This window comes from Streptomyces sp. NPDC090032 (assembly GCF_044748025.1).
Lineage (GTDB): Bacteria > Actinomycetota > Actinomycetes > Streptomycetales > Streptomycetaceae > Streptomyces.
This window is the reverse complement of record NZ_JBIVFF010000010.1, coordinates 203274-260262: the sequence shown is the minus strand read 5'-3', so window position 1 is coordinate 260262 and position 56989 is coordinate 203274. Positions and strand designations below refer to the sequence as shown.

Here is a 56989-nt window from a genome sequence, read left to right as displayed (position 1 = left end):
TACATGCGCCGGCAGGGCAAGGGCTCCATCATCAACACCGCCTCGTTCGTGGCGCGCATGGGTGCGGCGACCTCCCAGATCTCGTACACGGCCTCCAAGGGCGGCGTCCTCGCCATGTCGCGCGAGCTGGGCGTGCAGTTCGCCCGCGAGGGGATCAGGGTCAACGCCCTGTGCCCGGGCCCGGTCAACACCCCGCTCCTCCAGGAGCTGTTCGCCAAGGACCCGGAGCGCGCCGCGCGCCGCCTGGTGCACATCCCGGTCGGCCGTTTCGCGGACGCCGACGAGATCGCCGCCGCCGTGGCCTTCCTCGCGAGCGACGACTCCTCGTTCGTGAACGCCACCGACTTCCTCGTCGACGGCGGCATCTCGGGGGCCTACGTCACGCCTCTGTAGAGGGCACGTCATGTAGGTGTACGGTCCCCAGGCATGCGTAACAGAGATGTTGCCGCGTGGACTTCAGCCGTGGTCGCCGCCCTGGTGGCCACGGCTCTCGTCTCTCCTGCGGCCGCCGCCACGTCCGCTCCCACCACCGACCGGGCCTGCCCGCAGCTCTCCGAGAAACTGCCGTGGTACGGGCAGAACCGGGCCAGGCTCCAGCGCGTGATCGACGAGCGCGGGACCTGCGAAGGCCACCACGGGCCCCGCCCCGTCGCCGCGTTCGACTGGGACAACACCGTCTCCAAGAACGACGTCACCGACGCGACGATCGCCTGGTCGCTCAAGCACGACAAGATCCTGCGGCCCGCGAGCTGGCAGAAGACCAGCAAGTGGCTGACCGACGACGCCGACAAGGCCCTCACCGCCGCCTGCGGCAGCGCCGTCCCCGTCGGCGCGCCCCTGCCGACCTCCACCGACACCGACTGCACCGACGAGATCTTCAACATCCGCGAATCCGGCAGGACGATGAGCGGCGCCGCCGCCTTCGTCGGCGAGTGGAACCACCGCCGCACCGTGCCCCAATACGCCTGGGTGCCGCAGCTCTTCGCCGGACACACCGTCCCCGAACTGGAGTCGTACGCCGCCCAGGCCCGCCGCGAGGCCCTCGCCGCGCCCGTCGGTTCGACCCAGACCCTCGGCACGCACACCATCCCCGGCTACGTCCGCTACTACGAGCAGCAGCGCGACCTCATCCGCACGCTCAAGAAGGCCGGATTCGACGTCTACATCGTGTCGGCGGGGTCCGAGCCCGTGACCGAGGTGTGGTCGGGCGGCCGGGACGGCGTCGGCATCGACCGCGCCCACACCATCGCCATCCGCTCCGTCCTCGACAGCAGGGGCCGCATCACCACGTACAACGAAGGCTGCGGCGGCGTCGGACGCACCCAGGGCGAAGCCATCCCGTACATCGACGGCAAGCGCTGCTGGATCAACCAGGACATCTTCCACCTCAAGGGCAAGTCCGCCTGGGAGAAGCAGCGTTGGGACAGACGCATCGCCCTCGGCGGCGGTGACGCCGACACCGACGTCACCTTCGTCGGCGACGCCACCGGCGCGCACCTCGTGCTCAACCGCAACAAGAACGAGGTGATGTGCCGCGCCTACGACAACGCCGACGGACGCTGGGTCGCGAACCCCATGTTCATCGAACCGCTCCCGCGCAAGTCCGGCAGCTACCCCTGCTCCACGGCCGCGTACAACGAGCCCGAAGGCGGCTTCGGCCCCCTGCTGCGCCCGGACGGCTCCGTCGTCCCCGACCGGACGGACTCGGTGTACTGACCGTCGCCGCACAATTTAGAGTGCCGGGATGAGCATGACGCCTCCGCCCGGCTGGTACCCGGACCCCACGGCCCCGCCCACCGAGCGCTGGTGGGACGGGGCCGCGTGGACCGAGCACCGACGGCAGCCGCAGAACACCCCGGCCGCGCCACAGGCGTTCGGGCCGCCCGTCGAACCCCCGCTCCCGGCCGCGGGCCCGCAGCTCCCGCCCGCGGCACCGGGCCGCCGCGCCAAGGCCATAGCCCTGGCCGCCGCCGGGATCGTGCTCGTCGCTGCCATCGCCACCGGCGCCGTCCTGCTCGGCCGTGGCGACGACGACCCCCGCACCCGCACAGCACCCACCACGAGCACCCCGACGCCCACGGACCCGACCGCCACCGCGAGCAGCGCCGAGCCCACCCCCACCGAGGACGCGTCCACCGCCGCCGACCTGCTCAACGGCATCACGCTCCCCGTCCTCGACGGCTGGCAGAAGGCCGAGAACGTCGTCGACGACGACATGCTGATCACGACCCCGGGCACCTACGACTGCCCCGGCGACTCGGGCCTGTGCCGGCACGGCACCATCGTCTCCCGCACCGTCACCGGCACCGACGAGACCTCACCCGAAGCCATCGCCGAACAGGACATCAAGGACGCCGCGAACGCCTCGTACGACAAGAACGGCGTCGACCGGCAGCCCTTCGGGGGTATCGAGTCGCACCAGCAGATCGCCGCCCGCCAGACTGCCGTCGCCGGACGCGCCGGCTACCTCGTCCGCTGGAAGGTGAAGACCGCCAAGGGGCCCGGCGGTTACGTCCAGTCCGTCGTCTTCCCCTCCAGCGCCGGCTCCGAGTCGCTGGTGACCGTCCGCATCACCGTCGACGCCGGCGAGGACGCGCCGCCGCTCACCGACATGGACCGCATCGTCAAGGGCATCAGGGCGGCGGGCGACAGCGGGGCCGACGGCGGGGTGGGCAGCAGCATCGGCCCCACCGTCACGCCGTAACCGTCCCGGAAACCTCAGAGGAACGTGTAGCCCTCGCCGCGGTACGTCGGAACGGTCGCCGTCACCGTGTCGCCCTCCACCAGGCGCAGCACGTCGAACCGCTCGCACAGCTCGCCGGCCTTCGCGTGCCGGAACCACACCTTGTCGCCGATCAGGAGATCGTCGGCGGGCGCCCCGAGCAGCGGCGTCTGCACCTCGCCCGGACCCTCCTGGGGGTCGTAGCGCAGGCCCTCCGGGAGATACGGCACCGGCAGCCGGTCGGCTCCCGCGGCGCCCGACGCCGGGTAGCCGCCGCCGAGCACGGTCACGACCCCGACGCCCGGCCTGCGCACCACGGGCTGTGCGAACAGGGCGGCGGGCCGGCCCGTGAACGACGTGTAGTTGTCGAACAGGCGCGGAACGTAGAGCCCCGAACCCGCCGCGATCTCGGTCACCGCGCGCTCGGCCGCGGTGTGCTGCACGCTGCCCGTGCCACCGCCGTTCACGAACTCCAGATCCGGCGCCACCGTCCGCACAGCGCGCACCACCTCGGCCCGCCTGACCGCCAGCTCCTTACGGGCCGCCGCCTGCATCAGCCGGATCGCCCGCGACCGCACCGCACGCCCCGCGACCGCGTCCCCGACGCCCGCGATGTGACCCTCGTACGCCATCACACCCACCAGCCGGAACCCGGGCCGGCGGGCCACGGAGCGCGCCATGTCGGCGACTTGGGCGGGGGAGCGGAGCGGGGAGCGGCGGGCGCCGACCCGCACGCGCCCGCCGAGCACCTGCCACGAGGTGTCGAGTTCCAGACAGACCCTGACCTCCTCGCGCCCGCCGTCCCGCGCGTCGTCGATCAGCCGCAGCTGCGCCGGGTCGTCGACCATGACCGTGACCGCCGCCGCCAGCTTCGGATCGTGCGCGAGCTCCGCGAAACCGGCCCGGTCCGCGGACGGATAGGCGAGCAGGACGTCCTCGAAACCGGACCGGGCCAGCCACAGGGACTCCGCGAGGGTGAACGACATGATCCCGGCGAAACCGTCCCTGGCCAGCACCCGTTCGAGCAGCGCGCGGCAGCGCACGGACTTGCTGGCGACCCGGATCGGCTTCCCGCCCGCGCGCCGCACAAGGTCGTCCGCGTTGGCGTCGAACGCGTCCAGATCGACGATCGCGACCGGGGCGTCGAGATGAGCGGTGGCCCGGTCGTAGCGGGCCCTGTCGGCTGCGCGCGGTGTCATGACCGAAGCCTGCCAGACACGATTACCGCGGGGTAGGGGGAGGATCCGGGCAGATCGTCCTGACCTGCGATACGGGTTCCCTGCGAAGCCGCGTCAGCCCGTAGAGTGACGCGCACGCAAGGACGAGCACGGGACCGAAACGGGGAGGCATGAACACGCACGCGCGCCGCGCGCCGATCCCGCCGCGCCCCTCCCAGCCGCCCACGCAGCGCGACGAGTTGGCCGCGGACCCCGCCGGCCCGGACGCGCCGATACCCCCGCGCCCCGCGCACACCCCGGCGCCGGACCACACGCCTCCGCCGCCCCCGGCCTCGGCCCGCTTCCCGGACACCCCGCCCGTGCCGGGCGCCCCCGCGGCCCCCGTTTCCGGCCGGCCCGCGCACCCCGGCCCCCTGCCGCCCGAGCGCCCGACGGAGACCACGACCCGGCTGCGCCCGATCAGGGACACCGCCGCGCGGAACGCCGACGGCACGCCTGAACCCCGTCCCGCCGCGTCCCCCGGAGCTGCGGTCCCGCGCCGCCCTTCGACGCCACCGCCCGCCCCCGGCGAACAGCCCACCACCGTCCCCCGGCCCGCCGCGCCCCCGCGCATTCCGGGCGAGCCCCCCGCCGGAACCCGGCGCTCCGTCGGGGCCGTCGACCTCACCCCGGGACCCGGCGCCGGGCGCCCCTTCATGTTCTCCAACCGCCCCGCCTCCTACGACGACAGCACCACCCGCCTGCACCCCGTCGGCTCCGGAATGCGGCCCCGCGTCGTGGCCGCCGCGGCGTGCGCCGTGCTCGGGCTCGGCCTCATCGGCGGTGCGGCGACCGGGAGTTGGCTGACCGGGGACAGCGGCAGCAGCATCGGTTCGCCCAGCTCGTACGCCGCCGCGGGCACCCTGTGGCACAGCATCCCCGTCGACCGGCTCTTCCCGCCCGTCGTCAAGGGCGACGGAGCGGGACCCGGCGGCGCCGACCGGACCTGGACACGCATCGCCGTCGCCCCGGACAGCACCTGCGAGAACGCCTTCGACCCGCTGCTGCAGAGGGCTCTCAGGCCCGCCGGCTGTCTGCGCCTGCTGCGCGCCACCTACACCGACGCCACCCGCAGCCATGTCACCACCGTCGGCCTGCTGTTCACCAAGGCGGACACCGAGGCCATGAAGGCGCTGCGCACCCGCTTCACCGAGGACGGCCTCGACCGCAGGACCGACCTCATGCCCCGCCCGTACGCGGCCGAGGGCACCCTCGCCGCCGGCTTCGGCGACGCCCAGCGCGCCTCCTGGACCATCTCCGTCCTCACCGACGCCCCCGTCGTCGCCTACGCCGTCTCCGGCTTCGCCGACGCCCGTACCGTCACCGACCCGCAGCCCGCCGCCGAGGCCATGAAGTCCGGCAGCGTCACGACCCCCGCGCAGGCCGGCCTCGGCTTCGAGGCACAGGGCATCGCCGACCGCGTCGAACGAAGCCTGCGTGCCGCCGTCGCCAAGGCCACCGAGGAGCCGTCATGACCCGCACGGCCGCCGCCTGGCGGAACGCCGCCACCGCGCTCACCGCCGCCGCGGCCCTCGCGCTGCTCCCGTCGGCCACCGCCCACGCCGACTCCATCCGCGCCCAGCAATGGGGCCTGGACGCCATGCACACCGAAGAGGCCTGGCGCACGACCAAGGGCAAGGGCATCACGGTCGCCGTCCTCGACACCGGCGTGGACGACACCCACCCCGACCTCAAGGGCAACGTCCTGCCCACCAAGGACTTCGTCGGCTTCGGCGCCAAGAGGGGCGACCGCTCCTGGGCCCGGCACGGCACCGCCATGGCCGGCATCATCGCCGGTCACGGCCACGGCCCCGGCGGCGACGACGGCGTACTCGGCATCGCCCCCGAGGCGAAGATCCAGCCCGTCCGCGTGATCCTCGAGGACGGCGACCCGGCCCGCAAGGAAGCCCGCTCCTCGCGGGGCAACGCACTCGCCGACGGCATCCGCTGGGCCGCCGACCACGGCGCCGACGTCATCAACCTCTCCCTCGGCGACGACTCCGCCACCGCCCACCCCGAGGCCACCGAGGACGCCGCCGTCCAGTACGCCCTGAAGAAGGGCTCCGTCGTCGTCGCCTCGGCGGGCAACGGCGGCAAAAAAGGCGACCACATCTCCTACCCGGCCGCGTACCCCGGAGTGATCACGGCCACCGCCGTCGACCGCTACCTCCACCGCGCCCCCTTCTCCACGCGCCGCTGGTACGCCACGGTCAGCGCCCCCGGCAACGCCATCGCGATCGCCGACCCCGACCGCACGTACTACTCGGGCTGGGGCACCAGCGCCGCCTCCGCCTTCGTCTCCGGCGCCGTCGCCCTGATCCGCGCCGCCCACCCGGGGCTCGCGCCCGCGCAGATCAAGCAGCTCCTGGAGGACACCGCCCGCGACGCCCCCTCCGGCGGCCGCGACGACTCCCTCGGCTTCGGCTTCATCGACCCGGCCGCCGCGATCCGCAAGGGCGACTCCCTCAAGCCCAAGGGCGTGCGCCCCGCCACCTACTCGGAGAAGTTCTTCGGCAAGGGCCCCGACAGCCCCGACGGCGACGGCTCCACCGGCTGGGTGGGCCCCGTCGCCGGCGGTCTCGGCGTCGTACTCCTCGCGGCCGCCGTCTACCTGTGGCGCGGCCGCCGCACCGCCCACTGACCTGCCGGCCCGCCGAGCCTCAGCCGGTGAGCACGGCGACGGCGGCCTTCGCGACGCCCTCGACCAGCGCCACCCCCGCCTCCTTGGCCGCATTGCCGTCGGAGAGCACCGACACCAGATACGGCTTCCCGCCGACGGTCACCCGCCCCACGCTGTTGATGTCCCACAGTCCGGTCGTGCTGCGCGGCAGCCACCCGTTCTTCAGCGCGCATACGGACGCGGAGTCCGCCGCCGCCGACACCCCCCACCGCTGGTCCGCCGCCGTCCGCTCCATCAGACCGGCGACGTACGCACGCGACGCCCCGCTCAGCCCCGAGTCCGCGTCATCCGGGCCGAACACGGCCCGCAGCAGCGTCAGTTGATCCGCAGCTGTCGTCTGCGTGAGCCCCCACTCGCCGCCCGCGCCCGCCCTCGTCCCGGTCAGCCCCAACGTCAGGTTCGCCGCGTCGAGCCCCTCCGCGCCGCCGATCGCCTCCCACAGGGCCGTCGCGGACGCGTTGTCACTGTTCTCGATCATCGCCGTCGCGTTCGCCCGCTCCTGGGAGGTCAGCACCCGCCCCGCGTCCTGCGCCCGCAGCAGCAGCGCCGCGAGGATGTCGACCTTGACGATGCTCGCGGTGTCGAACGCGGACCCGCCGTCGTACGCGGCGCCGTCCACGGATCCGTCGAGCGCCGCCACGGCCACGGAGACCCGCGCGTCACCGTCGTCGTCGAGCAGGGGCTTCAGTGCCTTCGCGAGGGCGTCGTCACGGTCCACCAGGGCCTCCTTGCCGGCTGCGGATGCGGACGCCTCCCTCGAAGGGGACGCCGACGCCGTCGCGGCGACCGGAACCGGCTGCCCCGGCTCGCCCGGCGAGCAGCCTATGAGGGTCGCCACGAGTGTTCCCGTGAGAAGGGCGGCGCACGCCGCGAGTCCGTTCCGGTCCATGCCCGGATGCTCGGCGCCGGCCCTGTGCGCACCGTATGACCAGGCTCAGGGTCCGCTGAGAACCTCGCGTCGCCCGGTCGGTAGGGTCGTGAACGTGGCGAACAAGAACATTCCCGACCCCGGCTTCTCCGACGACGACGGCTCCGCGGACCCGCGCCTGAGCGCGGCCCTGGCCGCATGGGCCGAGGACCGCACGGCGCACGACCCGGTCCTCGCGGCACTCAAGGAAGCCCGGCTCCTCGTCCCCATCGTCGCCGTCCTCGGCGAAGTCGAGGAGGACGAGAACGGGCTGCGCCGCGAGAAGACCAGCGACATGGCCGTGCCCACCCTCAAGGCCGGCGACCGCAAGGCCCTGCCCGCGTTCACCTCCACCGCGGCCCTCGCCCTGTGGGACCCCGAGGCCCGACCCGTCGCCGTACCCCTGCACCAGGCGCTCCAGGCCGCCGCGCACGAGCAGGCCGACACCGTCGTCATCGACCTCGCGGGCCCGGTCGCCTACGAGCTCAGTGGCGCCGCCCTGCGCGCCGCGAACGAGGGCCGCACCAGTGCCGACCCCCTCGCCGACCCGGCCGTCACGGAGGCGATCCGCGCCGCCGTCGCCGCCGAGCCCGGAGTGCTCCGCGCCCACCTGGGCCCCGGCAGCGCCGACGGAATCCTCGCGCTCGTGATCGACCCGTCGGCCACCCCCGCGGAGACCGCCCGCGCCGTCGCCGGGCGCATCGCCGCCGACGAAACACTGAGGGCCCGCCTGGTGCGGGGCCTCGACCTGGCACTTCTGCCGGCCGAGACCACGCCACCCGGCGAGCCCCTGTACGTCCGCGCGTGACGTGCGGGAACGGTCAGCCGTAGACCGGACCCGTGTACTTCTCGCCCGGGCCCTGGCCCGGCTCGTCCGGCACGAAGGACGCCTCGCGGAACGCCAGCTGCAGCGACTTCAGACCGTCGCGCAGCGGCGCCGCGTGGAACGAGCTGATCTCCGTCGTGCTCGCGTCGAGCAGACCGGCGAGGGCGTGCACGAGCTTGCGGGCCTCGTCGAGGTCCTTGTGGGCGTCGCCCTCCTCGGTGAGGCCGAGCTTCACCGCGGCGGCGCTCATCAGGTTGACCGCGACCGTCACGATCACCTCGACGGCGGGGACCTCGGCGATGTCCCGGGTCAGGGCGTCGTAGTCGGTGTTTTCGGCAGCGGGGGTGGCGTCATTCATGTGCCCCACGATATGCCGCCCGCGCACCCGGTTGGGCCCACCCCCCGGGAGCTGCTAACCTTGTGTAACGACCGGCCGGACACGAATGCCACTGGCTTGAGTGACCGGCCCACAAGTGGAGGCTCCGATCTCCCACCTGGCCGCTCCTGAGGGGCGGCGGGTCACCGGTCAGACGGTCCCCATCGTTCCGTACGGACGATGGAGCCGTCCGATGTGCGCCCCGCGGTGATACGCGACGGTGCTCCGGTAGTCCTTGGAGCCCCGCCTGTGTACCGTCCCGGGGCATTTTTTGTGTTTCGGCGCGGTTGGTACTACGAAAACAGACGTTACGCGGCGGTCCGCCAGACCGTCGTGTGGTGCTACCGAGGAGGATCCATCAGCGCCGAGCCCCGCATCAACGACCGGATTCGCGTTCCCGAAGTGCGACTTGTCGGTCCCAGCGGCGAGCAGGTCGGGATTGTTCCGCTTGCCAAGGCCCTTGAGCTTGCTCAGGAGTACGACCTCGACCTGGTCGAGGTGGCGGCGACAGCCCGTCCGCCTGTCTGCAAGCTCATGGACTACGGCAAGTTCAAGTACGAGTCGGCCATGAAGGCCCGTGAAGCGCGCAAGAACCAGGCGCACACGGTCATCAAGGAGATGAAGCTCCGGCCGAAGATCGACCCGCACGACTATGACACCAAGAAGGGTCACGTCGTCCGGTTCCTCAAGCAGGGCGACAAGGTCAAGATCACGATCATGTTCCGTGGTCGCGAGCAGTCCAGGCCGGAACTCGGCTACCGACTGCTGCAGCGTCTCGCTTCGGACGTCGAGGACCTCGGGTTCATCGAGTCGAACCCGAAGCAGGACGGCCGGAACATGATCATGGTTCTGGGTCCGCACAAGAAGAAGACCGAGGCCATGGCCGAGGCTCGCGAGGCCCAGGAGGCCCGCAAGGCCGAGCAGAAGGCGCAGCCGACGCACGGTCGCACGCAGCGGGCCAGCGACGATGCCGCCGAGGCTTCCGAGGAGGTCTCCGCGGAGACCGCCGCCGAGGCCCCTGCCGAGGAAGCTCCGGCCGAGGCTTCCGCCGAGGCCTGATCCGGCCCGTACAGCCCGTACGGATCCGGATGCCAACCGATACATCTGGACGTTCCGTATGCCGGTCCGCGCCCCGGACCGGCAGGGAACGCCACTGACGAGGAGAGAACGGCGCTATGCCGAAGAACAAGACGCACAGCGGTGCCAGCAAGCGCTTCAAGATCACCGGCTCCGGCAAGGTGCTCCGTGAGCGCGCCGGCAAGCGCCACCTGCTCGAGCACAAGTCGTCCCGCGTGACGCGCCGCCTCACCGGCACGGTCGAGCTGGCCCCGGGCGACGCCAAGAAGATCAAGAAGCTTCTCGGCAAGTGAGTCCCGGCGCGCAGCAGCGCGCCGGAGCTTTGACCGGGACCCAATCGAATTCGGGCCGTGTGAGTCCAACCACGGCCCCGCTACAAGGAGTTAACAAGTGGCACGCGTCAAGCGGGCAGTAAACGCCCACAAGAAGCGTCGGGCGATCCTCGAGGCGGCCAGCGGTTACCGCGGCCAGCGGTCGCGCCTGTACCGCAAGGCCAAGGAGCAGGTCACCCACTCCCTGGTCTACAACTACAACGACCGCAAGAAGCGCAAGGGCGACTTCCGTCAGCTGTGGATCCAGCGCATCAACGCCGCTGCCCGCCAGAACGGCATGACGTACAACCGCCTCATCCAGGGTCTGAAGGCCGCCAACATCGAGGTGGACCGCAAGATCCTCGCCGAGCTGGCCGTCAACGACTCGAACGCGTTCGCCGCGCTCGTCGAGGTCGCGCAGAAGGCCCTGCCGGCCGACGTGAACGCGCCCAAGGCTGCGTGACGCTCCGCTTTCAGCCGGATGCTTTTCGGACCCGCAAGCCCACTGGGTTTGCGGGTCCGAGTGCGTCCGTTGTCATCTGCGGGCGGTGGGGGCTTGTCGCGCAGTTCCCCGCGCCCCTGACGGGGCGCTGTATCCCGCCCCCTTTCAATCCCCGCCCCCCGAAGGTGAGTTCATGACCGCCCCCGAGTTGATCTCCCCTAAGTCGTCCCGCGTGAGTGCCGCGCGGCGGCTTGCCAAGCGGAACTTCCGGGGCAAGGAGCGGCTGTTCCTGGCCGAGGGGCCGCAGGCCGTGCGGGAGGCCGCCGGGCACGCGGACACCCTCGTCGAGCTGTTCGCCACCCCCGACGCCGCCGAGCGCTACGCCGACATCGTCGCCCTGGCGCGCGACGCCGGCGCCCGGGTGCACCTCGCCGACGAGGACGTCATCGCCGACATCTCGACGACCGTCACCCCGCAGGGCCTCGTCGGGGTCTGCCGCTTCCTGGACACCCCCTTCGAGGACGTCCTCGCCGCCCGCCCCAAGCTCGTCGCGGTCCTCGCCAACGTCCGCGACCCCGGCAACGCCGGCACCGTCCTGCGCTGCGCCGACGCCGCGGGCGCCGACGCCGTCGTCCTGACCGACGCGTCCGTCGACCTCTACAACCCCAAGTCCGTGCGGGCGTCCGTCGGTTCGCTGTTCCACCTGCCGGTCGCCGTCGGCGTACCCGTGGAGCGGGCCGTACAGGGGCTCAAGGACGCGGGCGTACGCATCCTCGCCGCCGACGGCGCGGGCGAGCACGACCTCGACACCGAGCTCGACCGCGGCACCATGGGCACCCCCACCGCCTGGATCTTCGGCAACGAGGCCTGGGGGCTCCCGGAGGAGACCCGCGAGCTCGCCGACGCCGTCGTACGGGTCCCCATCCACGGCAAGGCCGAGAGCCTGAACCTCGCCACGGCGGCCGCCGTCTGCCTGTACGCCTCCGCGCGTGCACAGCGAGCCCCGGGAGGGTGCCGCTCCGTCACCCCCAGCTAGTAGTGTGGCGAGCTCGGAAGCCACAGCGCCCTTCCGAGAGGCGGGATACGGGGATATGAGCGTCGGCACGAGCAGAGCACCGGGGGCACAGGACACCCTGCGCCGGCCCGCGCCCCGACGCGGCCCCGACGACCTCACCACCCTCGCCGACAGCGGCCTTCACCCGGACGACCTGCCCGACGGACTCGTCGTCGCCGACGAGACCGGGCACGTCATCTGTTTCAACGCGGCGGCCGTCCGCATCACCGCGGTCCCCGCCGCCGACGCCCTCGGCCACCCCCTGGAGCGCGCGCTCCCCTTAGAGGACCTCGAAGGGCGCCGCTGGTGGCAGCTGACCGACCCGTACGGCGGCCTCGCCACCCGCGTCGGACAGCCCGAGCGCAATCTGCTGTTGCCCGGCGGGCGAGAGGTCCTCGTCTCCGCGCGCTATGTCCGCACCGCGCCCACCGGGCCCGTCCGCCGCGTCGTCGTCTCCCTGCGCGACACCGAGGCCCGCCGCCGCACCGAGCGCAGCCACGCCGAGCTGATCGCGACCGTCGCCCACGAGCTGCGCTCGCCCCTCACCTCGGTGAAGGGCTTCACCGCGACCTTGCTGGCGAAGTGGGAGCGGTTCACCGACGACCAGAAGAAGCTGATGCTGGAGACCGTCGACGCCGACGCGAACCGCGTCACGCGGCTCATCGCCGAACTCCTCGACATCTCGCGCATCGACTCCGGCCGCCTCGAAGTGCGACGCCAGCCCGTCGACATCGGCGCCGCCGTGGGCCGCCACGTCCAGGCCCACGTCGCCTCAGGACAGCCGGCCGACCGCTTCCTCGTACGGGTGGAGCAGCCGCTGCCCGATCTCTGGGCCGACCCGGACAAGATCGACCAGGTGCTCAGCAACCTCCTGGAAAATGCCGTGCGCCACGGCGAGGGAACCGTCACCATCGAGGTCATGCCCTCGGCATCACCCCGCGAGCGGGAGTGCGCCGGCACGTCGGTCACCGTGAGCGACGAGGGCCCCGGCATCCCGGAGGAGTCCATGAAGCGCGTCTTCACCCGCTTCTGGCGGGGCAGCAAGCGCGGCGGCACCGGACTCGGCCTGTACATCGTCAAGGGCATCGTCGAGGCCCACGGCGGGACCATCACGGTCGGCCGCGCGTCCCGCGGCGGCGCCCAGTTCCGATTTACGTTGCCCGTGGGGGCCCCGGCGTATCTGAACGCCTGAGCGGGCACCCACGGGCGCATCGGCACACCCCACCCCCGTTAGACTCGGTCTTTGGCACTTTGCGTCCCAATCCTGAGACGAATCGTCTCCGAGTCGTGGACGGGGACCATCCGCCAAACCAACCGGAAGCACGGGAAGAGATGTCGGCACCGAATAAGTCGTACGACCCTGTTGAGGTCGAGGCCTTGAAACCGGAAGAGATCGAGCGCATGCGGGACGAGGCGCTCGCCGCCTTCGCGGCCGCGGACTCCCTCGACGCGCTCCAGGAGGCCAAGGTCGCCCACACCGGCGGCACCTCGCCCCTGTCGCTCGCCAACCGCGAGATCGGGGCCCTGCCCCCGCACGCCAAGGCCGAGGCAGGCAAGCGTGTCGGCATGGCCCGCGGTGCCGTCAGCAAGGCGCTCGCCGCCCGCCAGACGGAGCTCGAGGCCGAGCGCGACGCGCGCGTCCTGGTCGAGGAGGCCGTGGACGTCACACTGCCCTACGACCGGGTCCCGGCCGGCGCCCGCCACCCCCTGACCACGCTCTCGGAGCGTATCGAGGACGTCTTCGTGGCCATGGGCTACGAGGTCGCCGAGGGCCCCGAGGTCGAGGCGGAGTGGTTCAACTTCGACGCCCTGAACATCGGCCCCGACCACCCGGCGCGGGGTATGCAGGACACGTTCTTCATCGAGGGGCCCAAGGGCCGCGAGATGGAGTCGAACGTCGTCCTGCGCACCCACACGTCCCCCGTGCAGGTCCGGTCGATGCTCGACCGTGAGCCGCCGGTCTACGTGATCTGCCCGGGCCGCGTCTACCGCTCCGACGAGCTGGACGCCACGCACACCCCGGTGTTCATGCAGGTCGAGCTGCTGGCCATCGACGAGGGCCTGACGATGTCGGACCTCAAGGGCACCCTCGACCACATGGTCCAGGCGCTCTTCGGCGCGGGCATGAAGACCCGCCTGCGCCCGAACTTCTTCCCGTTCACCGAGCCGTCCGCCGAGATGGACATGGTCTGCTACGTGTGCCGCGGCGAGTCCGTCGGCAACCCGGACCGGCCGTGCCGCACCTGCTCCTCCGAGGGCTGGATCGAGCTCGGCGGCTGCGGCATGGTCAACCCCAAGGTGCTGACCGCCGCGGGCATCGACCCCGAGAAGTACAGCGGATTCGCCTTCGGGTTCGGCATCGAGCGGATGCTGATGTTCCGCCACAACGTCGAAGACATGCGAGACATGGTCGAGGGTGACATCCGGTTCACCCGGCCGTTCGGGATGGAGATCTGATGCGTATCCCGCTTTCCTGGCTGCGGGAGTACGTCGATCTCCCCGCCACCGAGACCGGCCGTGACCTGCAGGAGAAGCTCGTCGCCACCGGCCTTGAGGTCGAGACCGTCGAGCAGCTCGGCGCCGGCCTCAAGGGCCCCCTCGTCGTCGGTCAGGTGCTGACCATCGAGGAGCTGGAGGGCTTCAAGAAGCCCATCCGCTTCTGCACCGTCGACGTCGGTCAGGCCAACGGCACCGGCGAGCCGCAGGAGATCGTCTGCGGCGCCCGTAACTTCGCCGTCGGCGACAAGGTCGTCGTGGTCCTGCCGGGCGCCGTGCTGCCCGGTGACTTCGCGATCGCCGCGCGCAAGACGTACGGCAGGACGTCGCACGGCATGATCTGCTCCGGCGACGAGCTGGGCATGGGCGACGACGGCTCCGGCGGCATCATCGTGCTGCCGCCCGAGCACGAGGTCGGCACCGACGCGATCGAGCTCCTCCAGCTCGTCGACGAGGTCCTCGACATCGCCGTCACCGCGAACCGCGGCGACTGCCTGTCCCTGCGCGGCGTCGCCCGCGAGGCCGCCATCGCGTACGGCCTCCCGCTGCGCGACCCGGCGCTCCTCGACGTGCCCGCGCCGAACAGCAAGGGCTACCCGGTCCAGATCTCCGATCCGGCCGGCTGTGACCGCTTCACCGCGCGCACCGTCACCGGTCTCGACCCCGAGGCCCGCTCCCCGATCTGGCTCCAGCGCCGGCTGCAGAAGGCGGGCATGCGCCCGATCTCGCTCGCCGTCGACATCACCAACTACGTGATGCTGGAGCTCGGCCAGCCGCTGCACGCCTACGACCGCTCCCTCGTCCAGGGCACGATCGGCGTGCGCCGGGCCGAGCAGGGCGAGAAGTTCACCACCCTCGACGGCGCCAAGCGCGTGCTCGACGCCGAAGACCTGGTGATCACCGACGACCGTGGCCCCATCGGCCTCGCGGGCGTCATGGGCGGCGCCAACACGGAGATCGCCGACCACGGCGCCGACGCCGGGACCACCGACGTCGTCATCGAGGCCGCGCACTTCGACCCCGTCCCGATCGCCCGCACCGCGCGCCGCCACAAGCTGTCCTCCGAGGCGTCCAAGCGCTTCGAGCGGGGCGTCGACCCGGAAGCCGCGTCCGCCGCGGCCCAGCGCACCGTCGACCTCCTCGTGCTCCTCGCGGGCGGCACCGCGGACCCCGGCGTCACCGAGGTCATCGCGCCCTCCGCGCCGCACACGATCACGCTCCCGGCGAACCACCCCGACAAGGTCGCGGGCGTCACGTACGGCCGCGAGACCGTGGTGCGCCGCCTCCAGGAGGTCGGCTGTGACGTCTACGGCCAGGACAAGCTGACGGTCACCGTGCCGTCCTGGCGTCCCGACCTGACCGAGGCGAACGACCTGGCCGAAGAGGTCATCCGGCTCGAGGGCTACGAGAACCTGCCCTCGACGCTGCCGAGGCCCCCGGCGGGCCGCGGCCTGACCGAGCGCCAGCGCCTGCACCGCCGCGTGGGCCGCGCGCTGGCCGGTGCCGGTTACGTCGAGGCGCTGAACTACCCGTTCATCAGCGACGAGACGCTCGGCAAGCTCGGCATCGAGGAGGGCGACCCGCGCCGCACCACGGTCAAGCTGGTCAACCCGCTCTCCGACGAGGAGCCCGCGCTCCGTACGACGCTGCTGCCGGGCCTCCTGGAGGCGCTGCGCCGCAACGACGGCCGTGGCTCGCACGACCTGGCGCTGTTCGAGACCGGTCTGGTCTTCCGGCCGACCGGTGACGAGCCGCAGGCCGTACGGCTGCCCGTCGACCGGCGTCCCACCGACGAGGAGATCGCCGGCCTCGACGCCGCGCTGCCGCCCCAGCCGCGCCACGCCGCGGTCGTCCTCACGGGCGCCCGCGAGCAGGCCGGCTGGTGGGGCAACGGCCGGCCGGCCGACTGGGCGGACGCCGTCGAGGCGGCCCGCACCCTCGCCCGCGAGGCCGGTGTCGAGCTGATCGTGCGCGGCGACCAGCACGCACCCTGGCACCCGGGCCGGTGCGCCGCGCTGTTCGCCGTGGTGGACGGCGTCGAGACGCTCGTCGGCCACGCCGGTGAGCTGCACCCGCGCGTCATCAAGGCGCTGCACCTGCCCGAGCGCAGCTGCGCCATGGAGGTCGACCTCGACCGCGTCGAGCGGGCCGGCACCGGGGCGCTCCAGGCGCCGCGGATCTCCACGTTCCCCGTGGCCACGCAGGACGTCGCGCTCGTCGTCGACGCCTCGGTGCCGGCCGCCGACGTGGAGCAGGCGCTGCGCGAGGGGGCGGGTGAACTCCTGGAGTCCCTCCGCCTGTTCGACGTGTTCACGGGTGAGCAGCTCGGCGAGGGCCGCAAGTCCCTCGCGTACGCGCTGCGCTTCCGTGCCGCCGACCGCACGCTGACCGTCGACGAGGCCTCCGCGGCCCGCGACGCGGCGGTGGCGCTGGCCGCCGAGCGCACGGGGGCCGTGTTGCGCGGAGCGTGAGGCTCCGCCGTTTCAGCGGTTTCTCTGTGTTGCGGGGAGCTGCGTGACGTCGGCTGCGGGTATTCCGTGGCTGGTCGCGCAGTTCCCCGCGCCTCTTTGAGGCGCGCATAAATGCGCCCTTTCTGAGGGTTGCTCACTCGTTCGGGTGACAAGTGTGGGCGATCTGATCCTCTCCGGGCAGGCGGTGGACAGAATCGTTCCGGTCCGCCGGGCCTACCGCGCCGAGCTGGGCCTTAGGGAGGCCGTCGGCATGATCCGTATCCGTCACAGGACGCCCTCCCGTCGCCGCACGCCACGGGTGCGCCGCGCGCTCGACCTCGCGCTGCCCACGGCCTGGGGCGCCGTGGCGATCACCTTCAAGCTGGCCTGCCCGCTCGCTCAGCAGACCGGACTCGGTGCGCGCATCGCGTCGAGCGCCGTCTTCTTCGCCGTCGGCACGGGTCTGATCCTCCATGTGCGGCGCGGCCTCCAGCGCGAACTGCGGCAGCCGCGCAGAATCGCGGGGGCCGCACAGAACGTGCTGCTGCGTCCGCTGCCGCCTCGCATCGACGGCCTGGCCATCGCCGCGGGACAGCTCTCTGCCGACCGGGGCGCCACCGTGGGCGGCGATCTCTACGAGGTCATCGCCACCGACCACGGCGTGCGGGTCGTCATGGGGGACGTCCGTGGGCACGGTCTCGACGCACTCGCGACCGTCGCCGCCGTCCTCGGCAGCTTCCGCGAGGCCGCGCACGACGAGGCCGAACTGGGCTGCGTACTGAGGCGACTCGAGCGGGCCATGGCGCGGCATCTGCGCGAGCGGTCGCGGGACGAACACCCGGCGGCGGGCGGCGCCGATCCGGTCAGTCCGGTCGCGGAGGAGTTCGTCACCGTACTGCTCCTGGAGATCCGGCAGGACGGAGAGGTGCTCGCGCTCAACTGCGGGCACCCGTGGCCGTATCTGCTGCGCAGTCACGTGGGTCCCGCTGCTGTGCCGCGTGGCTGTGCCGAGTTGGTCGTGGGGGGTGAACCCCTGCCGCCGCTCGGCCCGTTCCCGCTCCCGGCCGAACTGCCCGTCGTCGCCTGCGGGCGGCTCCTGCCCGGGGAGGGGCTGCTGCTCCACACCGACGGGCTCGAGGACGCGCGGGACGCCCGCGGCCGGTTCTTCCCGCTGGCCGCCGCACTCGCCGAGGCCGTGCGCGTCCAGCCGCTCGTCCCCAAGGCCGTCATCCGCACCGTGTACACCCAACTCCTGCGCCACACGGGCGGGTTGCCGGCCGACGACGCTGCGCTCCTGGTCCTGCGCAACGACCGTAGGCGAGTCCCCTTGCAGCACGGGGAGCCCCGCGTCCACAGCGCCGCCAAGTGAACGGTGCCACCGCGTGACCTGACCCCGGGGGCTCCCGCGCCCCGGGGCGCGCCGTCCGCCCGGCCACGGAGTTGTCGGGCAGGCGGCCGGTCGGACGGCGCGAAACGGGCCGCCGCACTGTACGAGGGGGAGCAGGCGGCCCGGCCGGCCTCTTACGAGGCAGTTCAGTCAATCGAGTTGCATCACGCCACAAAAGAGTGCGCACCGCCCGGATTCGGGCACTCCGTTCACACCCCGTGTGAAGCCCGTTCCACTAGGCTGACGGCACCGAGCCACCGGAGGGCCTCCATGCAGCCCAACACTTTGCTCGACGCGATCCTCGACGAGGCCGGGATCTCCCATGCGGGCCTCGCCGCACATGTGAACCAGGCGGGCCGCGCCAGGGGACTCGCCCTGCGTTACGAACACACCGCCGTGGCACGGTGGTTGAAGGGTCAGCGGCCGCGTGGCCAGGTGCCCGACCTGATCTGCGAGGTCCTGGCCGGCCGCCTGCACCGCCCCGTCACCCTCGACGACATAGGCCTGGGTGTGCCCGGCGAACCGGCCAGTCCACACGGCCAGAGCCTGTCCGGATTCGTCGAGCGGGCCACCGCCCTGTGGCGCTCGGACGAACAGCAGCGGCCCCACATACTGGGCGCCCCCGCCGTCACCGGGACACCGGCCGTGATGCCCGTATGGGAGTGGGAGAACCCGCCTGAGGACACCGACGTGTCGCGCGGTGGACGCCATCGGGTCAGCGCCGCCGACCTGGAGATGATGCGCTCGGCCCGCACGCACTACGAGCAGATGTACCGCAAGGCCGGCGGCATCGCGACGCGCACCCGCATCGTCGGCTTCCTCAACACCGAGGCGGCGCCCCTGCTGCGCGGCAGCTACACCGATGACACGGGCCGCCAACTGCACCGCGCCACCGGCGGGTTGGTCGCCATCGCGGGCATCTGCGCCTACGACTCCGACGCGCACGGTCTCGCCCAGCGCTACTTCCACCAGGCCCTGCGCCTCGCCAAGGCGAGCGGGGACCGCGGTCTCGGCGCCTATGTCATCGCCCTTCTGGTCAACCAGTCGCTCCACATGCGCCAGTACCGGCAGTCGGTGGCCTTCGCGGAGGCCGCGCTGCGGGCCGCGGGACGGCACATCACCCCGGCGCTCGCATCGGATCTGTACGCGATGCAGGCGAAGGCGTACGCACACCTCGGTGACGGCACCGGTGCCCTGTCCTGCATCCGGCGTGCCGAGTCGGCCGCCGACCGCATCCGGCGCGGCCACGAACCGGACGAGACGGGCTATGTCCAGCCCGGACTCGTCAACGTGCAGGTGGCGGAGGCCCTGTTGAGCCTCGGCGACCTCGCCTCGGCGCGTGAGCACGCGGCAGCGGCCGTGCACAACCCCGCACACGACCGGGGGCGGGTGCACCGCCTGGCCATGCTCAGCCAGATCGAGCTGAGACAGGGCAACGCCGAGAAGGCCGTCGCGATCGCCGTGGAGATGGCCGAACAGGCACGGGGAATGGAGTCGCAGCGGCTGCGCGACAGACTCCGGGCGGTACGCGAACACCTGGTGCGCAACGGCTGCGCCGGCACGGCCGAGGCCGCCGAACTCATCGACGGGGCACTGCGCGTACCGCTCTGAGCCCGCCCTGCACCGCTCTCTCACGCCCCGCTGCTGGGATATTGCCATCTAACTCGGCGGAAGGTGGCAGAACCGTGCAGTGGACGAAACAGAACGAACAGACTGTGTATGAAAATCGCTGGTTCCGGGTCAATCTCGCGGATGTCGAGCTCCCGGACGGCCGGCATCTCGACCACTTCGTCATACGGCTGCGGCCCGTCGCCGTGGCCACCGTGGTCAACGACGCCAACGAGGTGCTGCTCCTGTGGCGGCACCGCTTCATCACCGACAGCTGGGGCTGGGAACTTCCGGCGGGGGTGGTCGACGACGGCGAGGACATCGCCGCCGCGGCCGCCAGGGAACTGGAGGAGGAGACCGGCTGGCGGCCGGGACCGTTACGGCATCTGATGAGCGTGGAGCCGTCCAACGGTCTCGAAGACGCCAGGCACCACGTCTACTGGGCCGAGGAGGGTTCGTACGTCGGCCATCCCGAGGACGACTTCGAGTCGGACCGCAGGGAGTGGGTCCCTCTCAAACTGGTCCCCGACATGGTCGCCCGCGGTGAGGTCCCGGCCGCCAACATGGCGGCCGCGCTGCTGATGCTGCACCATCTCAGGCTGGGGCAGGACACCCCGGCCTGACCCGGACGAGAGGCTCTAGCGTCCGAACGCCTGCCAGACGGCAACGGCGAGGGCGCCGGCCGCGGTGGTCGCGGCGACGGCCTGCAGTGGCCATCGGGTGTGCTCCAGTGCGGTGACCCGGGTGCTCAGATCGTCTTGGTCCTTGACGCTCTGTTCATCGCGCTGGGTGAGCAACGCCAGCTTGCCGTCGACGCGGGCGAGACCCACATCGAGGCTGCGGCGTAACTCCGCGAGTTCTTCCGGGACCACGGGACGCTCGGGGTCGGCGGTCACGGGTCGGCTCCTTTCCGTAGTCGGCAGATCCGTTGCCTTACGCACGGAAAGTCAACTCGCCTGGTGGGTACGGCGGGAGAGTGTGCGATGGGCATATGCGTGCCCGGTGCGCACACGGTGTGTGAATGGTTCGGGCCCGGCACTCCGAAGAGCGCCGGGCCCGAAGCCACGATTACGCAGAGTCAACCGCGCACGGTCACGTGTACTGGTAGAAACCCGAGCCCGTCTTGCGGCCGAGACGGCCCGCGTCGACCATCCGCTGGAGCAGCGGGGGAGCGGCGTACAGGGGCTCCTTGAACTCCGAGTACATCGAGTCGGCGACCGAGGCGACGGTGTCGAGGCCGATGAGGTCGGAGAGCTTGAGCGGGCCCATCGGGTGGGCGCAGCCGAGCTCCATGCCGTTGTCGATGTCCTCGCGGCTGGCGATGCCCGACTCGAACATCCGGATCGCGGAGAGGAGGTACGGGATCAGCAGCGCGTTGACCACGAAGCCCGAGCGGTCCTGGGCGCGGATCGCGTGCTTGCCGAGGACCTTCTCGACGAGGGCCTGGGCGCGGCTGATCGTGCCCTCGGAGGTGGTGAGGGCCGGGATCAGCTCGACGAGCTTCTGCACGGGCGCCGGGTTGAAGAAGTGGATCCCGATGACGTGGTCGGGGCGTGAGGTCGCCACGGCCAGCTTGACCAGCGGGATCGAGGACGTGTTGGACGCCAGGATGGCGTCCTGCCGGGTGACGACCTGGTCGAGCACCTGGAAGATCTCGGTCTTGACCTGCTCGTTCTCGACGACGGCCTCGATGACGAGGTCCCGGTCGGAGAACTCCCCGAGGTCGGTGGTGAAGCTCAGGCGGGCCAGGGTGTCAGCCAGCTCCTCGGCACTGATCTTGCCGCGCTCGGCCGCCTTGGAGAGGGAGTTGTGCAGCCGGGTACGGCCGATCTCCAGGGCCTCGCCGGTGGTCTCCGCCACCATGACGTCCAGACCGGCGCGGGCGCAGACCTCTGCGATCCCGGCTCCCATCTGGCCGCAGCCCACCACTCCGACGCGCTGGATGTCCCCCATAGGGTCGGTCACCTCGTGCCTTTCGCTGTTCTCCGGCCGGCAGGACCCCCGGGTTCCGGCGCCTGCCTCGGCTCTGCACGTTACTCGGAACCTGCCGTACTCGAGGGGCCGGGTCAGGCATGCTGTCCTCTGGGTGGCCCGGGACGGCTGGGCCCGTTGGCCAGGGGGTGGGCGTGTGAGGCATTTGTCACGCAGGGGCTTCGCGGTCGCGGCGGCGGCCGCGCTGACCGGACTCGCCGCGGGGGACGCGGCCGCGTCGGCCTCCGGCCGCGCTCCGGTGGCCCGAGATCTGCGGGGCATGTGGCTGGCGACCGTGGCCAACCGGGACTGGCCGTCGAAGCCGGGCCTGAGCGCGGCTCAGCAGCTCACGGAGCTCATCGCCCACCTCGACACGGCCGTGGGCAGGCACCTGAACGCGGTGGTCTTCCAGGCGCGGCCGACGGCCGACGCGCTGTGGCCCTCCCCGTACGAGCCGTGGTCGGACGTCCTCACCGGAGTGCAGGGCAAGGACCCGGGCTGGGACCCGCTCGGCACGGCCGTGACGGAGGCGCACCGGCGCGGACTCGAACTGCACGCCTGGTTCAACCCCTACCGCGTCGCGAACCACACGGACCTCTCCCGTCTCGTGTCCACGCACCCGGCCCGCCGGCACCCCGACTGGGTCGTCCCCTACGGCGGGAAGCTCTACTACAACCCGGGCCTGCCCGAGGTGCGCCAGTTCGTCCAGGACGCGATGCTCGACGCCGTCCGCCGCTACGACCTCGACGCCGTGCACTGGGACGACTACTTCTACCCGTATCCGGTCGCGGGCCAGGTCTTCGACGACGACGCCGCCTACGCGGCGCACGGCGGGAACTTCCCCGACCGGGCCTCCTGGCGGCGCGACAACACGGACCGGCTCGTGCGCGAGATGGCCGCGAGCGTGAAGCGGATCAGACCGCGCACCCAGTTCGGGATCAGCCCCTTCGGCGTGTGGCGCAACGCGGCGACGGACCCCCTCGGCTCGGACACCCGGGCCGGGGTGCAGACCTACGACGACCTGCACGCCGACACCCGCAAGTGGGTGCGCGAGCGCTGGATCGACTACATCTGCCCGCAGATCTACTGGAACATCGGCTTCGCCGCCGCGGACTACGCGAAGCTCGTGCCCTGGTGGTCGGACGTCGTACGCGGGACCGGGGTGCGCCTGTACGCGGGTGAGGCGCTCTACAAGGCGGGCGATCCGGCGCAGCCCGCCGAGTGGCAGGATCCGGCCGAACTCTCCCGCCACCTCACCTTCGCCGAGGGCTACCCGCAGGTGAACGGGCATGTGTTCTTCTCGGCGAAGGAGGTGGGCGCCGACCGCATCGGCGCCATGGCCCGGGTGGTCGAGGACCACTACTAGGGCCTTCCGTTCGGATCAGGCGCTTTCGGTGATCAGGGGGCCGGCTCCTCGTGCTGCACGACGGAGTCGGGACCCGGTGACATCACCGCCTCGTGGCCGTCCTGGAAGCGGACCTTGAACGGCGGCTCGCCGTCGTGGCCCATGACTTCGACTATCTCGGCGACCCGGTCGTGCTCGCCCACGGTCCTGCCGTGCACCCGCAGCTGGTCGCCCTTGGTGGCACGCATCGTGAGTGACCTCCTCGTCCCTCGTCGACCCGTATCTCAAGAGTAGGACCGGGTCGCGGAGTCGGGGACCCTCAGCCGCGGGACCGTTGGGTCACCGCGATGCACACGAGCACGGCGGCCGCGGTCAGGGGCGCGGCGGGGGAGAGGTCCTCGCCGAGCAGGAACACCGACCAGACCAGGGTGAGCAGGGGCTGGGCCAGCTGGAGCTGGCTCGCCTTCGGGATACCGATGACGGCCATGCCGCGGTACCAGACCACCAGGCCCGCGAACTGCGAACCCACGGCCACCCAGAGCAGTCCCGCGACGGCGTGCCCCGTGAGGTGGACGGGTTCGTGGCTCAGCGCGACGGCCGCCCCCGGCACGGCGAGCGGCAGGCACATCACGAGCGCCCAGGCGATGACCTGCCAGCCCGGCATGACGCGGGCCAGCCGGCCGCCCTCCGTGTAGCCGGCGGCACAGATGAGGAGCGCGCCGAAGAGGTACAGGTCGGCGGTCGTGAGCGTGCCGCCGCTCTGCTGCACGGTGAACGCGATCACCGCGGCGGCGCCCGCGCACGCCGCGATCCAGAAGCCGCGCGACGGGCGCGCGCCGGTGCGCAGCGCCGAGAACAGCGCGGTCGTCAGGGGCAGCAGGCCGACGACGACGGCGGAGTGCGCGGTGGTGGCCGTCTCCAGGGCGAGCGTCGTGAGCAGCGGGAACCCGAGGACGACGCCCGCGCCGACCACCGCGAGACCGGCCCGATGGCGGCGCTCGGGGACGGGGACGCGCAGCGCGAGCAGACAGGAGCCGGCGATCACGGCTGCGAGGACGCTCCGCACGGTGACGAGGCTCCAGGGCCCGAACCCTTCGAGTCCCCAGGCGGTGGCCGGGAAGGTGAGCGAGAAGGCGGTGACGCCCAGCGCCGCGAGGACGGTCCCGCCACGGGTCGCCTTCGGCGTGAGGGAGATGGGAGCGGCGCCCTGCGCGAGGGCCGCACTCTCGGCGACTGCTATCCCAGTGGCGGCGGTAGCGCTATTCTCTGTACTCATGCACGAGCGTAGCAGCGTGGGTGAGCTGGCGGAACGGCTGCGGGGAGAGCTGGATCGCTACTCTCCAGGTGGAAAGCTGCCGTCCAGCCGGGTTCTCGTCGAGCGGTTCCGGGTGAGTCCGGTGACCGTGTCGCGTGCGCTCGCGCAGCTCGCCTCGGAGGGGCTCGTCGTGACGCGTCCCGGAGCCGGTGCGTTCCGCGCGGAGCCCCGCGCCGCGGCAGAGCCGGCCGGTGACACCTCCTGGCAGGCGCTCGCGCTCAGCGCCGACTCCGCGACCGAGCTCGTACCGCGGGCCGTGGACGCCTCCGGAGTCCTGGTCACGCTCTCCGCCCCGCCACCGGGTGTCGTCGAGTTCAACGGCGGCTATCTGCACCCCTCGCTCCAGCCGGAACGGGCCATGGCCGCGGCGCTGGCCCGCGCGGGCCGCCGCCCCGGCGCGTGGGGGCGGCCCCCGGTCGACGGCATCCCCGAGCTCCGCGAGTGGTTCGCGCGCGGCATCGGCGGCGCCATCACCGCCGCCGAGGTACTGATCGCGTCCGGCGGCCAGTCCGCCCTGGCCACCGCGCTGCGTGCCCTCGCCCCGCCCGGCGCCCCCGTCCTCGTCGAATCACCCACGTACCCGGGCATGCTGGCGATCGCGCGCGCGGCGGGGCTGCGGCCCGTGCCCGTACCGGTCGACACGGACGGGGTGCGTCCGGAGCTGCTCGCCGAGGCGTTCCGGGCGACGGGCGCGCGCGTGTTCGTGTGCCAGCCGCTGTTCCAGAACCCGACCGGCGCGGTCCTGTCCGCACAGCGGCGCCCCGAGGTGCTGCGGATCGCGCGCGAGGCCGGGGCGTTCATCGTCGAGGACGACTTCGTGCGCCGCCTCGTCCACGAGGACGCGGGGCCGCTGCCCAGGCCGCTCGCCACCGACGACCACGACGGCGTCGTCGTCCACGTCTGCTCCCTGACCAAGGCGACCTCGCCGAGCTTCCGCATCGGCTGCCTCGCCGCGCGCGGGCCCGTCCTCGAACGGCTGCGCGCGATCCAGGTCGTCGACCACTTCTTCGTGCCGCGCCCGCTCCAGGAGGCCGCCCTCGAACTGGTCGGCTCACCGGCGTGGCCGCGCCACCTGCGCACCGTGGCCGCCCACCTGAAGCTGCGCCGCGACACCATGACGGCGGCCCTGCGCACCACCCTGCCCGAACTCGCCGTGGCGCACGTGCCCTTGGGCGGCTATCTCCTGTGGGCGCGACTGCCCGACGGCACGGACGAGGCGGCGCTCGTCGCGGGAGCGCTGCGCGCGGGCGTCGCCGTCGCGCCGGGCCGCCCCTACTTCTCCGCCGAGCCCCCGGCCCCGCACATCCGCCTGAGCTTCGCGGCGGTCGCCGGACCCGCGGAGATCACGGAGGGCATCCGTCGGCTGCGGGCCGCGTGCGACGAGGCGCTTGAGTAGGCGACGGCCAGCACCCGAAACCGGCTCGACGGACACCGGCCCCGCCTGCAAATCTCGCGTCATGACGGACACACAACCCGCGACCTTCACTCTCCCCGACGGCTTCGAGATCTCGTACGACGCCTCCCGCATCGACGCCGCCCGCGTACACCGCTGGCTCTCCACGGACGCCTACTGGGCCATGGGCCGCGCCCGCGAACACCAGGACCGGGCGATGGCGGGATCGCTGAACTTCGGCGTGTACGAGGCCGCTTCGGGCGAGCAGGTCGCGTACGCCCGTGTCGTGACCGACCACGCCACCTTCGCCTGGCTCTGCGACGTCTACGTGGACCGGGCCGTCCGCGGCAAGAACGTGGGCACCGCGCTCGTCGCCGCTGTCCGCGACCACCTGGAGCCGTTCGGCCTGCGCCGCATCATGCTCGCCACGCACGACGCACACGGGGTGTACGAAAAAGCCGGCTTCGCGCCCCTCGCCGAGCCGGGCCACTGGATGATGCTGTCCCTGCGGTGAGCGCGCGGCGGGGCGCGTGCGGCTGGCATACGCCCCGTGGGCTCTTGACCGCAGGCGTGGCACGCCCCACGATCGCCGCATGCCCGTTCGCGTGACGCTTCTGGCCGCCGCGCGCAGCGCCTCGCTGCTCGCCGAGCGCTTCGACGACGACCGGCCCCTCGACCACACCGGCTGGCACGAGGTGGAGCTGGCCTCGCCCGCGCTGGTGCCGCTCGCCGCGGCCGAGCTGCGCTACTGCGCGCCCACCGCCCGCAGTCGTGGCACCGCCGAGGCGCTCGGCCTCGCGCCCCTGTCCCAACTCGCCCTGCGGGACTGCGACATGGGCCGCTGGCGCGGGCGCACCCTCGCCGAGGTGACGGCCGTCGAGCCGGGCGCCGTCGACGCCTGGCTGCGCGACCCGCGCTCGGCGCCGCACGGCGGGGAGTCGCTGCTCGCGTTCATATCGCGGGTCGGCGGCTGGCTCGACACGCGCCCGCACGACGATGGCGCGACCGTCGTGGCGGTCGCCGAGCCGGCCGTCATACGGGCTGCGCTCGTCTACGCGCTCAAGGCGCCCCCGCCGACGTACTGGAACATCGACGTCCGCCCCCTGTCGACCGCCGTCCTCACGGGGAGTGCGGGACGCTGGAGCGTACGGCTCGACGCCGCGGTCTGAGTCAGGCGGTCAGGCCGCCGCACGCGTGTACGCGGTGGTGAGCACCAGGTCCTTCGCCGGGCCCTTCACCCGCCACTCCATCCGCCAGTGGTCCGGGCCGCTCACCTCGAACTCGCCGCGGTAGAGGTCCGCCGCGCAGGGGTGGTCCGCCGTGTGCCGGCCGGTGCGCAGGTCCAGGTCGTGGAAGAAGCGGCCGTCGGAGAACCGCACGACGGCCGTGCCAGGAGCGTCGGCCGGCAGGAAACGCAGCGTGCGCTCGGCGGGCCGGGCGGTGCCGTGCCACACGAAGGTGCCCGCCTCGTGATGCAGCAGCCCGCCCTCGTCCTCGTACGTGAAGTCCGTGGTCCCGGAGAAGGTGCCGACCGCGTCGTCGGCGAGGTCCCGCACCGTCCGCTCGACATGCCACCGGCCCGCCAGATGGGCCAGCACATCGGGAACCGGCCAGGGCTCACTCATCTCGTCCCACCCTTCTCGTCGTCCGTGTTCCCCATTTTGCCGCCTCCCCGGCCCCCGCCCCCGACGGGGCCGCACCGCCGGAAATCCCTTGCGTCAGCCGCACGGCCCATGTCACGCCCTGCCGCATGACGACTCGAAAGGCGGACACCGCCCCCTTCGGTGAGCCCTGCGACGCGTCCCCGCAGGGGACCTTCGAAGATCACGTTCACTCCACCCCACTCCTCCGGCGAGCGCGTCGAGCCGGCGCGGATCGTCGCCGCCGACCGGCTCCGCCACGCACTGTCCGCGCGCCCCTCCGACCGGGCGCGCGCCGAAGCCGCCGTCACCGGCCTGTACCGGCGGCTCGGCGAACCCGCCCCCGACTTCGCGCGCAGGCGCGGTGGGCGGAAGTGGTGCGGCTCGTCGAGCAGAACCTGTCGGGCCGCGGCGGGAGAGGGCACCCCCCCGCACGCCCGGCCGACTGGCCCCTGGTCTCGCGGCTCGCGAACCTGGCACCCCCGGCCGCTACCTCGTACGCCGCCGGCGCGAGCGCGCCGCGTCGGGCCGGTCGTGGCGCGGCGGGGACCAGCTGATCGCCGACTGACGGCCCCGAGGGGAGCCCTGCGGTCGTCACGATCATCCGCGTTGCATAAACGTGCATGCGCACGTATAGTCATGCCATCCAAGAGGAGGGTTCCATGGCGGTACGCGTAGCAGTGGCAGGGGCAAGCGGATACGCGGGCGGAGAGCTGCTGCGTCTGCTGCTCGCCCATCCCAATGTGGAGATCGGCGCCCTGACCGGCAACTCGAACGTGGGGCAGCCCCTCGGTGCGCTCCAGCCGCACCTGGTGCCGCTGGCCGACCGGATCCTCGAGCCGACGAGTGCCGAGGTGCTCTCCGGGCACCACGTGGTCTTCCTCGCGCTGCCGCACGGGCAGTCCGCCGCCGTCGCCGAGCAGCTCGGCGAGGACACGCTCGTCGTGGACATGGGCGCCGACTTCCGGCTGAAGGACGAGGGCGACTGGGAGAAGTTCTACGGGAGCGCGCACGCCGGGACCTGGCCCTACGGGCTCCCCGAACTGCCCGGCGCGCGCGCCGCGCTGGAGGGCACCAAGCGCATCGCGGTGCCCGGCTGCTACCCGACCGCAGTGTCCCTCGCGCTCTTCCCCGCGTACGAGGCCGGGCTCGCCGAGCCGGAGGCCGTGATCGTCGCCGCCTCCGGGACGTCCGGCGCGGGCAAGGCGCCCAAGGCGAACCTCCTCGGTTCCGAGGTCATGGGCTCCATGTCCCCGTACGGTGTGGGCGGCGGCCACCGGCACACCCCCGAGATGATCCAGAACCTGGGCGCGGTCGCCGGCGTGCCGGTCTCCGTCTCCTTCACGCCGACGCTGGCGCCGATGCCGCGCGGCATCCTCGCCACGTGCAGCGCCAAGGCGAAGCCGGGCGTGAGCGCCGAGAGCGTGCGGGCCGTGTACGAGAAGGCCTTCGCCGACGAGCCGTTCGTGCACCTGCTGCCCCAGGGGCAGTGGCCCGCGACCGCGTCCGTCTACGGCTCGAACGCCGTGCAGGTGCAGGTCGCGTACGACTCGGCGGCCGGCCGGATCATCGTGATCAGCGCCATCGACAACCTCACCAAGGGCACCGCGGGCGGCGCCCTCCAGAGCATGAACATCGCCCTCGGTCTCGACGAGACCACCGGACTTTCCACGATCGGAGTGGCACCGTGAGCGTCGCACGCGCAGCCACCGGGCCGCAGACAGGTACGAAAGCCGCGCCGCTGCGCTGCGCGGGCGGAGAAGCGAACAAGGAGACACCGTGAGCGTCACGGCAGCTAAGGGATTCACGGCGGCGGGCATCGCCGCCGGGATCAAGCAGAACGGCAACCCGGACCTGGCCCTCGTGGTCAACGACGGGCCCCGCCTGGCCGCCGCGGGCGTCTTCACCTCCAACCGTGTGAAGGCCGCGCCGGTGCTCTGGTCGGAGCAGGTCCTCAAGGGCGGGATCGTGTCCGCCGTTGTCCTCAACTCGGGTGGCGCCAACGCCTGTACGGGTCCCAAGGGCTTCCAGGACACGCACGCCACGGCGGAGAAGGTCGCGGAGGTGCTCGGCCTGAACGCGGGCGAGGTCGCCGTCGCGTCGACCGGCCTCATCGGCGAACTCCTGCCCATGGACAAGCTCCTGCCCGGCGTCGACACGGCGGCCGCCCAGCTCAGCCCGCACGGCGGTGAGAAGGCCGCCGTCGCCATCAAGACCACCGACTCCGTGCACAAGACCGCCGTGTACGAGGGCGACGGCTGGACGGTCGGCGGCATGGCCAAGGGCGCGGGCATGCTCGCCCCCGGCCTCGCCACCATGCTCGTCGTCCTGACCACGGACGCCGACCTGGAGGCCGACGTCCTGGACAAGGCCCTGCGGGACGCCACGAAGGTCACCTTCGACCGCGTCGACTCCGACGGCTGCATGTCGACGAACGACACCGTGCTGCTCCTGGCCTCCGGCGCCGCCGAAGTCGCCCCCGAATACGCCGAGTTCGCGGAGGCCGTCCGCACGGTCTGCGACGACCTCGGGCGGCAGCTCATCGGCGACGCCGAGGGCGCCAGCAAGGACATCAAGGTCGACGTCATCAACGCCGCGACCGAGGACGACGCCGTCGAGGTGGGCCGCTCCATCGCCCGTAACAACCTCCTCAAGTGCGCGATCCACGGCGAGGACCCCAACTGGGGCCGGGTGCTGTCCGCGATCGGCACGACGTCTGCCGCCTTCGAGCCCGACCAGCTGAACGTCGCCATCAACGGCGTCTGGGTCTGCAAGAACGGTGGCGTCGGCGAGGACCGCGAGCTCGTCGACATGCGCTACCGGGAGGTCGTCATCACCGCCGACCTGGCGGCCGGCTCCGAGACCGCGACGATCTGGACCAACGACCTGACCGCGGACTACGTCCACGAGAACAGCGCGTACAGCTCATGAGCACCACGCGGAAGCACACCGCGCTGCCCAAGGCACAGATCCTCATCGAGGCGCTGCCCTGGCTCACCCGCCACCAGGGCAAGACCGTCGTCATCAAGTTCGGCGGCAACGCCATGATCGACGAGGACCTCAAGGCCGCCTTCGCCCAGGACGTCGTCTTCCTGCACCACGCGGGCCTCAAGCCCGTCGTCGTGCACGGCGGCGGACCGCAGATCAGCAAGGCCCTCGACCGGCACGGCATCGTCAGCGAGTTCAAGGCGGGCCTGCGGGTCACCACCGAGGACGCGATGGACGTCGTGCGGATGGTCCTGGCCGGCCAGGTGCAGCGTGAGCTGGTCGGGCTCCTCAACGAGCACGGCCCGCTCGCCATCGGCCTCACCGGCGAGGACGCGCACACGATCACCGCCACCAAGCACCAGCCGGAGATCGACGGTGAACTCGTCGACATCGGCCGGGTCGGCGAGATCACCGCGATCGACACCGGTGCCATCGAGGCCCTGCTCGCCGACGGCCGTATCCCGGTCGTCTCCTCGATCGCCCGCTCCCAGGACGACGGACATGTCTACAACGTCAATGCTGATACGGCGGCTGCGGCTCTCGCTGCGGCGCTGGACGCCGAGACCCTGATGGTCCTGACCGACGTCGAGGGCCTCTACGAGGACTGGCCGAACTCCGACGAGGTCATCAGCCGGCTCACCGCCAAGCAGCTGGAGAAGCTCCTTCCCGAGCTGGCCAGCGGCATGGTCCCGAAGATGGAGGGCTGCCTGCACGCCGTACGCAACGGCGTGACGACCGCCCGCGTCATCGACGGCCGGGTCCCGCACTCGATCCTGCTGGAGATCTTCACCGACGAGGGCATCGGCACGATGGTCGTGCCCGACGCCCCCGATTCCATCGACGTACACGCCATCGACGAGCAAGCCATCGACGAGAAGGGGGAGTCATGAGCAACCAGGAGCTGACCGCGCGCTGGCAGGGCGCGCTCATGGACAACTACGGCACGCCCCGGCTGCCCCTCGTCCGCGGTGAGGGCGCCAAGGTGTGGGACGCCGACGGCAAGGAGTACCTCGACTTCGTCGGCGGTATCGCGGTGAACGCCCTCGGCCACGCGCACCCCGCGGTCGTCCAGGCCGTCAGCGACCAGATCGCCTCCCTCGGCCATGTCTCGAACCTCTTCGTCGCCGAGCCGCCCGTCGCGCTCGCCGAACGGCTCCTCCAGCTGTTCGGCCGGTCCGGCCGCGTGTACTTCTGCAACTCGGGCGCCGAGGCCAACGAGGGCGCCTTCAAGATGGGCCGGCTGACGGGCCGTTCGCACATGGTCGCCACGACGGGCGGCTTCCACGGCCGGACCATGGGCGCCCTGGCGCTGACCGGACAGCCCGGCAAGCAGACGCCGTTCCTGCCGCTGCCCGGCGACGTCACGCATGTCCCGTACGGGGACGCAGAGGAGCTGCGGGCGGCGGTCACGGAAGAGACCGCGCTCGTGATCATCGAGCCGATCCAGGGCGAGAACGGCGTCGTCGAGCCGCCGGCCGGCTACCTCAGGGCGGCCAGGGAGATCACCCGGGCCACCGGCACCCTCCTCGTCCTCGACGAGGTACAGACCGGCGTAGGCAGGACCGGCCACTGGTTCGCGTACCAGGCCGAGGAGGGCATCGACCCCGACATCGTCACGCTCGCCAAGGGGCTCGGCGGGGGACTGCCCATCGGCGCCACCGTCGCGTTCGGCGAGGCGGCCGAGCTGCTCAAGCCGGGGCATCACGGCACGACGTTCGGCGGGAACCCCGTCGCGTGCGCGGCCGGCCTCGCGGTGCTCGACACCGTCGCGGGCGAGGGCCTCCTGGACAACGTGAAGCGCGCGGAGGCCCGGCTGCGGGACGCGATCGCGTCGCTCGGGCACCCGCTCGTCGGCCATGTAAGGGGCGCCGGGCTCCTCCTGGGTATCGTGCTCACCGAGCCGCTCGCGCCCCAGGTGCAGCAGGCGGCTCAGGACGCCGGCCTCCTGGTGAACGCGCCCGCCCCCGATGTCGTACGGCTCATGCCGCCGCTCAACCTCCACGACGACGAGGTGGACACCTTCCTCCAGGCGCTGCCGGGCGTCCTGGACAAGGCCCTCGAAGGGGCCGACGGGGAAGGACGATCCTGAGGAATGGGACGACGACGATGAGTCAGGCGCAGGACAACGAGCACGCCGCGGGACCCGCCGTGCCGCAGACCCGCACCGCGCGCCACCGCCGGATCGTGGACATCCTCAACCGGCAGCCGGTGCGCTCGCAGAGCCAGCTGGCGAAGCTGCTCGCCGACGACGGCCTCACGGTCACGCAGGCGACGCTCTCCAGGGACCTGGACGAGCTGGGCGCGGTCAAGATCCGCAACACCGGCGGCGAGCTGATCTACGCGGTGCCCAGTGAGGGTGGTTTCCGTACCCCGCAGGCTCCGCTGGGCGGCTCGGCCAAGGAGGAGCGGATGCGGCGGCTCGCGGGGGAACTGCTGATCTCCGCGGAGGCCTCGGCGAACCTCGTGGTCCTGCGCACCCCGCCCGGCGCCGCCCAGTTCCTCGCGTCGGCGATCGACCAGGCGGAACTCCAGGTGATCCTCGGCACGATCGCGGGTGACGACACCTTGATGCTCATCAGCCGCGACCCGGCCGGCGGCCAGGCGCTCGCCGACCATCTGCTGCGGCTCGCCCAGAACGACCACTGAGCACGCCGAACCGTTCGGATCCGCGCCCCGGACCACCCGATGTTCACGGGCGGTCCGGGGCGCTGTCGCGTTCTCAGGCCTGCTGCTCGGCGCGGCGCGACCGGTACGACATCCAGGCCGCGACCAGGGCGCCCGACACGTTGTGCCACACGGAGAACACGGCCGCGGGGAGCGCCGCGAGCGGGCTGAAGTGCGCCGTGGCGAGGGAGGCGGCGAGCCCCGAGTTCTGCATGCCGACCTCGAACGCCATCGCTCGGGACGCGGGCGCCCCGAGGCGGGCCAGCTTCCCGGCGCCGTAACCGAGCGCGAGACCCAGGCCGTTGTGGAGGACGACGGCGAGCAGGACGAGTCCGGCCGCCGACTTGATCGCGCTCGCGCTGCCCGCGACGACCACGGCGACGATGACGGCGATGGTGAGCGCCGACAGCCAGGGCAGAGCGCCGAGCACGCGGTCGACGTACCGGCCGAGGGCCAGGCGTACGAGGAGTCCCGCGATGACCGGCAGCAGCACGGTCTTGAGGATGTCCGTGACCATCGACCCCGCGTCCACGGGCAGGAACTCGCCCGCGAGCAGCAGCGTCAGCGGCGGTGTGACGAGCGGTGCGAGCACGGTCGAGACGGTGGCGACGGAGACGGACAGGGCGACGTCGCCGCGCGCCAGGTAGGTCACCACGTTGGAGGCCGTGCCGCTCGGGGCGCAGCCCACGAGGATCACTCCCGCCGCCAACTGGGGCGGCAGGTCGAGGGCGTTGGCTATCAGCCAGCCGAGCCCCGGCATGATCACGTAGTGGGCGACGAGCCCGAGGCCGACGGCCCACGGCCGCTTCGCGACGCCCTTGAAGTCGTGCGGGGTCATCGTGAGCCCCATGCAGAACATCACCACACCCAGCAGGTACGGGACGTTCGTCTTCCAGCCCGCGAAGGCGTCCGGCAGGGCGAGCCCGATCCCGCCCGCCGCGAGCACGAGTACGGGGAACACGGTGACGGCCAGGCGCGCCGTGCGGTTGCCGGTGTCCGTCGGTCGGGTCTGCTGAGGGGTCAGTTGTTCGGTCTGCACCGGGCGATGCAACGCCGCCGCCCGGCGTGCCCGCAACCCCGTCTCGTTATGTGGTCCCTACATCTTCATGGGACCGTCACGCGTTCGCCTCAGGGGTGGGCGCGTTCAGTGGTCGAGGTGCTGCCTCAGTACCGCGTGATCGCGGTCGTGCCGCTCGCCGTCCCGATCGCGATGTGCGGCCGCCGCGCGGGCTCGGCCCAGCGCAGGATGCGCCGCATCGCGTCCGCCGGGACCGATACGCACCCGGCCGTCGCCCCGCTTCCGTTCACGTGCAGGAAGATCCCCGCTCCGCGCCCGCGCACCGGCCGGTCGTAGTTGTAGGCGATGACGAAGGCGTGCGCGTACTGGGTCGCGTACGACACGAGGTGTTCGGACTCGGTGGCGCGGCAGTCGGCCGGGCGCGGCTCGGTCCAGCGGTTGTAGGACCGCGAGTCGTTGTCCTGGCACCACCAGGAGTCCTGGTGCACGCGCCGGTAGGCGGTGGTCGTGCCGACGGGTGCGGGCTCGGTCCCGAAGGCGAAGGGAAGGCCGTACAGACCGGTGGGCGTCGTGTACGTGCCCTGCTTGCGTGAGCCGCCGTCGGCGAGGCCCTTCGCGCCGAAGCGCGCCGCAGCCGAACCCGCCGGGATCCACCGCCCGTCGCGCCGGTCCCACCAGGTGACGGTGCCGGTGGTCGAGCCGGTGCGCGCCGCCTGTGCGGTGACGAGCTGGGAGCCGCCGCCGGTGTCGGCCATCCGTGCGGGCAGCGGCGCGGGTCCGCCGGGCGGTGCCGCGCCAAGTATCAGGAGGGTGATCGCCCCGGTCAGGGACGCGATGACGACAGATCGTGAGCGCATGTGTCAGACGGTAGTCGGGGGCAGCGGGAGCGGCAGCCCGGGAAGCCCGTCCAGGCTGTGCTCGATGTGTTCCTTCTTCTGGAAGTACGCGCTCAGGGAGGCGTCGTCCTCACGCGCGAAGCGCCTCTCGTGCAGATCGCGGTCCTCGTCGTACGACATGAAGGGCACCGCGTATCCGCAGGAGTCGCGGATGAGGTCGGCGGTCACGACGATGATCGCGCGCAGGCCGTGCCGGGTCGGGTCGATGTGGGGGAAGTGGCCGAGCAGTTCCTTGAACCGGGCGTCGTCACGGAAGACGGGTTCTCCGTGACCGTGCACCCGGACGATGTTCGGAGGGCCCTGGAAGGCGCACCACATGAGGGTGATGCGGCCGTTCTCGCGCAGGTGCGCGATGGTCTCGGCCGTGCTGCCGGCGAAGTCGAGATAGGCGACCGTCCGTTCGTCGAGTACGGCGAAGGATCCCGTCAGCCCTTTGGGGGAGAGGTTCACCGTGCCGTCCCCGGAGAGGGGTGCGGTCGCGGTGAAGAACATGGGCTGCTCCTCGATGAACGTGCGTAGCCTGCCGTCGATGCGTTCGTAGGTCTTTCCCATGGTTCTGGATTATCGACCCGAGGTCGTTCGCCTGTCTAACGAATTCGCGCGCAGCCCGGTCCTCGGGGAGGGCGATTGACGAATCATGCAGAGGAATGCATACTCATGCATAACGTCGAAGACCGCGGCGAAGCGCGAACTCGCCAGGTACCCCGTTACGGGAAGGGGCGGGACGGGGAAGAGAAACCCCGCCCCGCCGCACCGCACATCTAGGAGCAACCGTGAGCAGCAACACCGGCGATGTCCGCCTCTGGGGCGGCCGGTTCGCCGACGGCCCCGCCGAGGCCCTGGCGAAACTCTCCGCCTCGGTCCACTTCGACTGGCGCCTCGCGCCGTACGACATCGCCGGCTCCCGCGCCCACGCGCGCGTGCTGCACAAGGCGGGCCTGCTCACCGAGGACGAGCTGACCCGCATGCACGCGGGCCTCGACCAGCTCGAAGCGGACGTGGCGGACGGCTCGTTCGTCGGGACGATCGCCGACGAGGACGTCCACACGGCGCTCGAGCGCAGCCTGCTGGAGCGCCTCGGCGCCGACCTCGGCGGCAAGCTGCGCGCCGGCCGGTCCCGCAACGACCAGGTCGCCACGCTGTTCCGGATGTACCTGCGTGACCACGCGCGCGTCATCGGCGGCCTCGTCGCCGACCTCCAGGACGCGCTCGTCGGCCTCGCCGAGGCGCACGCCGACGTCGCCATGCCCGGCCGTACGCACCTCCAGCACGCCCAGCCGGTCCTGTTCGCGCACCACGTCCTCGCGCACGTCCAGTCCCTGTCCCGGGACGCCGAGCGGCTGCGGCAGTGGGACGAGCGCACGGCGGTCTCCCCGTACGGCTCCGGCGCCCTGGCCGGTTCGTCGCTCGGCCTCGACCCGGAGGCCGTCGCGAAGGACCTCGGCTTCGAGCACGGCTCGGCCGCCAACTCCATCGACGGCACCGCGTCGCGGGACTTCGTCGCGGAGTTCGCCTTCATCACCGCGATGATCGGCGTGAACCTCTCGCGCATCGCCGAGGAGATCATCATCTGGAACACGAAGGAGTTCTCCTTCGTCACCCTCCACGACGCGTTCTCCACCGGCTCGTCGATCATGCCGCAGAAGAAGAACCCGGACATCGCCGAGCTCGCCCGCGGCAAGTCCGGCCGCCTGATCGGCAACCTGACCGGCCTGATGGCCACGCTCAAGGCCCTCCCGCTCGCGTACAACCGCGACCTCCAGGAGGACAAGGAGCCGGTCTTCGACTCCTGCGACCAGCTCGAGGTCCTGCTGCCCGCGTTCACCGGCATGATGGCCACGCTCACGGTCAACCGGGAGCGGATGGAGGAGCTCGCCCCGGCCGGCTTCTCGCTCGCCACAGACATCGCCGAATGGCTCGTCAAGCAGGGTGTGCCGTTCCGTGTCGCGCACGAGGTCGCCGGCGAGTGCGTCAAGGAGTGCGAGCAGCAGGGCATCGAGCTCGACCAGCTCACGGACGAGCAGTTCGCGAAGATCTCCGAGCACCTCACGCCCGAGGTGCGCACGGTCCTCAACGTGCCCGGCGCGCTCGCCTCCCGCAACGGGCGGGGCGGCACCGCTCCTTCGGCCGTCGCGGTGCAGCTCGCCGAGGTGAAGGACGACCTCGCCGTGCAGCGCGCGTGGGCCGACGCCAAGTCCTGACCTGCCTTTTGTGCGGCCCGGCCCTTCAGGGGGCCGGGCCGCACTGCGTTGTCAGTGGCTGCCTCTAGAGTTTCCGGCAGTTGATCAACACCGGCTCACAACTGGTGCTCGTGACGCGTGTCTTCGGCGCGCGCCCACGACCGGGGGTCGACATCTGCGAACGGGAAATCGGCTGTCGGGGAGGCAGTGGTGGGGTGGATGCGCGCGGGCGACTATGAGGTCGCCCTGGACGACGACGGGAAGGTCGTCTGCCGCAACGGCAAGGGACGACTCCTGAAGTCGGTGCCACCGAAGATCGCCGACGAACAGGCGGTCATCGGGCTCCGGCAGCTCACCGAGTGGCTGGAGCGGCACGAGCGAGACTGCCGGGAGCGGGCCGAGCGCTGGATGACCCGCTCCCTTCCCGTACCGGCCTCGGTGCTCGCAGAGGTCTGGCCCGACCCGGCCTGGCGTGCCGCACTCAAGGACCTGGTCGTCACCGGTGACGACGGCCAGGTCGCCGGGTTCCTGCGCGACGCCGACCCCGAGCGCGGCATCGGCCTCGTCGACCTCGACGGGGACACCGTGCGCATCCACCCGCGGCGGATCAGCGTTCCGCACCCGGTCCTCCTGGAAGACCTCGGTGAACTGCGCGAGTTCGCCGTGGAGCTGGGGGTCGACCAGGGCGTGCAGCAGCTGTTCCGCGAGATCTGGACACGCGGCGCCGACCGCGACCCGGCCGCGCACGCCGTCGACGACTACGAGGGCGGCGCCTTCAAGGAACTCCGCTTCCTCGCCGGCCGCGCCACGTCCCTCGGCTACCGCGTGCGCGGCGGCCACGCCGTCCATCCCGTCCTCGAAGGCGGACGCACCGTCGAGGCCCGTGTCTGGATCGGCGACTACGAGGGCTACGCCGAGACCGAGACAGGGCCGCTCACCTGGACCACCGAGGGCGGACAGGCTCTGGCCCTCGGTGAAGTCGGCCCGGTGGCCTGGTCGGAGGGCATGCGCATGGCCGCCGCCCTCTACGCGGGCCGCGAGCTCGAGGACGGGGAGCAGGCGGCGTGAGCACGGCGGTGAGCGGCGCGGGCGCGGCAGGCTTGACCAGTACGGCGGGTTCGGTGGGTTCGGTGGGCGAGGCGGCAGGGGAGCGGGGCGCGATGAGTACGGGTGACGGCACGGTGGACACGGGAGCGCTCCTGGAGGCGGGCGCCGTCCTGCTCCCGGGCACACACCGCGGCGAGGACGCCGACGACCTCACGGCCCGCGCGTACACCCACCCCGTCCTGGAGGGGCGCACGGTCGTCCGCCTCGTGCCGGGCACGCTCGGTGACGCGGAGGACCTCGCCCTGGACTTCCTCGGGCTGCGGCGCGAGAGCGTCCGTGACGGGCTCGGCCAGGTACGCCGCGAAACCCTCGGCTTCCCCGCCTGGGCCCTGGTGAACGACCCGGACAACGGACACCACGCCCTCGCCCTCGTGAAGGACGTCGAGCGCCTCGCCCGCATGGCCAAGACCCGTGCGGGCGCCGCCAAGGAGGGCTTCGAGGAGCTCGGCGAGCGCCTCGGCCGCTCCGTCCCGCACTTCCTGCCCACGTACTACGAGGAGGCGGGCCGCGCCTTCCTGAGGCACGAGAACACGACCTACGCGGCCGCCTTCTTCGGCAAGGCCCGCGAGGCCGAGCGCGTCCACAGCCTCGACGTCGACGAGCAGCGGCAGCGCGCGGTGTTCCTCGAATTCGCCTTCGCCGGGGCGCTCACCGTCAAGGCACTCAAGGACCATGTACGGGACCTGACGCAGCGTCTGGCGCCGCAGGCGGCCTGGGAGCAGTACCGAAGGCTCATCGTCGAGCGGTGCGGGGCCGGCATGCCGCCGTACGCCGCCCTGCCGCAGGATGCCCGCAAGCTCATCAAGGCCGCCGGCCTCGACCGGGTCGAGGAGGAGTGCCGGCTGCTCGCCGACCTCCTGGCCTCCCCGGCCGTGGTACGCGCTCCCGGCACGTTCTGGACGGCGTACCGGCCCACCCTCCTCGTCCTCGCGGCGCAGGAACCGGCCGTCCGTGAGCGTCTGCTGGAGATCCTGCCGACGGGGTACGGACACGACAACGGCTCCGAGGATGACTGGCTGGAGCTGCTCGCCGAGACCGGCGCCGAGCAGCTCCTGACGGACCCGGCCCCGGACTCCGCCGTCGACGCGGGGGACTGGCTTTCGCGCTGGTCCACCCACCTGAAGGGCGGCTGGCGCGGGGTGCGCCGCTCCCCGATGACATACCAGCTGGTGGAGCGCATGGCCGCCCGGCTGCGTGCCGAGGGGCGGCCGGTCGACCTGTTCCGCGGGCGCGGCTGGCGCAGTTGGGCCGACCTGGACCTCATCGACGTGTGCCTCGCGTCGGGCGTCGCTGTGGCGGATCCCGCGCCCCGCGCGGACGGCCACGGGATCGGCCTCGACGACTGGTTCGGCGGAGCCGACGCAGGCCGCCGTGACCTCGCCGCAGTGGCCGCGGACCCGCGGTTCAGGCCGCTGCTCAAGGAGGCGATCGGCGACAACTCCCGCCAGAACACAGGCAATCGGAGGACACTCGCCGTCGCGGAGCACCCGGTGCTCCGCCCGCTCCTGGCCGAATGGCTCACCGAACAGGCCGACGCGTTCACCGCGGCGGTGGGCCTGCCCGGCGCCCGCGCCGCGCTCCAGCGTCTCAGGCGTTTCCGGTCGGTCGCCGCGGACGTCGCGCCCGAGGCCGTCGCCCGCGTCCGCGCCCACGACCTCAGCGGCAACCTCGGCCGCACCCTGCGCGCGGGCATCGTCGACGAACTGAGCTGGCCCGCGCTCGAAGAGGCCATGGAACTGCTCGGGCCCGTACCCGAGCGGCGCCACGGCGACGACCTCACCGTCCAGGAGGCCTGGCCCGCGTTGATCGTCGCCCACCGGGACAAGGCCGTCGTCGCCGGACCCGACGGCATCCTCCTCGAACACGACCTGCGCATCCCCGACAAGCCCGACCGCTGGTGGCAGCCCGCCTTCCGCTTCGTCGGAGGTGAACTGCTGGTCACCTGGTGGCACGAGGGCAAGCAGCGCGCCTACTGGTCCTCGCGTCCCGCCGACGTCTTCCACCTCGGCGGCGAGTCCCCCACGCAGTGGCGCGCGCACACCCCGGACGCCTCACTGCCCCTCGCCGACGGCGGCCGCAGCACCGGCGCCCGCCCCCTGCACGCGGGCGACACCACCCTGCCCAAGGAACACCGGGTCAGCGGCGACGGCGTGAACCTCTGGCGGCTGCGCACCACGAGCACGGCCAGCACCTGGATCGAGTACGACCCCGCCACCGGCGCGACCGGCCGCGCCTCCCTGCCGGCGCTCCTCGCGGGCGCCGTGCGCGACGAGGGGCGGCTGCGGCACGCCGACTGTCAGGTACTGCCCCTCCAAGCGGGCCTGGAGAACAGCCCGCTGGGCACCGACGGCACGGTTCTCGGCCGCTGGGTCCGCGGCGACGGCCCGCAGGACGGCGAGGCAGAGCGGCTGATGGCCGGCACGCCCGACGGCCGCGAGGTCGCGCTGCCCGCCCGCTTCACCGGCGGCAGCAGCCCCGTGCCGCTCGGCGCGCTGCGCCTGCCCGGCGGAGCGGAGCCCGTACTCGCCCTCGACGGCAACCAGCTGGGTCTCTACGGGGACCGGGCCGGACCCGCCGACGGATCGTTCGGGGACACCGTGATGTCCCGGCCGGGCGCGCAGTACGCGGCCGGAACGCCGCTGGTCCCGCCGGCATCGTTCTGGCACGCCATGCGCGCCCGCGACGTGGACGGTTCCAAGGCGCTGCGCGCGTTCGCCGACGAACAGGCCGCCGCACTGGCGGACGACACGGCTGCCGCGCTGGCGAAACACCGGAGGAAGACCACCGGCGAGGCCGGAGCGGCCCTCACGGACGAACAGAAGCAGGCCGCATCCGAACAGTTCGACCGCGACCTGCTCGCCGCGACCGAGCGTGCCCTGCCCGCGATCGGGCACCCCTCGCTCCACACGGGCGTCGGTGTCATCGCGCTCGCCATGGTCCAACTGCGTGAATCCGTGACCGAGTTCACCGATCCCCGAACGGAGACGACGCGGCCCGTCGAGGCGCGCAGGCAGGAGATGTTCCACGACTTCTCACCGCCGGACGGCGACGACCGGACTCTGCTCAACGCTGTCCGCGGTGTCCTCGGACACACCGTCTTCGGCTACTGGAGCCCCGACACCTGGAGCACGCTCCGGCAGATCAAGTCCGTCGGCCACGTGATCGCGGGCAAGGCCGCCGAGGGCACCCCGCTGCCCACCGGACACGACCTCACGAAGCTCACCGGCGGCTGGACCACGGACGAACTCACCATCCCGAGCTGCACGTCCACCTGGCTGCGCGTCCTGCAGCACCTGCCCGCGCTGGCGTACCGCGCGACCGTCCCCGGCGTGGACGAAACCGAACGGTCCGCGCTCCTGCACCTCCTGGACGCCGTCGCCGAAGGCGCCCTCACGGACCCGGACCGTCACATCCGCAGCGTCGAACTCCGCGAGAAGGGCGTCTACCGGCCGCGCCCCGGCCAGGTTCTCCGCCTGGGCGACCGCACCGTCGCCATCCTCGCGGCGGCCCGCACACGCGGTCACGACGACGAGCTGGACTGGCTGGCCCTCGACCACGACCCGTCCGGCGAGTTCGGGCCCGTGGCCCACTTCACGACCCGCGAGGCGCTGCGGATCCCCGGCACGCTCACCGGCGACCGGATCACGTCACTCGCCGCCCTTGTACGCGAGCGCGGCGCCACGCCCTGGCGCGCGGAGAACGCGACCGCTCTGGCGGCGGCGCCCGGCTGTGGCCCCGTCCAGGCCGCGCTGCTCCTGGCCGGACGCCCCTCCGGGGTCCTCGCCGACGGCGCCGGATCCGCCGAGTGCCAGGCCCGCTCCGGGCTCACCCGCACGCAGGTGGAGGCGGGCCACGACCGCCTGACCGCGCTCACGTGGCAGGGCCGCGTCGATGTCGTCGCCGCGCTGCTCCCCGAGACCGTCGCCGACCTCTGGGAGACCGGGCCCGCCGTCGCGGAGGCCCGGGACGTGTGGACGGAGCGGTTCGGCACCCGCGTACGCCTTCCCGAGGACGTGGAGATCTCACTGAACGGGGTCTGCTCCATCGGCAATGCCGAGGCCGTACTCAACCCCCGGCACACCCCGTGGCTCAGCCGCACCACCGTCCAACGGATCGACGCGGACGGCCGGTTGACGGGCGACGACCCGAAGGCGGTGCCGCACGTCAGGGACCTGGTGACCGCCGTGGCGGCGCTCGGCGCGCTCGCGTACGGCCTGCCGTACGGGCATCCGCTGCGCGCCGCCCTGCCCGCCGGCCTCGACGCCCTGCGCACCCGGTTCACCGACCCGGAGCTGCTGCTCCACCTCGGCCTCGACTGGACCGAGAAGGGCCACGCCACCGCGCCCGAACTGCGCAAGGCGCACGGCATGCCCGAGGCGGGGGGCGAGGCGGCGGACGGACTCACGCGCGTGGGCGAGGCGTTCGTGGTCCACCCCTGGCACCAGCAGGAGGCCGTCCTCCTGCGCCCGGCCGGCCTCACCGGCCCGGACGACCCGGCGCTGGGTCTGATCGAGGGGCTGGCCGGATACCGCGCGGACGCCCCGCTGCGGGCGATCAGGGCGGCACTGGGGGACGGACTGCTCCGCGCGGTGTCCGCGGGCGTGCCGGGCGCGCTGGGAGCGGGCGGGCCGGAGGGGGAACGCGAGGGAGAACCCGATGGAGAACCTGAGGGATATGCGCAGAACCCCACGCGCAGTGTCCCCGGCCTGGTCGCCGAGGTCGCCGAAGCGCACGGCATCGGCGAGGACGCCGCCGCCCTCTACCTGCAACTGCTCGCTCTCCCTGACCCGACCGACCGCAACAGCACGCGCTGGACCGGCTGGAAGCCCGCCCGCATGAAGCGGGCCCGCGCCGAACTCGCGGCGACCGCACTGGTGGTGGAGGCGAAGCGCGCCCGCGCCGGACGCGGCCTGTTCCTGCCCGGCGCCTGGCTGGCACTCAAATCCCCCGCGCTGCCCGTCGAGACCTGGAAGCGGGCCCTGTACGACATCCCGGGCAGCACGGCGACGGTTCCGCTGCTCCCCGTCCCGGAACTGTTCATACGCGCCTGGGACCGAGTGCGCGCCGGCGACGTCCCGGCCTTCGAGGAACTCACGACCCGGGCGACCCGGAAGGGGCGGCGTCGATGACGACCGCGGTCCGAGCCATCTCGGCCATGCGTGGCCCGCGCCATGGGGTCGCGCGGCCGATGACCGCCACTACCGAATCCGTTCCGGGCGCGTCGAGGACGCGGTGCCGGGCCACGCAGCCGCGGGAAGGCCGCCGATGACCACCACGACCGACACCGTCCAGAGCACGACGTCTTCCGCGCCGCGGCAGATCGTGCCGCCCGAGGAGTCGTACGCCGACGAGCTGGCGTTCCTCGCCGCATACGACACCGGCCCGCGTCCGCCCGGCTGGCGGCTCACCCCGCGGGCCGTCGTCACGTTCGTGATGGGCGCCGACGAACCACTGCGTCTGCCCGAAGGCGCCGGCGCCGGCGAGGGCGTGCCACGCCGCCTCACCGTCCGGCGGAAGTTCGTCGGCGAGCGGGCCCTCGTGGAGCGCTGCGTCGTCACGCTCGCCGGCGAGCGTGGACTGCTCCTGGTCGGCGAGCCGGGCACCGCCAAGTCGATGCTCTCGGAACTGCTCGCCGCCGCCGTCAGCGGCACCAGCGCGCTCACCGTCCAGGGCACCGCGGGCACCACCGAGGACCAGCTCAAGTACGGCTGGAACTACGCACTGCTGCTCGCCCAGGGCCCGAGCCCGAAGGCGCTCGTGCCCTCACCCGTGCTCGCCGCCATGACCCAGGGCGCCGTCGCACGCGTGGAGGAGGTCACCCGTTGCCTCCCCGAGGTGCAGGACGCCCTGATCTCCCTCCTCTCCGAACGACGCATCGCCGTCCCGGAGCTGGCCGGCACGGACGCGGCCCAGGCCCACGCGGCCCCCGGGTTCAACGTCATCGCCACCGCCAACCTCCGCGACAAGGGCGTCTCCGAGATGTCCGCCGCGCTCAAGCGCCGCTTCAACTTCGAGACGGTCGGGCCCATCGGCGACTTCGACGCCGAACTCGACCTCGTACGCCGTCAGTCGAAGGCGGCCGTCGAACGGGCAGGAGCCGCGTACCAGCTCGATGACATGGTTCTCGACGTCCTGGTCACCGCGTTCCGGGAGCTGCGTAACGGCCGTTCGGCCGAGGGCTGGGAGGTCGAGCGGCCGTCCACCGTGATGAGTACGGCCGAGGCCGTCTCCGTCGCCACGGCGCTCGGCGTCGCCACCGCCTACTTCCCCGGCGACCGCGACGCCCTCGCGCTCCTGCCGGGCCACCTCACGGGCGTCGTCCGCAAGGACGACCCGGCGGACGCGGCGCGGCTGCTCGGCTACTGGGACGGCGCGGTGCGGCGTCGCGCGGAGGAAGGCTCCGCGACCTGGCGCACGCTGTGGGACCTGCGCTCCGTCCTGGAGGGCTGATCCATCATGACCACCGACGCGGGCGTGGCCCTCGACGCGCTCACCGATCCCGACGGGCCCTACCTCATCGGGGTACGCCACCACGCGCCGTCGCTGGCCGCCGTCGTGCCGCGACTCCTCGACGAGGCGGCCCCGGACGTCCTGCTGGTCGAACTCCCGGCCGAGACACAGGAGTTGCTGCCATGGCTGGCTCACGAGGAGACGGTGGCGCCGGTCGCGCTCGCCGCCGTGGTCGGCGGGGAGGCGGAGGCGGGCCCGGCGTTCTATCCGTTCGCGGACTTCTCGCCGGAGCTCGCTGCGCTGCGCTGGGCCGCACGGAACGGCGTCCCGGTGGTCGCGTGCGACCTGCCGCTGGCGGAACGGGCGTGGCGGGAGCCGCGGGCGCCGCGGCCCGCGGAACATGCCCACAGTCAGGCCGGCGGAGACAGGCGGCCGCGGCTGGACGACGCGGTGCGTGGACGGCTGACCGGCCGCGACGGCGACGACCTCTGGGACCGCCTCGTGGAGGCCCCCGCCCCGGGCGCCACCCCACAGGCCCTGCGCCGCGCAGCGCTCCTCACCGGCTGGGCCCTACGCCGCGACGCACAGGACGGCCCGGGAGTCGACCTGCTCGATCTCGCCAGGGAACGGTGGATGAGGGCGCGCCTACGCGAGGCGGCGCGCGGGGGACGCAGGGTGGCGGCGGTGATCGGGGCGTTCCACGCGCCCGCGTTGAGCGCGGCGGCGCTGCGGGACCATGCGCCGGGGGAGCCGATCGGGGGAGCGTCGGCGGGGGTGACTGCTGGGCCGACGGCCGGAGAGCCGGCGGCCGGGACGCCCGCTGAGTCGCCGGTGCCTGGGACGCCCGCCGGGTCGGCGGTGGCCGGGTCAGGTGCGGAGCCGGGATCGTCGGCGGTGCCCAACTGTGCCGTCTCCCTGATCCCGTACACGTACGCACTGTTGGACGCCCGTTCCGGATATCCGGCCGGGATCCGTGACCCCGAGTGGCAGCACCAGGTCCTGGAGTCGGCGGGCGACCCGGCCGCGGTCGGAGAGACGGCGCTGCGCTGTGCCGTCCGCGTCACCAATGAACTGCGTGCCGACGGCCACCCGTCGGGACCGGCGGACGCCCGCGAGATCCGCCGCGTCGCGGGTGACCTCGCGAGTCTGCGCGGGCTGCCCGCACCGGGCCGCGGCGAGTTCGTCGAGGCGGTCCAGACCGTGCTGGCCCAGGGGGAGCCGCTGGGCCGCGGGCGCGCCGTCGCCCGCGCACTGGAACGGGTCCTCGTCGGCGGACGCACGGGACGGGCCGCCCCCGGCGCACCCCGCGGCGGACTCGCACCCGCCGTCGAGACGGAGCTGGCCGCACTCGGACTGCCGGGCCCGGCAAGCGGTGGGCAGGAGAAGGAGCTACGGCTCGACCCCCTGCGTTCCGGCCTGGACCGCAGGCGAGAGGTGCTGCTGCGGCGCCTCGCCCTGTGCGGCATCCCGTACGCGCAGGAGGTGTCCGTCGGCGGGGCGGGCGGGGCCGACGCGCTCACGACGCGCTGGACCGTGCGCTGGACACCCGCCACCGCGGCGGTCCTCACGACGGCGACCACCCGGGGTGTCACGCCGGCGCAGGTGGCCGAGGGCGTGCTCCGCGAGCGCGTGCGGGCCGCCCACGCGGAGGGCGGGCCGACCGCGGCGCAGGCGCTCACCGCGCTCGGCGAGGCGGCCGAGTGCGCGCTGCCCGCACTCGCGGCCGAGGCCCTGGCAGAGGTCACATCCGTACTCCCTGCCATCGGCACGCTCCCCGAACTCCTGACGGGCCTCGACCTCACAGACCGACTCAGGTCGGGCCACATCGCGGGCCTGCCGACGATGGACCCCGCTGCCGGCACGGCCGTCACGGCTGCGGATTCGGATTCCGGCGGTTCCGCTACGGGTTGGGGCGGGGGTTCCACTTCAGGCTCGGGCGTCGGCGTCGGTTCGGCTGCGGGCGTTGAAGCCGCCGCCTGCCCTGGCGCCGTACCCCGCAACGGACTCAGCGCCGAACCCCCCACCGCACATGCCACGACTCCTCGCACCGATGCCGGCACCGATTCCGCGACCGAATCAGGCGAGGCTTCTGCCTCAGGTCCGTTGGCCCATGCTGCTCCTGCCCCGGGTCCGTCGGCCGACGCCGCTCCCGTCCCCGACTCACTCGCCCATACCGCCCACGGACCGACCACCACCCCCCTCACCCCATGGCACCGGGCGCTGGTCGATTGCGCCGGCCTGCTGACCGTCGCCGCCGTCCGTAGTCTCGACGGGCTCGCCGGCTCCGACGACGCCCGCGCGCTCGTCGAACTCGCGCGGCGCGCCGACGTGTTCGGCGGGATGCGGCTCGCCGACTCGTTGGCGCGGCTCGCCGACGACGGGTCACCGCTCATGCGCGGCGCCGCAGCCGCGGTGCGCGTACTGCTCGGGCACACCCAGGCCACCGCCCTCGGCGTACGCGTGGCGTCCTGGGTCGACACGGCCGCCGACCCCGGCACCCGCGCGGAGCTCACCGCGCGACTGAGCGGCCTGCTCACCGCCGCCGGCTCCCTCCTGGAGACGGCCCCCGAGGCGCTCGTCCCGCTGCTCGACCGCGTCGGCGACCTGCCCGACAGCCCTTTCCTCGCGCGACTGCCCGCCCTGCGCGGCGGCTTCGACACACTCAGCCCGGCCGCCCGCGACCGGCTGCTCACGGTCATCGAGGAGCGCATCGACGGCACCCTCGACGCAGACCTTCCCCCGGAAACGGACGCGCGGACGCTGGCCGCGTGGACGACCGCGGACCTCGCCGCCCGCGAGGCGCTGGCCGCGCTGGACCTCCTGCCCACGACGCCGGACATCACGTCCGGCCGACCGCACGCCGCATCCCCGTCAACTGCCGCTGCCACTTCCACTGCTACTGCCGCTGCCACTGCTACTGCCACGCCCGCCCCCGGCCCCGTTCTCGTCCCGCCGACCGGTGACGCCCGGATCGCCCCCGCCGAGCGGTGGCGACTCGTACTCGGGCGCCGACGGGACCAACTCCCGCAGGACATCGCCCCGTTGGCGACCGCCCTGGACGAGCTGTACGGGAGGGGCCGCGGTGAAGGCGCGCGCGGCGATCTGCCGGGCGGCGCCGGCGGCCGGGGCGGGCGAGAGGCGCCCTACCCCGGCGTACGCGAATGGGCCGAGGAACTCACCGCCCTCTTCGGCCCCGGCATCCGCGAGGAGGTCCTCGCCGCCGCGGCCACCCGCGGCCGCACGGACGTGGTTTCCGCGCTCGACCCCGAAGCCGTACGCCCCTCGGTGGAGCTGCTGCGCACCGTGCTCCAGCACGCGGGAGGGCTGCCCGAGGCCAAGCTCGCCGCCCTGCGCCCTCTCGTACGGCGTCTCGTCGACGAACTCACCCGCACCCTCGCCACGCGGCTGCGCCCCGCGCTCACCGGCGCGGCGACGGCCCGCCCCACCCGGCGCCCCGGCGGCAGACTCGACCTCGCCCGCACTCTGCGCGCCAACCTCGCCACAGCCCGGCGCACCGACGACGGACGCATCCACGTCATCCCGGAACACCCCGTGTTCCACGGCAGGGCCCAGCGCTCGGCCGACTGGCGACTGATCATCCTCACGGACGTGTCCGGCTCGATGGAGGCGTCCACCATCTGGTCGGCGCTCACCGCGTCGGTCCTGGCGGGCGTGCCCGCGCTGTCCACGCACTTCCTGGCGTTCTCGACGACGGTCCTCGACCTGACCGAACACGTCCACGACCCGCTGGCCCTCCTCCTGGAGGCCCGTGTCGGAGGCGGCACCCACATCGCCGCCGGCCTGCGCCACGCCCGCACACTCGTCACCGCGCCCTCGCGCACCCTCGTCGTCGTGGTCAGCGACTTCGAGGAGGGCTACCCCGTCGGCGGGATGCTCGCCGAGGTACGCGAACTCGTCGGCGCTGGTTGCCATGTACTGGGCTGCGCGAGCCTCGATGACGCCGGGCGCCCCCGCTACTCCACCGGCATCGCGGGACAACTGGTCGCCGCGGGCATGCCGGTCGCCGCACTCAGCCCGCTCGAACTCGCCCGCTGGGTAGGGGAGAAGATCCGTTGACGTCGACGCACTCTCAGCAGCCGTCGTCCCACCCGACGCCGCAGCTTCCTCCGGTGCTGCCCGAGGTCACCGCCACTGTCGTGGCCGCCCTCTCGGCACGCCTGCGCAAGCGCCTGGACGCGGCCGTCGAGAAGCTCGCCACGCGACCGGTGACGTCCGACGGCGGCATCTGCCGGATAGCGGTCGACGACGAGACCTTCGTGGAACTGCACGCTCCCGGCGGCACGGTCGCGGTCGGCGACGCGATCCGGTGCAGCTGCCTGCTCGCCCCGGCCTGCGTCCACCGGGCCGCGGCGGCGACCCTCGCCCCGATCGCGGACGCACCCGCAGTGGCCCTCAAGGACGCGCCTACGTCGGCCCTCGCGGACGCACCCGCAGTGGCCCTCGAGGACGCGCCTACGTCGGCCCTCGCGGACGCACCTACGTCGGCCTCCGCCGATGCGCCCACGTCGGCCCCCACCGACACCTCCGCCCAGCCGTCCCGGCCCGGCCCCGCCCAGCCGGAGGTGCCCCCACCCTCACCCGCTGCCGAGCCCTCCTCACCCGCTGCCGAGCCCTCCCCACCCGCTGCCGAGCCCTCCCCACCCGCCGCCGAGCCCTCCCCACCCCCACCCGCTGCCGAGCCCTCCCAGCTCTCCCCACCCCGACCTACCGAAGCCCCCACGCCTACGCCCACCACTCCGGCCCAGACAGCCGCAGCCGAAGCCCTGTGGCAGGCCGCCGGCCTCGTCCTCGACGCCGGTGTCGACGGCGCCGGTGCCGTGCTCCAGGCCGGTCTGCTCAGGGCGGCCCACTCGGCACGCCTCGCGGCGCTGCCCCGCCCCGCGGCCGCCGCGATCCGTACGGTGAACGGCCTGCGCGCGGTCCGAGCCGCCGAGCCCGACCACCGCACGTCCGAACTTGCCGACGCCCTCAAGGAGTTGCTCGCCACCGCGCACGGCCTGCGCCACCCCGGCACCCCGGAGGCGCACGCCGCACTGCGCGGCACGGCTCGCCGCGCGTACGCGCCGGGCGGTTCGCTGCGGCTCTACGGGCTGTTCACCGAGCCTGTCCTCACCTCGACCGGACACGCGGGCGTGGTGACTTGGACCGCCGACGCCGCTGGCCGCCTCTACACCGTCCCCGACATGGCCCCCGGAGGGCCGACCAGGGCGAGGACCGCCGGGGACCGCGCCGTCAGGATGGGCGACACCGCGCTCACGCACCGCGACCTGGCACGCGCCGGGCTCGTGGTCTCAGGGGCGACCGTCTCCGCCGAGGGGCGGCTCGGCGCGGGCCGGAGCGTGCGGGCCGCGGCCGCCACGGGAGCCGACTGGACCGATGAGCCGCTCGCGGCACTGTGGTCCGTGCCCGTTGCGGAACAGGCGGCGCGGGCCCTCGCCACCGGACAGGACCTGCTGTTCCTCGACGTCACGCTGACCGGCGTGGCCCGCGAGGCGGGTGGCGACTGCCTGCTGGCCGAGTGCGGGGGGCTCACCGTCCGGCTGACCTCCGCCGACGACCACCCCGAACTGGCCCACCGCGAGAACCTCGCCCTCCTCGCCACGGCCCCCGGGACCAGGGTCCGTGCGATCGCGCGCCTCGTTCCCGCCGGGCACCCCCGGGCCGCGCTCCTCGCCGTCGGTCTCCCCACGGGCCGGTACGACCTCGGCCTCGACCGCCTCCAACGCCAGGACGTGACCCCGACGACCCCGACGACCCCGACGACGCCGACCTCCGCGTCCCGACCGGAACCCGCATCCACCCCCGCACTCCCCACCCCCTCCGCGCCCCTCCACATCCTGCGCCGCCGCACGGAACAGGTGGTCGTCGCGGGCCGCCGCGCCCTGACGTACACAGCGCCCACCCGTCAGCACGCGACCGCACCCCGCGGCACCACCGCACCGCCAACCACCCCACCCGACACCGCCCTCCTGCGCCGCGCCGGCCTGTCCACCGCCGCCGAGCTGCTCGACGCGCTGCGCGGGGCCGCGGCCGAGCGGGGCCGCGACGGGTTCGGCCGGCTCGGCGCAGCGGACACCGACGCGTTCGCCCGCGTCTGGCTCGCCACGGCCCGCTACCTCGACGAGGCGTCCATAGCCCTGTGCCGCGAGGCCTGGCAGACCTGACCCGCGCCCATAACCAAGCCCCTCGCCGGCCATCAGATGATTCATCCCTGTATGCCCGACTCTGGATGAGGCATCCGAGCTCATGGTGAGACAAGCATGTCTCACATGGACTATCCTCGTCTCATGTCAGTCGACCGGGAACAGGTGCTGCGCACCGCCGCCGCCCTGCTCACCCGCAAGGCCACGGCCACGATGGACGAGGTCGCGAGGGCGGCGGGCCTCAGTCGCGCCACGCTTCACCGGCACTTCGCGGGCCGGGACGCACTCGTCAGGGCCTTGGAGGAGCTGGGGATCCAGGAGTGCGAGGCCGCCCTCGACGCGGCCCGGCTCGACGAGGGCGGCGCCGACGAAGCCGTACGCCGGCTCGTGGCGGAGATCCAGCCGTGCGCAGGACTCCTCGCCTTCCTCGTCACCGAGAACCAGCTCTTCGAGGGTGAATCGCAGAACGAGGGCTGGGCCCGGCTCGACGCCCGTATCGCCGCACTGTTCACGCGCGGCCAGGAGCGCGGCGAGTTCCGGATCGATCTGACACCCGCGTGGCTCACGGAGGCGCTCTACAGCCTGATCGGCGGGGGCGCATGGGCCGTACAGGACGGCCGGGTGGCCGCCAAGGACTTCCAACACATGATCGTCGAGCTGCTGCTCGGCGGCGCCAGACGGAGAGTGGAACCATGACCAGCACACACCAGCGCACATCCGCGGCGGAGGTGGAGCCGAGGCCCGGGCGAGGACGATGGCTCGCGCTCTCCGTCCTCGTGCTCGCGGTGCTCCTGGTCGCGGTCGACGCGACGGTGCTCGGTCTCGCGACGCCGTACATCAGCGAGGACCTGGAGCCGACCGGCACGCAGCTCCTGTGGATCGGTGACGTCTACTCGTTCGTGATCGCGGGACTTCTGGTCTCCATGGGCAGCCTCGGCGACCGCATCGGCCGCAAGAAGCTGCTGCTCACCGGCGCCGTCGCGTTCGGCGCCGTCTCGGTGCTCAACGCGTACGCGACGACCCCCGAGATGATGATCCTGGCCCGGGCCCTGCTCGGCGTCGCGGGCGCCACCCTGATGCCCTCGACCCTCGCCCTGATCCGCAACATCTTCACCGACCCGCGCGAGCGTTCCCTCGCCGTCGGCATCTGGGGTGCGGCGGCCTCGGCGGGCGCGGCCGTCGGTCCCGTCGTCGGCGGATTCCTGCTCGAACACTTCTGGTGGGGCTCGGTCTTCCTGATCAACCTGCCCGTGATGGCGGTCCTCGTCCTCGTCGGCATCAAGCTGCTGCCCGAGTCGAAGAATCCGGTCGCCGGCCCGTGGGACCTGATCAGCGTCGTCCTGTCCCTCGTCGGCATGATCGGCGTCGTCTACGCGGTCAAGGAGGCCGCGGCGCACGGCCTCGGCTGGCAGGTGCCGGCGTCCGGCGTGCTCGGACTGGCCGCTCTGACGTGGTTCGTCCGCCGTCAGCTCACGCTGCCCGCGCCGCTCCTCGACATGCGGCTGTTCCGTCATCGCGGATTCTCGGCGGCTGTCCTCGCCGACCTCCTCACGATCCTCGGCCTTTCGGGTCTGGTGTTCTTCCTCTCCCAGTTCCTGCAACTGGTCCAGGGGCGCGGCCCGTTCGAGGCCGGTCTCGCCGAACTGCCCGCCGCCATCGGCGCGGTGGGGGCCGGACTGGTCGCCGGTACGGTCGCGCGCCGGTTCTCCGTACGCTCCGTCGTCGCGGGGGGTCTCGCCGCGGTGGGCCTCGCCCTGGCCGGGCTCACCGGGCTCAGCCAGGCGACCGGCTATCCGCTGCTCGGGACCGTGCTCCTGATCGTGGGCGTCGGCGCGGGGTTCTCGTTCACGGTCACGGCCGACGTGATCCTTTCCAGCGTGCCGAAGGAACAGGCGGGCTCGGCATCCGCGGTCTCCGAGACGGCGTACGAACTGGGCGCGGCCCTTGGTATCGCCCTGCTCGGTTCCATCGTCACGGGCGTCTACCGGGACTTCACGGCCCCGGCAGGCACCCCGGCGGAGGTGGCGTCGGCTGCCCACGAATCCCTGGGCGGAGCGGTCGAGTCCGCCTCGGCGCTGCCCGCGCACACCGCGAGCGAACTGCTCTCGGCGGCGCAGGGCGCCTTCGTCGACGGGCTGCGGGCCGCCGCGGGCATCGGCGCGGCGGTACTCCTCGCGACGGCGGTGGCGGCGTGGTTCCTGCTGCGCGGCCAGAAGTTGGAGGACGGCGTCGAACACCCGTGACGGACGCGGCCGGACGGATGACGACGCGGCCGTACGGATGACGCACTTTCAGCGGGCGACCAGACGGCCATACGCGTGACGAAGGACCGCACCCACCGGGTGCGGCCCTTCGTCACGTTCAAGTGCTACCGGCTCACGTGCTACCGGCCCAAGTGCGACCCGCTCAGGCGGCCTTCGCCTTGGTCGCGTACATGTCCACGTACTCCTGGCCGGACAGGCGCATGACCTCCGCCATCACCGAGTCCGTCACGGCGCGCAGCACATAGCGGTCGCGGCCCATGCCGTCGTAGCGGGAGAACTCCATCGGCTCGCCGAAGCGGACCGTGACGCGGCCGGGCCGCGGGAAGCCGTTGCCGCCCGGCTGGAGCTTGTCCGTGCCGATCATCGCGAACGGGACGACGGGCGCGTTCGTCATCAGGGTCAGCCGGGCGATGCCGGTGCGGCCGCGGTAGAGCCGGCCGTCGGGGGAGCGGGTGCCCTCGGGGTAGATCCCGAAGACCTTGCCCTCCTCCAGGACGCGGCGGCCGGTCATGAGCGCCGCGACACCGCCGTTGGCGCCGTCCCGGTCGACGGGGATCATGCCGACGCCGGTGAAGAACCACGCCATGACACGGCCCTTGAGGCCCTTGCCGGTGACGTACTCGTCCTTGCCGATGAACAGGACCTGACGGTCACAGACGATCGGCAGCACTATCGAGTCGATGAAGGTCAGGTGGTTGCCCGCGAGAATGACAGGACCGGTGCCCGGGATGTTCTCGGCGCCCTCCACCCGGGGGCGGAACATCAGGCGCATGATCGGTGAGAGCACTGCCTTGATGAACGCGAAACGGGACAACGGGCCCTCCGGTGTCAAGGGGTGGCGGCCTAAGCCGTGGCTGGATGAGCTGAAGTCTGTGCAGGTGAGGACGATACTCGCGGCCCCCGGCCCGTTGCACATCGGGTTCACGCACTCGATACGCAGTGTTGACCAGTATTTACGCTCCGTTGGCCCTCACGCGGCGCTCAGGAGTCACCCCGCATCACCCGTCCGTTCGGTCCAAGGTCTCCCACTGGTCACTCCGGCACACCTACGATCGGTGCGCTTTGACAGGTGCAAGGCAGCGATGTGGGAGGAGTGCTCAATGGGGATGCGGAAGTCACAGGAGTCCCGGGGGTCGCAGCTCGACCGCCGTTCGGTACTGGGTGCGGCGGTGCTCGGCGCGGGCGGAGCCGTCCTGGGCGCGCCCGGCGTGGCGAGCGCGGACGAGCGGAGCAGTGGCGGACATCACGGCGGCGGTGGCTACAAGAGCCTGCCCGTACCCACCGTCATCGCCCACCGCGGTACGAGCGGCTACCGGCCGGAGCACACCTTCGGCTCGTACCAGCTGGCCCTGGACATGGGCGCGCACGTCATCGAGGCGGGTGACCTGGTGCCCACCAAGGACGGTCACCTCGTATGCCGTCACGAGCCGGAAATCGGGGGGACCACCGACGTGTCGGCGCACCCCGAGTTCGCCGGTCGCAAGACCACCAAGAGCCTCGACGGGGTCGCCACCACCGGCTGGTTCACCGAGGACTTCACGCTCGCCGAGCTGAAGACCCTGCGCGCCAAGGAGCGCATCCCGGCCAACCGCCAGCGCAACACCCTCTACGACGGACGCTGGGAGATCCCCACCTTCGAAGAGGTCCTCAAGTGGCGGGAGCGGCAGAGCCGCGAGCGCGGCAAGGAGGTGTGGATCCACGTCGAGACCAAGCACCCCACGTACTTCCGCAAGCTCGGCCTCGGCCTGGAGGAGCGCGTCGCCACGCTGCTGCGCAAGTACGGCGTGCACCGGAAGAACTCGCCGGTCTTCCTCCAGTCCTTCGAGCCGACCAGCATCCAGCGCCTGAACAAGCTGGTCGACAACCCGCTCGTCGTGCTCCTGTCGACCGCCAACTCCCGCCCCTGGGACTTCGTCGACGCCGGCGACCCGCGCACCGTCGCCGACCTCATCACGCCCAAGGGCCTCGACGAGATCGCCTCCTACGCCCAGGGCATCGGCCCCACGCTCGACCTCGTCATCCCCAAGGACAAGGACGGCAAGCTGCTCGCGCCCACCACGCTCGTCAAGGACGCGCACGCCGCGGGCCTGATCCTGCACCCGTACACGATGCGCAACGAGAACACCTTCCTGCCCGCCGACTTCAAGAAGGGAACCGACCCGAACGCCTACGGTGACGCGTTCGGCGCCTTCAAGGCCTATCTGGCGACCGGCATCGACGGCATCTTCTCGGACAACTGCGACACGGCGCTCCTCGCCCGCGAGGACTTCCTGAAGGCCTGACCTCCGTCAGTACGCCGTCAACACCGCGCACCCCGGCCCCGGTTGGGGTGACGCGCGGCCGCCCCGGCAACCGCACGCCCGGGCGGCCGCGTCCCGCCCGGCATGACGTACGACCCGGTCATCGACACGCTGCGCCCGCTCGTCGCCGCCGAGGTCTCGGCGGAGGCCCACGCAGGCGCGGCCGAACCCGGCGACCTCGAACAGGCCGTCTGGCTGCGGCTGCTGGAGCGCATCGACACCGACGGCCCGCCCGCCGACCCCGCCGCCTGGCTCACCGCCGCGGTCAAGTCCGAGGCCCGCCGCACCCGGCACGCCGCGCTGCGGGAGATCCCGTACGCCACCGAGCCCGCCGACGCCTTCGAACACGGCCCGGAACAGCGGGCGCTGGCCGGTGACCGCCACCGCGCGCTGCACGCCGCCGTGCGCAGACTGCCCGGGCGCTGCCCCCGCGTCGTGGCCGCGCTTCTGTCGCCACAGGACCTCACGTACCGCGAGATCGCAGGGGAGTTGGGTATCTCACAGGGCAGCCTCGGTCCGGAACGTTCCAGATGTCTGGGATGCCTGCGCAGAATGCTGGCGGCAGAGGTTGCGGCTCCTGAACCCTGGGGAAAGGAGCGATAGACAACCGGCGGAGCAGGTGAGCGGGAGGCATGCACACATGGGCATGAGCGTGATCATCTCTGCGGCGACCGAGCAGGACGCCGAGAAGATCCTCAAACTGCAGTACCTCTGCTACCAGAGCGAGGCCGAGATCTACGGCGACTACTCCATCGAACCGCTGACGGAACCACTCGACTCGGTCAGGGCCGAACTCGCGGGCGGCACGGTCCTGGTGGCCCGGCTCGGGGAGGAAGTCGTGGCCGCGGTGCGGGGCGCCGTGGACGCGGACGGCACGGCCCGGATAGGCAAGCTCGTCGTCCACCCGCGCATGCAGCGCCACGGCCTGGGCGGGCGGCTCCTCGACGCGGTCGAGGCGAAGCTCGGCGGGGACGGCGCAGCCAAGCGCTTCCAGCTGTTCACCGGCCACCGCAGCGAGCACAACCTGCGGCTCTACCGGAAGCACGGCTATGTCGCGGTAGCCACGAAGCGCGTCGACGAGCGGCTCACCCTGGTGACGCTCTCCAAGGACGCCGAAGCGAGCGCCTTCGTTGCTAGCGCGTAGCCCTGCGCGCCTTGTTGAGCCAGAACATGGCGGTCACCGGAAGCAGCACCGGAATGAACAGATAGCCCATGCCGTAGTCCGACCAGACCGTGGCGTCCGGGAACGCCGACGGGTCCGCCAGCGTCCAGGTGCCCACGGTCAGTACGCCCACGAGCTCGGCGGCGCAGCACACCAGCGCCGCCTTGCGGGCCTTCTCCCCGCCGCGCACGAGCGAGTACGTGATGAAGCCGTACACAAGGCCCGCGAGCGCCGACAGCGAGTAAGCGAGCGGCGCGTGGCCGAAGTCCGTCGAGATCTGGACGGCCGAGCGCGAGACCGCGCCGACCACCATCACGCCGTACAGCCACACCAGCAGCGTGCCGGGGCCGCTGGTCAGCCTCTGCGGCTTGCTGCCGCTCTCGCTCTGTGAGGTCACGGACACCTCAGCCTCCCCAGATGTCGTAGAGCCGCACTTGCAGGACGGCCAGCACGATGCCGCCGGCCGCCACCGTCACAGAACCCCAGCGGGTGCGCTCGGCGAGCGACATGAAGCCGGCCGCCGGGATGCATGCGAACGCGCCGAGCAGATAGGCCACGAAGATCGTCGTGCCCTGGTCC

General features: G+C 72.5%; 50 protein-coding genes (2 of these 50 only partly in view). 36 read left to right on the top strand and 14 right to left on the bottom strand.

Translation table 11 applies throughout. The features are described 5' to 3' along the window. The 3 genes in view from ACIPWY_RS25670 to ACIPWY_RS25660 are tightly spaced (at most 34 nt apart) and all read left to right on the top strand, a layout consistent with a single transcriptional unit that may run on beyond the window. Positions 1 to 393, top strand: partial view of a 3-oxoacyl-ACP reductase gene (locus ACIPWY_RS25670; protein ID WP_362905916.1) — the 3' portion only. The gene continues 387 nt to the left of window position 1, outside the view; only the last 393 of its 780 coding nucleotides appear in the window; its start codon lies beyond the left edge, outside the window; it ends in the stop codon at positions 391 to 393. A 33-nt stretch (positions 394 to 426) separates the two neighbouring features. Continuing rightward, positions 427 to 1716, top strand: a complete 1290-nt coding sequence (locus ACIPWY_RS25665) for a haloacid dehalogenase-like hydrolase (RefSeq protein WP_393703963.1) — start codon at positions 427 to 429, stop codon at positions 1714 to 1716. A 34-nt stretch (positions 1717 to 1750) separates the two neighbouring features. Beyond that, a complete protein-coding gene (locus tag ACIPWY_RS25660; RefSeq protein ID WP_393704091.1) occupies positions 1751 to 2704 on the top strand; it encodes a DUF2510 domain-containing protein in 954 nt (317 codons plus the stop codon). A 14-nt stretch (positions 2705 to 2718) separates the two neighbouring features. Here the strand turns inward: ACIPWY_RS25660 and ACIPWY_RS25655 are convergent, their stop codons facing one another. Next, positions 2719 to 3921 (bottom strand): amino acid deaminase/aldolase, encoded by a 1203-nt coding sequence (locus tag ACIPWY_RS25655; protein WP_389548199.1) that lies wholly within the window; start codon positions 3919 to 3921, stop codon positions 2719 to 2721. 149 nt (positions 3922 to 4070) lie between these two features. Between ACIPWY_RS25655 and ACIPWY_RS25650 the strand changes: the two genes are divergently transcribed. Both ACIPWY_RS25650 and mycP read left to right on the top strand, forming a co-directional pair. Then, on the top strand, positions 4071 to 5414 hold the full coding sequence (locus tag ACIPWY_RS25650; RefSeq protein WP_393703965.1) for a hypothetical protein: 1344 nt from the start codon (positions 4071 to 4073) through the stop codon (positions 5412 to 5414). Continuing rightward, positions 5411 to 6580 (top strand): type VII secretion-associated serine protease mycosin, encoded by a 1170-nt coding sequence (gene mycP / locus ACIPWY_RS25645; protein WP_362905924.1) that lies wholly within the window; start codon positions 5411 to 5413, stop codon positions 6578 to 6580. The genes ACIPWY_RS25650 and mycP overlap by 4 nt, the downstream gene beginning before the upstream one ends. 19 nt (positions 6581 to 6599) lie before the next feature. Here the strand turns inward: mycP and ACIPWY_RS25640 are convergent, their stop codons facing one another. Then, positions 6600 to 7508: a serine hydrolase gene (locus ACIPWY_RS25640; protein ID WP_393703967.1), complete on the bottom strand. Its 909-nt coding sequence runs from the start codon at positions 7506 to 7508 to the stop codon at positions 6600 to 6602. 94 nt (positions 7509 to 7602) lie between these two features. Between ACIPWY_RS25640 and ACIPWY_RS25635 the strand changes: the two genes are divergently transcribed. Further along, the gene (locus tag ACIPWY_RS25635; RefSeq protein ID WP_362905928.1) at positions 7603 to 8334 is read left to right on the top strand and encodes an SseB family protein; all 732 of its coding nucleotides are present in this window, start codon (positions 7603 to 7605) and stop codon (positions 8332 to 8334) included. Positions 8335 to 8347: 13 nt separating this feature from the next. Here ACIPWY_RS25635 and ACIPWY_RS25630 read toward each other — a convergent pair whose 3' ends face one another. Next, positions 8348 to 8710 carry a DUF1844 domain-containing protein gene (locus ACIPWY_RS25630; RefSeq protein ID WP_100597078.1) on the bottom strand — a complete coding sequence of 121 codons (363 nt, stop codon included), beginning with the start codon at positions 8708 to 8710 and terminating at the stop codon, positions 8348 to 8350. Positions 8711 to 9061: 351 nt separating this feature from the next. Here ACIPWY_RS25630 and infC point away from each other — a divergent pair, with 351 nt between their 5' ends. The 10 genes from infC to ACIPWY_RS25580 all read left to right on the top strand — a co-directional run bounded on the left by infC (position 9062) and on the right by ACIPWY_RS25580 (position 20176). Then, positions 9062 to 9787, top strand: a complete 726-nt coding sequence (infC, locus tag ACIPWY_RS25625) for a translation initiation factor IF-3 (RefSeq protein WP_362906104.1) — start codon at positions 9062 to 9064, stop codon at positions 9785 to 9787. 116 nt (positions 9788 to 9903) lie between these two features. Further along, positions 9904 to 10098, top strand: a complete 195-nt coding sequence (rpmI, locus tag ACIPWY_RS25620; protein ID WP_100597076.1) for a 50S ribosomal protein L35 — start codon at positions 9904 to 9906, stop codon at positions 10096 to 10098. Positions 10099 to 10195: 97 nt separating this feature from the next. Next, entirely contained in the window at positions 10196 to 10579 is a 384-nt protein-coding gene (gene rplT / locus ACIPWY_RS25615; protein WP_127828438.1) for a 50S ribosomal protein L20, read from the top strand. A gap of 172 nt (positions 10580 to 10751) precedes the next feature. Then, on the top strand, positions 10752 to 11594 hold the full coding sequence (locus tag ACIPWY_RS25610) for an RNA methyltransferase (protein WP_362905931.1): 843 nt from the start codon (positions 10752 to 10754) through the stop codon (positions 11592 to 11594). A gap of 55 nt (positions 11595 to 11649) precedes the next feature. Next, the gene (locus ACIPWY_RS25605; protein ID WP_362905933.1) at positions 11650 to 12804 is read left to right on the top strand and encodes an ATP-binding protein; all 1155 of its coding nucleotides are present in this window, start codon (positions 11650 to 11652) and stop codon (positions 12802 to 12804) included. Positions 12805 to 12944: 140 nt separating this feature from the next. After that, positions 12945 to 14069: a phenylalanine--tRNA ligase subunit alpha gene (pheS, locus tag ACIPWY_RS25600; protein ID WP_362905935.1), complete on the top strand. Its 1125-nt coding sequence runs from the start codon at positions 12945 to 12947 to the stop codon at positions 14067 to 14069. Beyond that, positions 14069 to 16579, top strand: coding sequence for a phenylalanine--tRNA ligase subunit beta (pheT, locus tag ACIPWY_RS25595; RefSeq protein ID WP_393703972.1), 2511 nt, complete (start codon positions 14069 to 14071; stop codon positions 16577 to 16579). The genes pheS and pheT overlap by 1 nt, the downstream gene beginning before the upstream one ends. Before the next feature lie 250 nt (positions 16580 to 16829). Beyond that, a complete protein-coding gene (locus tag ACIPWY_RS25590) occupies positions 16830 to 17927 on the top strand; it encodes a PP2C family protein-serine/threonine phosphatase (protein WP_393704094.1) in 1098 nt (365 codons plus the stop codon). A gap of 288 nt (positions 17928 to 18215) precedes the next feature. After that, on the top strand, positions 18216 to 19556 hold the full coding sequence (locus ACIPWY_RS25585) for a transcriptional regulator (protein WP_362905938.1): 1341 nt from the start codon (positions 18216 to 18218) through the stop codon (positions 19554 to 19556). Positions 19557 to 19630: 74 nt separating this feature from the next. Next, positions 19631 to 20176, top strand: a complete 546-nt coding sequence (locus ACIPWY_RS25580) for an NUDIX domain-containing protein (RefSeq protein ID WP_393703975.1) — start codon at positions 19631 to 19633, stop codon at positions 20174 to 20176. A gap of 15 nt (positions 20177 to 20191) precedes the next feature. On the opposite strand, the gene ACIPWY_RS25575 is transcribed toward ACIPWY_RS25580, so the two are convergent. Next, positions 20192 to 20449 carry a hypothetical protein gene (locus ACIPWY_RS25575; protein ID WP_362905942.1) on the bottom strand — a complete coding sequence of 86 codons (258 nt, stop codon included), beginning with the start codon at positions 20447 to 20449 and terminating at the stop codon, positions 20192 to 20194. 196 nt (positions 20450 to 20645) lie between these two features. Further along, positions 20646 to 21506, bottom strand: a complete 861-nt coding sequence (locus tag ACIPWY_RS25570; RefSeq protein ID WP_362905944.1) for a 3-hydroxybutyryl-CoA dehydrogenase — start codon at positions 21504 to 21506, stop codon at positions 20646 to 20648. Between the two features lie 175 nt (positions 21507 to 21681). Here ACIPWY_RS25570 and ACIPWY_RS25565 point away from each other — a divergent pair, with 175 nt between their 5' ends. Next, positions 21682 to 22890 carry a family 10 glycosylhydrolase gene (locus ACIPWY_RS25565; RefSeq protein WP_362905946.1) on the top strand — a complete coding sequence of 403 codons (1209 nt, stop codon included), beginning with the start codon at positions 21682 to 21684 and terminating at the stop codon, positions 22888 to 22890. Positions 22891 to 22922: 32 nt separating this feature from the next. On the opposite strand, the gene ACIPWY_RS25560 is transcribed toward ACIPWY_RS25565, so the two are convergent. After that, positions 22923 to 23117 (bottom strand): DUF1918 domain-containing protein, encoded by a 195-nt coding sequence (locus ACIPWY_RS25560; protein WP_362905948.1) that lies wholly within the window; start codon positions 23115 to 23117, stop codon positions 22923 to 22925. Between the two features lie 71 nt (positions 23118 to 23188). Beyond that, on the bottom strand, positions 23189 to 24145 hold the full coding sequence (locus ACIPWY_RS25555; protein ID WP_393703978.1) for a DMT family transporter: 957 nt from the start codon (positions 24143 to 24145) through the stop codon (positions 23189 to 23191). On the opposite strand from ACIPWY_RS25555, the gene ACIPWY_RS25550 reads away from it, so the two are divergent. The 3 genes from ACIPWY_RS25550 to ACIPWY_RS25540 all read left to right on the top strand — a co-directional run bounded on the left by ACIPWY_RS25550 (position 24144) and on the right by ACIPWY_RS25540 (position 26746). Beyond that, on the top strand, positions 24144 to 25580 hold the full coding sequence (locus ACIPWY_RS25550; RefSeq protein ID WP_362905952.1) for a PLP-dependent aminotransferase family protein: 1437 nt from the start codon (positions 24144 to 24146) through the stop codon (positions 25578 to 25580). The two genes, ACIPWY_RS25555 and ACIPWY_RS25550, sit on opposite strands and share 2 nt — an antisense overlap. Positions 25581 to 25641: 61 nt before the next feature. After that, on the top strand, positions 25642 to 26091 hold the full coding sequence (locus tag ACIPWY_RS25545) for a GNAT family N-acetyltransferase (protein WP_393703982.1): 450 nt from the start codon (positions 25642 to 25644) through the stop codon (positions 26089 to 26091). 79 nt (positions 26092 to 26170) lie between these two features. Next, positions 26171 to 26746, top strand: a complete 576-nt coding sequence (locus ACIPWY_RS25540) for a histidine phosphatase family protein (RefSeq protein ID WP_362905956.1) — start codon at positions 26171 to 26173, stop codon at positions 26744 to 26746. A gap of 9 nt (positions 26747 to 26755) precedes the next feature. Here ACIPWY_RS25540 and ACIPWY_RS25535 read toward each other — a convergent pair whose 3' ends face one another. Then, positions 26756 to 27202, bottom strand: a complete 447-nt coding sequence (locus ACIPWY_RS25535; protein WP_362905958.1) for a DUF6314 family protein — start codon at positions 27200 to 27202, stop codon at positions 26756 to 26758. A gap of 677 nt (positions 27203 to 27879) precedes the next feature. Between ACIPWY_RS25535 and argC the strand changes: the two genes are divergently transcribed. From argC to ACIPWY_RS25510, 5 genes are all read left to right on the top strand, one after another. Further along, positions 27880 to 28908, top strand: coding sequence for an N-acetyl-gamma-glutamyl-phosphate reductase (argC, locus tag ACIPWY_RS25530; protein ID WP_362905960.1), 1029 nt, complete (start codon positions 27880 to 27882; stop codon positions 28906 to 28908). 88 nt (positions 28909 to 28996) lie between these two features. Continuing rightward, positions 28997 to 30148 carry a bifunctional glutamate N-acetyltransferase/amino-acid acetyltransferase ArgJ gene (argJ, locus tag ACIPWY_RS25525; RefSeq protein ID WP_393703985.1) on the top strand — a complete coding sequence of 384 codons (1152 nt, stop codon included), beginning with the start codon at positions 28997 to 28999 and terminating at the stop codon, positions 30146 to 30148. Beyond that, positions 30145 to 31095, top strand: coding sequence for an acetylglutamate kinase (gene argB / locus ACIPWY_RS25520; protein ID WP_393703987.1), 951 nt, complete (start codon positions 30145 to 30147; stop codon positions 31093 to 31095). Before argJ ends, argB begins: the two co-directional genes overlap by 4 nt. Continuing rightward, positions 31092 to 32294: an acetylornithine transaminase gene (locus ACIPWY_RS25515; RefSeq protein ID WP_401535133.1), complete on the top strand. Its 1203-nt coding sequence runs from the start codon at positions 31092 to 31094 to the stop codon at positions 32292 to 32294. Before argB ends, ACIPWY_RS25515 begins: the two co-directional genes overlap by 4 nt. A gap of 17 nt (positions 32295 to 32311) precedes the next feature. Beyond that, positions 32312 to 32851 carry an arginine repressor gene (locus ACIPWY_RS25510; protein WP_100597053.1) on the top strand — a complete coding sequence of 180 codons (540 nt, stop codon included), beginning with the start codon at positions 32312 to 32314 and terminating at the stop codon, positions 32849 to 32851. A 73-nt stretch (positions 32852 to 32924) separates the two neighbouring features. Here ACIPWY_RS25510 and ACIPWY_RS25505 read toward each other — a convergent pair whose 3' ends face one another. The 3 genes from ACIPWY_RS25505 to ACIPWY_RS25495 form a co-directional block, all read right to left on the bottom strand. Next, positions 32925 to 33908, bottom strand: a complete 984-nt coding sequence (locus tag ACIPWY_RS25505; protein WP_362905969.1) for a bile acid:sodium symporter family protein — start codon at positions 33906 to 33908, stop codon at positions 32925 to 32927. Between the two features lie 125 nt (positions 33909 to 34033). Then, a complete protein-coding gene (locus ACIPWY_RS25500) occupies positions 34034 to 34744 on the bottom strand; it encodes a L,D-transpeptidase family protein (protein WP_362905971.1) in 711 nt (236 codons plus the stop codon). A 3-nt stretch (positions 34745 to 34747) separates the two neighbouring features. Continuing rightward, positions 34748 to 35335, bottom strand: a complete 588-nt coding sequence (locus ACIPWY_RS25495; RefSeq protein WP_362905972.1) for a pyridoxamine 5'-phosphate oxidase family protein — start codon at positions 35333 to 35335, stop codon at positions 34748 to 34750. A 221-nt stretch (positions 35336 to 35556) separates the two neighbouring features. Here ACIPWY_RS25495 and argH point away from each other — a divergent pair, with 221 nt between their 5' ends. The 8 genes from argH to ACIPWY_RS25455 all read left to right on the top strand — a co-directional run bounded on the left by argH (position 35557) and on the right by ACIPWY_RS25455 (position 52927). Continuing rightward, positions 35557 to 36984, top strand: coding sequence for an argininosuccinate lyase (gene argH, locus ACIPWY_RS25490; protein ID WP_401535128.1), 1428 nt, complete (start codon positions 35557 to 35559; stop codon positions 36982 to 36984). Between the two features lie 189 nt (positions 36985 to 37173). Beyond that, on the top strand, positions 37174 to 38031 hold the full coding sequence (locus tag ACIPWY_RS25485; protein ID WP_401535125.1) for a DUF4132 domain-containing protein: 858 nt from the start codon (positions 37174 to 37176) through the stop codon (positions 38029 to 38031). Next, positions 38028 to 43199 carry a hypothetical protein gene (locus ACIPWY_RS25480; RefSeq protein ID WP_401535122.1) on the top strand — a complete coding sequence of 1724 codons (5172 nt, stop codon included), beginning with the start codon at positions 38028 to 38030 and terminating at the stop codon, positions 43197 to 43199. The genes ACIPWY_RS25485 and ACIPWY_RS25480 overlap by 4 nt, the downstream gene beginning before the upstream one ends. A gap of 136 nt (positions 43200 to 43335) precedes the next feature. Continuing rightward, positions 43336 to 44520: an AAA family ATPase gene (locus tag ACIPWY_RS25475; RefSeq protein WP_393703997.1), complete on the top strand. Its 1185-nt coding sequence runs from the start codon at positions 43336 to 43338 to the stop codon at positions 44518 to 44520. 6 nt (positions 44521 to 44526) lie between these two features. Continuing rightward, positions 44527 to 48597 (top strand): DUF5682 family protein, encoded by a 4071-nt coding sequence (locus tag ACIPWY_RS25470; RefSeq protein ID WP_393703999.1) that lies wholly within the window; start codon positions 44527 to 44529, stop codon positions 48595 to 48597. Beyond that, entirely contained in the window at positions 48594 to 50705 is a 2112-nt protein-coding gene (locus tag ACIPWY_RS25465; protein ID WP_393704001.1) for a hypothetical protein, read from the top strand. Before ACIPWY_RS25470 ends, ACIPWY_RS25465 begins: the two co-directional genes overlap by 4 nt. 123 nt (positions 50706 to 50828) lie before the next feature. Further along, positions 50829 to 51380: a helix-turn-helix domain-containing protein gene (locus ACIPWY_RS25460; protein ID WP_362905986.1), complete on the top strand. Its 552-nt coding sequence runs from the start codon at positions 50829 to 50831 to the stop codon at positions 51378 to 51380. After that, positions 51377 to 52927, top strand: coding sequence for an MFS transporter (locus ACIPWY_RS25455; RefSeq protein ID WP_362905988.1), 1551 nt, complete (start codon positions 51377 to 51379; stop codon positions 52925 to 52927). The genes ACIPWY_RS25460 and ACIPWY_RS25455 overlap by 4 nt, the downstream gene beginning before the upstream one ends. 163 nt (positions 52928 to 53090) lie before the next feature. Here ACIPWY_RS25455 and ACIPWY_RS25450 read toward each other — a convergent pair whose 3' ends face one another. Further along, positions 53091 to 53864, bottom strand: a complete 774-nt coding sequence (locus ACIPWY_RS25450) for a lysophospholipid acyltransferase family protein (RefSeq protein WP_389548390.1) — start codon at positions 53862 to 53864, stop codon at positions 53091 to 53093. Between the two features lie 184 nt (positions 53865 to 54048). Between ACIPWY_RS25450 and ACIPWY_RS25445 the strand changes: the two genes are divergently transcribed. The 3 genes from ACIPWY_RS25445 to ACIPWY_RS25435 all read left to right on the top strand — a co-directional run bounded on the left by ACIPWY_RS25445 (position 54049) and on the right by ACIPWY_RS25435 (position 56392). Further along, positions 54049 to 55230 carry a glycerophosphodiester phosphodiesterase gene (locus tag ACIPWY_RS25445; RefSeq protein ID WP_393704004.1) on the top strand — a complete coding sequence of 394 codons (1182 nt, stop codon included), beginning with the start codon at positions 54049 to 54051 and terminating at the stop codon, positions 55228 to 55230. 102 nt (positions 55231 to 55332) lie between these two features. After that, positions 55333 to 55851 carry an RNA polymerase sigma factor gene (locus ACIPWY_RS25440; RefSeq protein ID WP_393704006.1) on the top strand — a complete coding sequence of 173 codons (519 nt, stop codon included), beginning with the start codon at positions 55333 to 55335 and terminating at the stop codon, positions 55849 to 55851. A 37-nt stretch (positions 55852 to 55888) separates the two neighbouring features. Next, positions 55889 to 56392: a GNAT family N-acetyltransferase gene (locus ACIPWY_RS25435; RefSeq protein ID WP_393704008.1), complete on the top strand. Its 504-nt coding sequence runs from the start codon at positions 55889 to 55891 to the stop codon at positions 56390 to 56392. On the opposite strand, the gene ACIPWY_RS25430 is transcribed toward ACIPWY_RS25435, so the two are convergent. Beyond that, entirely contained in the window at positions 56382 to 56813 is a 432-nt protein-coding gene (locus tag ACIPWY_RS25430; protein ID WP_362905994.1) for a hypothetical protein, read from the bottom strand. The two genes, ACIPWY_RS25435 and ACIPWY_RS25430, sit on opposite strands and share 11 nt — an antisense overlap. 1 nt (position 56814) lies before the next feature. Further along, positions 56815 to 56989 carry the 3' end of a hypothetical protein gene (locus ACIPWY_RS25425; protein ID WP_362905996.1) on the bottom strand. It continues 185 nt past the right edge of the window, so the window shows 175 of its 360 coding nt (coding positions 186-360); the start codon falls outside the window, past its right edge; the stop codon is at positions 56815 to 56817.

Excerpts from the sequence above, each read along its gene's own strand:
- ACIPWY_RS25665 (WP_393703963.1), top strand. The coding sequence starts at position 427 with ATGCGTAACAGAGATGTTGCCGCGTGGACTTCAGCCGTGGTCGCCGCC.
- ACIPWY_RS25660 (WP_393704091.1), top strand. The coding sequence starts at position 1,751 with ATGACGCCTCCGCCCGGCTGGTACCCGGACCCCACGGCCCCGCCCACC.
- ACIPWY_RS25655 (WP_389548199.1), bottom strand. The coding sequence starts at position 3,921 with ATGACACCGCGCGCAGCCGACAGGGCCCGCTACGACCGGGCCACCGCT.
- ACIPWY_RS25650 (WP_393703965.1), top strand. The coding sequence starts at position 4,071 with ATGAACACGCACGCGCGCCGCGCGCCGATCCCGCCGCGCCCCTCCCAG.
- mycP (WP_362905924.1), top strand. The coding sequence starts at position 5,411 with ATGACCCGCACGGCCGCCGCCTGGCGGAACGCCGCCACCGCGCTCACC.
- ACIPWY_RS25640 (WP_393703967.1), bottom strand. The coding sequence starts at position 7,508 with ATGGACCGGAACGGACTCGCGGCGTGCGCCGCCCTTCTCACGGGAACA.
- ACIPWY_RS25630 (WP_100597078.1), bottom strand. The coding sequence starts at position 8,710 with ATGAATGACGCCACCCCCGCTGCCGAAAACACCGACTACGACGCCCTG.
- rpmI (WP_100597076.1), top strand. The coding sequence starts at position 9,904 with ATGCCGAAGAACAAGACGCACAGCGGTGCCAGCAAGCGCTTCAAGATC.
- ACIPWY_RS25610 (WP_362905931.1), top strand. The coding sequence starts at position 10,752 with ATGACCGCCCCCGAGTTGATCTCCCCTAAGTCGTCCCGCGTGAGTGCC.
- ACIPWY_RS25605 (WP_362905933.1), top strand. The coding sequence starts at position 11,650 with ATGAGCGTCGGCACGAGCAGAGCACCGGGGGCACAGGACACCCTGCGC.
- pheS (WP_362905935.1), top strand. The coding sequence starts at position 12,945 with ATGTCGGCACCGAATAAGTCGTACGACCCTGTTGAGGTCGAGGCCTTG.
- pheT (WP_393703972.1), top strand. The coding sequence starts at position 14,069 with ATGCGTATCCCGCTTTCCTGGCTGCGGGAGTACGTCGATCTCCCCGCC.
- ACIPWY_RS25590 (WP_393704094.1), top strand. The coding sequence starts at position 16,830 with ATGATCCGTATCCGTCACAGGACGCCCTCCCGTCGCCGCACGCCACGG.
- ACIPWY_RS25585 (WP_362905938.1), top strand. The coding sequence starts at position 18,216 with ATGCAGCCCAACACTTTGCTCGACGCGATCCTCGACGAGGCCGGGATC.
- ACIPWY_RS25570 (WP_362905944.1), bottom strand. The coding sequence starts at position 21,506 with ATGGGGGACATCCAGCGCGTCGGAGTGGTGGGCTGCGGCCAGATGGGA.
- ACIPWY_RS25560 (WP_362905948.1), bottom strand. The coding sequence starts at position 23,117 with ATGCGTGCCACCAAGGGCGACCAGCTGCGGGTGCACGGCAGGACCGTG.
- ACIPWY_RS25550 (WP_362905952.1), top strand. The coding sequence starts at position 24,144 with ATGCACGAGCGTAGCAGCGTGGGTGAGCTGGCGGAACGGCTGCGGGGA.
- ACIPWY_RS25555 (WP_393703978.1), bottom strand. The coding sequence starts at position 24,145 with ATGAGTACAGAGAATAGCGCTACCGCCGCCACTGGGATAGCAGTCGCC.
- ACIPWY_RS25545 (WP_393703982.1), top strand. The coding sequence starts at position 25,642 with ATGACGGACACACAACCCGCGACCTTCACTCTCCCCGACGGCTTCGAG.
- ACIPWY_RS25540 (WP_362905956.1), top strand. The coding sequence starts at position 26,171 with ATGCCCGTTCGCGTGACGCTTCTGGCCGCCGCGCGCAGCGCCTCGCTG.
- ACIPWY_RS25535 (WP_362905958.1), bottom strand. The coding sequence starts at position 27,202 with ATGAGTGAGCCCTGGCCGGTTCCCGATGTGCTGGCCCATCTGGCGGGC.
- argC (WP_362905960.1), top strand. The coding sequence starts at position 27,880 with ATGGCGGTACGCGTAGCAGTGGCAGGGGCAAGCGGATACGCGGGCGGA.
- argB (WP_393703987.1), top strand. The coding sequence starts at position 30,145 with ATGAGCACCACGCGGAAGCACACCGCGCTGCCCAAGGCACAGATCCTC.
- ACIPWY_RS25515 (WP_401535133.1), top strand. The coding sequence starts at position 31,092 with ATGAGCAACCAGGAGCTGACCGCGCGCTGGCAGGGCGCGCTCATGGAC.
- ACIPWY_RS25510 (WP_100597053.1), top strand. The coding sequence starts at position 32,312 with ATGAGTCAGGCGCAGGACAACGAGCACGCCGCGGGACCCGCCGTGCCG.
- ACIPWY_RS25500 (WP_362905971.1), bottom strand. The coding sequence starts at position 34,744 with ATGCGCTCACGATCTGTCGTCATCGCGTCCCTGACCGGGGCGATCACC.
- ACIPWY_RS25495 (WP_362905972.1), bottom strand. The coding sequence starts at position 35,335 with ATGGGAAAGACCTACGAACGCATCGACGGCAGGCTACGCACGTTCATC.
- ACIPWY_RS25475 (WP_393703997.1), top strand. The coding sequence starts at position 43,336 with ATGACCACCACGACCGACACCGTCCAGAGCACGACGTCTTCCGCGCCG.
- ACIPWY_RS25470 (WP_393703999.1), top strand. The coding sequence starts at position 44,527 with ATGACCACCGACGCGGGCGTGGCCCTCGACGCGCTCACCGATCCCGAC.
- ACIPWY_RS25460 (WP_362905986.1), top strand. The coding sequence starts at position 50,829 with ATGTCAGTCGACCGGGAACAGGTGCTGCGCACCGCCGCCGCCCTGCTC.
- ACIPWY_RS25455 (WP_362905988.1), top strand. The coding sequence starts at position 51,377 with ATGACCAGCACACACCAGCGCACATCCGCGGCGGAGGTGGAGCCGAGG.
- ACIPWY_RS25450 (WP_389548390.1), bottom strand. The coding sequence starts at position 53,864 with ATGTGCAACGGGCCGGGGGCCGCGAGTATCGTCCTCACCTGCACAGAC.
- ACIPWY_RS25445 (WP_393704004.1), top strand. The coding sequence starts at position 54,049 with ATGGGGATGCGGAAGTCACAGGAGTCCCGGGGGTCGCAGCTCGACCGC.
- ACIPWY_RS25440 (WP_393704006.1), top strand. The coding sequence starts at position 55,333 with ATGACGTACGACCCGGTCATCGACACGCTGCGCCCGCTCGTCGCCGCC.
- ACIPWY_RS25435 (WP_393704008.1), top strand. The coding sequence starts at position 55,889 with ATGGGCATGAGCGTGATCATCTCTGCGGCGACCGAGCAGGACGCCGAG.